Annotated in this window: 54 protein-coding genes, 1 tRNA gene and 1 pseudogene (1 of these 56 only partly in view); 40 read left to right on the top strand and 16 right to left on the bottom strand. The window is 60.8% G+C overall.

What is annotated here, in order from left to right:
• Positions 1–455 (bottom strand): citrate/2-methylcitrate synthase (locus tag ACTOZL_RS00005; RefSeq protein WP_482475973.1); only part of this gene is annotated, 455 nt, incomplete at its 3' end.
• A 356-nt stretch (positions 456–811) separates the two neighbouring features.
• On the opposite strand from ACTOZL_RS00005, the gene ACTOZL_RS00010 reads away from it, so the two are divergent.
• The 27 genes and pseudogenes from ACTOZL_RS00010 to sigE all read left to right on the top strand — a co-directional run bounded on the left by ACTOZL_RS00010 (position 812) and on the right by sigE (position 30668).
• On the top strand, positions 812–3055 hold the full coding sequence (locus ACTOZL_RS00010) for a hydratase (RefSeq protein ID WP_482475974.1): 2244 nt from the start codon (positions 812–814) through the stop codon (positions 3053–3055).
• 5 nt (positions 3056–3060) lie between these two features.
• Positions 3061–4281, top strand: coding sequence for an NADP-dependent isocitrate dehydrogenase (locus tag ACTOZL_RS00015; protein WP_482475975.1), 1221 nt, complete (start codon positions 3061–3063; stop codon positions 4279–4281).
• A 207-nt stretch (positions 4282–4488) separates the two neighbouring features.
• Positions 4489–4785, top strand: coding sequence for a YabP/YqfC family sporulation protein (locus ACTOZL_RS00020; protein ID WP_482475976.1), 297 nt, complete (start codon positions 4489–4491; stop codon positions 4783–4785).
• Positions 4786–4802: 17 nt separating this feature from the next.
• Entirely contained in the window at positions 4803–6104 is a 1302-nt protein-coding gene (locus tag ACTOZL_RS00025; RefSeq protein ID WP_482475977.1) for a sporulation protein YqfD, read from the top strand.
• The gene (locus tag ACTOZL_RS00030) at positions 6101–7084 is read left to right on the top strand and encodes a PhoH family protein (protein ID WP_482475978.1); all 984 of its coding nucleotides are present in this window, start codon (positions 6101–6103) and stop codon (positions 7082–7084) included. Before ACTOZL_RS00025 ends, ACTOZL_RS00030 begins: the two co-directional genes overlap by 4 nt.
• Positions 7071–7547, top strand: a pseudogene (gene ybeY / locus ACTOZL_RS00035) (rRNA maturation RNase YbeY); the annotation flags it as partial. The gene ACTOZL_RS00030 and the pseudogene ybeY, both read left to right, overlap by 14 nt.
• Positions 7548–7637: 90 nt before the next feature.
• A complete protein-coding gene (era, locus tag ACTOZL_RS00040; protein WP_482476100.1) occupies positions 7638–8513 on the top strand; it encodes a GTPase Era in 876 nt (291 codons plus the stop codon).
• Positions 8514–8581: 68 nt separating this feature from the next.
• Complete coding sequence (locus tag ACTOZL_RS00045; RefSeq protein WP_482475979.1) at positions 8582–8746, top strand: hypothetical protein; 165 nt, start codon at positions 8582–8584, stop codon at positions 8744–8746.
• Entirely contained in the window at positions 8700–9449 is a 750-nt protein-coding gene (gene recO, locus ACTOZL_RS00050) for a DNA repair protein RecO (protein WP_482475980.1), read from the top strand. The genes ACTOZL_RS00045 and recO overlap by 47 nt, the downstream gene beginning before the upstream one ends.
• A 55-nt stretch (positions 9450–9504) precedes the next feature.
• Positions 9505–11889: an endonuclease MutS2 gene (locus ACTOZL_RS00055; protein WP_482475981.1), complete on the top strand. Its 2385-nt coding sequence runs from the start codon at positions 9505–9507 to the stop codon at positions 11887–11889.
• A 141-nt stretch (positions 11890–12030) separates the two neighbouring features.
• Entirely contained in the window at positions 12031–12294 is a 264-nt protein-coding gene (locus ACTOZL_RS00060; RefSeq protein ID WP_482475982.1) for an HPr family phosphocarrier protein, read from the top strand.
• Between the two features lie 84 nt (positions 12295–12378).
• Positions 12379–14220: an excinuclease ABC subunit UvrC gene (gene uvrC / locus ACTOZL_RS00065; protein WP_482475983.1), complete on the top strand. Its 1842-nt coding sequence runs from the start codon at positions 12379–12381 to the stop codon at positions 14218–14220.
• A 3-nt stretch (positions 14221–14223) separates the two neighbouring features.
• Complete coding sequence (gene rsmD, locus ACTOZL_RS00070) at positions 14224–14772, top strand: 16S rRNA (guanine(966)-N(2))-methyltransferase RsmD (RefSeq protein ID WP_482475984.1); 549 nt, start codon at positions 14224–14226, stop codon at positions 14770–14772.
• A 30-nt stretch (positions 14773–14802) separates the two neighbouring features.
• Complete coding sequence (coaD, locus tag ACTOZL_RS00075) at positions 14803–15312, top strand: pantetheine-phosphate adenylyltransferase (RefSeq protein ID WP_482475985.1); 510 nt, start codon at positions 14803–14805, stop codon at positions 15310–15312.
• A complete protein-coding gene (locus ACTOZL_RS00080; RefSeq protein WP_482475986.1) occupies positions 15287–15823 on the top strand; it encodes an ATP synthase subunit B family protein in 537 nt (178 codons plus the stop codon). The genes coaD and ACTOZL_RS00080 overlap by 26 nt, the downstream gene beginning before the upstream one ends.
• A gap of 469 nt (positions 15824–16292) precedes the next feature.
• A complete protein-coding gene (gene rsmH, locus ACTOZL_RS00085; protein WP_482475987.1) occupies positions 16293–17231 on the top strand; it encodes a 16S rRNA (cytosine(1402)-N(4))-methyltransferase RsmH in 939 nt (312 codons plus the stop codon).
• A 37-nt stretch (positions 17232–17268) separates the two neighbouring features.
• Positions 17269–17784 (top strand): hypothetical protein, encoded by a 516-nt coding sequence (locus tag ACTOZL_RS00090; protein ID WP_482475988.1) that lies wholly within the window; start codon positions 17269–17271, stop codon positions 17782–17784.
• A gap of 102 nt (positions 17785–17886) precedes the next feature.
• On the top strand, positions 17887–20313 hold the full coding sequence (locus ACTOZL_RS00095) for a penicillin-binding transpeptidase domain-containing protein (protein ID WP_482475989.1): 2427 nt from the start codon (positions 17887–17889) through the stop codon (positions 20311–20313).
• Positions 20314–20345: 32 nt separating this feature from the next.
• Positions 20346–21794 carry a UDP-N-acetylmuramoyl-L-alanyl-D-glutamate--2,6-diaminopimelate ligase gene (locus ACTOZL_RS00100; RefSeq protein WP_482475990.1) on the top strand — a complete coding sequence of 483 codons (1449 nt, stop codon included), beginning with the start codon at positions 20346–20348 and terminating at the stop codon, positions 21792–21794.
• 93 nt (positions 21795–21887) lie between these two features.
• Positions 21888–22913: a phospho-N-acetylmuramoyl-pentapeptide-transferase gene (gene mraY / locus ACTOZL_RS00105; RefSeq protein WP_482475991.1), complete on the top strand. Its 1026-nt coding sequence runs from the start codon at positions 21888–21890 to the stop codon at positions 22911–22913.
• A gap of 61 nt (positions 22914–22974) precedes the next feature.
• Positions 22975–24189 carry an FtsW/RodA/SpoVE family cell cycle protein gene (locus tag ACTOZL_RS00110; RefSeq protein ID WP_482475992.1) on the top strand — a complete coding sequence of 405 codons (1215 nt, stop codon included), beginning with the start codon at positions 22975–22977 and terminating at the stop codon, positions 24187–24189.
• A 25-nt stretch (positions 24190–24214) separates the two neighbouring features.
• Positions 24215–25327 carry a UDP-N-acetylglucosamine--N-acetylmuramyl-(pentapeptide) pyrophosphoryl-undecaprenol N-acetylglucosamine transferase gene (locus ACTOZL_RS00115; RefSeq protein ID WP_482475993.1) on the top strand — a complete coding sequence of 371 codons (1113 nt, stop codon included), beginning with the start codon at positions 24215–24217 and terminating at the stop codon, positions 25325–25327.
• Between the two features lie 67 nt (positions 25328–25394).
• Positions 25395–26660, top strand: coding sequence for a UDP-N-acetylglucosamine 1-carboxyvinyltransferase (gene murA, locus ACTOZL_RS00120; protein WP_482475994.1), 1266 nt, complete (start codon positions 25395–25397; stop codon positions 26658–26660).
• A gap of 151 nt (positions 26661–26811) precedes the next feature.
• Positions 26812–27579: a cell division protein FtsQ/DivIB gene (locus ACTOZL_RS00125; RefSeq protein ID WP_482475995.1), complete on the top strand. Its 768-nt coding sequence runs from the start codon at positions 26812–26814 to the stop codon at positions 27577–27579.
• 157 nt (positions 27580–27736) lie between these two features.
• Positions 27737–28855: a cell division protein FtsZ gene (gene ftsZ, locus ACTOZL_RS00130; RefSeq protein ID WP_482475996.1), complete on the top strand. Its 1119-nt coding sequence runs from the start codon at positions 27737–27739 to the stop codon at positions 28853–28855.
• 193 nt (positions 28856–29048) lie between these two features.
• A complete protein-coding gene (locus ACTOZL_RS00135; protein WP_482475997.1) occupies positions 29049–29906 on the top strand; it encodes a sigma-E processing peptidase SpoIIGA in 858 nt (285 codons plus the stop codon).
• A gap of 30 nt (positions 29907–29936) precedes the next feature.
• On the top strand, positions 29937–30668 hold the full coding sequence (gene sigE / locus ACTOZL_RS00140) for an RNA polymerase sporulation sigma factor SigE (protein WP_482475998.1): 732 nt from the start codon (positions 29937–29939) through the stop codon (positions 30666–30668).
• 156 nt (positions 30669–30824) lie between these two features.
• On the opposite strand, the gene ACTOZL_RS00145 is transcribed toward sigE, so the two are convergent.
• Together ACTOZL_RS00145 and ACTOZL_RS00150 are read right to left on the bottom strand one after the other, a co-directional pair.
• The gene (locus tag ACTOZL_RS00145; RefSeq protein WP_482476000.1) at positions 30825–31685 is read right to left on the bottom strand and encodes a hypothetical protein; all 861 of its coding nucleotides are present in this window, start codon (positions 31683–31685) and stop codon (positions 30825–30827) included.
• Complete coding sequence (locus tag ACTOZL_RS00150) at positions 31682–32167, bottom strand: RNA polymerase sigma factor (protein ID WP_482476001.1); 486 nt, start codon at positions 32165–32167, stop codon at positions 31682–31684. Before ACTOZL_RS00150 ends, ACTOZL_RS00145 begins: the two co-directional genes overlap by 4 nt.
• Before the next feature lie 186 nt (positions 32168–32353).
• Between ACTOZL_RS00150 and ACTOZL_RS00155 the strand changes: the two genes are divergently transcribed.
• Complete coding sequence (locus ACTOZL_RS00155) at positions 32354–33172, top strand: PHP domain-containing protein (RefSeq protein WP_482476002.1); 819 nt, start codon at positions 32354–32356, stop codon at positions 33170–33172.
• A 161-nt stretch (positions 33173–33333) separates the two neighbouring features.
• Complete coding sequence (locus ACTOZL_RS00160) at positions 33334–33825, top strand: GNAT family N-acetyltransferase (RefSeq protein WP_482476003.1); 492 nt, start codon at positions 33334–33336, stop codon at positions 33823–33825.
• Positions 33826–33846: 21 nt separating this feature from the next.
• Here ACTOZL_RS00160 and ACTOZL_RS00165 read toward each other — a convergent pair whose 3' ends face one another.
• Together ACTOZL_RS00165 and ACTOZL_RS00170 are read right to left on the bottom strand one after the other, a co-directional pair.
• A complete protein-coding gene (locus ACTOZL_RS00165) occupies positions 33847–34410 on the bottom strand; it encodes a site-2 protease family protein (RefSeq protein ID WP_482476004.1) in 564 nt (187 codons plus the stop codon).
• The gene (locus ACTOZL_RS00170) at positions 34394–34771 is read right to left on the bottom strand and encodes a hypothetical protein (protein ID WP_482476005.1); all 378 of its coding nucleotides are present in this window, start codon (positions 34769–34771) and stop codon (positions 34394–34396) included. Before ACTOZL_RS00170 ends, ACTOZL_RS00165 begins: the two co-directional genes overlap by 17 nt.
• A gap of 141 nt (positions 34772–34912) precedes the next feature.
• On the opposite strand from ACTOZL_RS00170, the gene ACTOZL_RS00175 reads away from it, so the two are divergent.
• Positions 34913–34988, top strand: a tRNA-Pro gene (locus tag ACTOZL_RS00175).
• A 179-nt stretch (positions 34989–35167) separates the two neighbouring features.
• Here the strand turns inward: ACTOZL_RS00175 and ACTOZL_RS00180 are convergent.
• Genes ACTOZL_RS00180 through ACTOZL_RS00195 form a run of 4 tightly spaced genes read right to left on the bottom strand, consistent with a single transcriptional unit; the run spans position 35168 to position 39068 of the window.
• The gene (locus tag ACTOZL_RS00180; RefSeq protein WP_482476006.1) at positions 35168–36175 is read right to left on the bottom strand and encodes a hypothetical protein; all 1008 of its coding nucleotides are present in this window, start codon (positions 36173–36175) and stop codon (positions 35168–35170) included.
• Positions 36176–36196: 21 nt separating this feature from the next.
• The gene (locus ACTOZL_RS00185) at positions 36197–36970 is read right to left on the bottom strand and encodes a DUF6033 family protein (RefSeq protein ID WP_482476008.1); all 774 of its coding nucleotides are present in this window, start codon (positions 36968–36970) and stop codon (positions 36197–36199) included.
• The gene (locus ACTOZL_RS00190) at positions 36967–38346 is read right to left on the bottom strand and encodes a sensor histidine kinase (RefSeq protein ID WP_482476010.1); all 1380 of its coding nucleotides are present in this window, start codon (positions 38344–38346) and stop codon (positions 36967–36969) included. Before ACTOZL_RS00190 ends, ACTOZL_RS00185 begins: the two co-directional genes overlap by 4 nt.
• On the bottom strand, positions 38343–39068 hold the full coding sequence (locus ACTOZL_RS00195) for a LytR/AlgR family response regulator transcription factor (RefSeq protein WP_482476011.1): 726 nt from the start codon (positions 39066–39068) through the stop codon (positions 38343–38345). The genes ACTOZL_RS00190 and ACTOZL_RS00195 overlap by 4 nt, the downstream gene beginning before the upstream one ends.
• A 272-nt stretch (positions 39069–39340) precedes the next feature.
• Here ACTOZL_RS00195 and ACTOZL_RS00200 point away from each other — a divergent pair, with 272 nt between their 5' ends.
• From ACTOZL_RS00200 to ACTOZL_RS00210, 3 genes are all read left to right on the top strand, one after another.
• Positions 39341–40177 carry a helix-turn-helix domain-containing protein gene (locus ACTOZL_RS00200; protein WP_482476012.1) on the top strand — a complete coding sequence of 279 codons (837 nt, stop codon included), beginning with the start codon at positions 39341–39343 and terminating at the stop codon, positions 40175–40177.
• Positions 40167–41042 (top strand): DMT family transporter, encoded by an 876-nt coding sequence (locus ACTOZL_RS00205; RefSeq protein ID WP_482476014.1) that lies wholly within the window; start codon positions 40167–40169, stop codon positions 41040–41042. Before ACTOZL_RS00200 ends, ACTOZL_RS00205 begins: the two co-directional genes overlap by 11 nt.
• A 174-nt stretch (positions 41043–41216) precedes the next feature.
• Positions 41217–41492: a hypothetical protein gene (locus ACTOZL_RS00210; RefSeq protein WP_482476015.1), complete on the top strand. Its 276-nt coding sequence runs from the start codon at positions 41217–41219 to the stop codon at positions 41490–41492.
• A 59-nt stretch (positions 41493–41551) separates the two neighbouring features.
• Here the strand turns inward: ACTOZL_RS00210 and ACTOZL_RS00215 are convergent, their stop codons facing one another.
• The 5 genes from ACTOZL_RS00215 to ACTOZL_RS00235 all read right to left on the bottom strand — a co-directional run bounded on the left by ACTOZL_RS00215 (position 41552) and on the right by ACTOZL_RS00235 (position 49029).
• The gene (locus tag ACTOZL_RS00215) at positions 41552–43555 is read right to left on the bottom strand and encodes a sensor histidine kinase (protein ID WP_482476017.1); all 2004 of its coding nucleotides are present in this window, start codon (positions 43553–43555) and stop codon (positions 41552–41554) included.
• Positions 43556–43558: 3 nt separating this feature from the next.
• Entirely contained in the window at positions 43559–44251 is a 693-nt protein-coding gene (locus tag ACTOZL_RS00220) for a response regulator transcription factor (RefSeq protein ID WP_482476019.1), read from the bottom strand.
• A gap of 146 nt (positions 44252–44397) precedes the next feature.
• Entirely contained in the window at positions 44398–44889 is a 492-nt protein-coding gene (locus ACTOZL_RS00225) for a DUF4358 domain-containing protein (RefSeq protein ID WP_482476020.1), read from the bottom strand.
• A gap of 232 nt (positions 44890–45121) precedes the next feature.
• Positions 45122–47896, bottom strand: a complete 2775-nt coding sequence (locus tag ACTOZL_RS00230) for an AAA family ATPase (RefSeq protein ID WP_482476021.1) — start codon at positions 47894–47896, stop codon at positions 45122–45124.
• A complete protein-coding gene (locus ACTOZL_RS00235; protein WP_482476022.1) occupies positions 47893–49029 on the bottom strand; it encodes an exonuclease SbcCD subunit D in 1137 nt (378 codons plus the stop codon). Before ACTOZL_RS00235 ends, ACTOZL_RS00230 begins: the two co-directional genes overlap by 4 nt.
• 346 nt (positions 49030–49375) lie before the next feature.
• On the opposite strand from ACTOZL_RS00235, the gene ACTOZL_RS00240 reads away from it, so the two are divergent.
• The 6 genes from ACTOZL_RS00240 to ACTOZL_RS00265 all read left to right on the top strand — a co-directional run bounded on the left by ACTOZL_RS00240 (position 49376) and on the right by ACTOZL_RS00265 (position 54862).
• On the top strand, positions 49376–49714 hold the full coding sequence (locus ACTOZL_RS00240; protein WP_482476023.1) for a histidine triad nucleotide-binding protein: 339 nt from the start codon (positions 49376–49378) through the stop codon (positions 49712–49714).
• A gap of 274 nt (positions 49715–49988) precedes the next feature.
• On the top strand, positions 49989–50192 hold the full coding sequence (locus ACTOZL_RS00245; RefSeq protein WP_482476025.1) for a helix-turn-helix domain-containing protein: 204 nt from the start codon (positions 49989–49991) through the stop codon (positions 50190–50192).
• A complete protein-coding gene (locus ACTOZL_RS00250; RefSeq protein WP_482476026.1) occupies positions 50189–52435 on the top strand; it encodes a DNA internalization-related competence protein ComEC/Rec2 in 2247 nt (748 codons plus the stop codon). Before ACTOZL_RS00245 ends, ACTOZL_RS00250 begins: the two co-directional genes overlap by 4 nt.
• Before the next feature lie 23 nt (positions 52436–52458).
• A complete protein-coding gene (holA, locus tag ACTOZL_RS00255; RefSeq protein WP_482476027.1) occupies positions 52459–53514 on the top strand; it encodes a DNA polymerase III subunit delta in 1056 nt (351 codons plus the stop codon).
• Positions 53508–54098, top strand: coding sequence for a ribonuclease M5 (locus ACTOZL_RS00260; protein ID WP_482476029.1), 591 nt, complete (start codon positions 53508–53510; stop codon positions 54096–54098). Before holA ends, ACTOZL_RS00260 begins: the two co-directional genes overlap by 7 nt.
• A gap of 221 nt (positions 54099–54319) precedes the next feature.
• Positions 54320–54862 carry a rubredoxin-like domain-containing protein gene (locus ACTOZL_RS00265; RefSeq protein ID WP_482476030.1) on the top strand — a complete coding sequence of 181 codons (543 nt, stop codon included), beginning with the start codon at positions 54320–54322 and terminating at the stop codon, positions 54860–54862.
• 167 nt (positions 54863–55029) lie between these two features.
• Here the strand turns inward: ACTOZL_RS00265 and ACTOZL_RS00270 are convergent, their stop codons facing one another.
• Both ACTOZL_RS00270 and ACTOZL_RS00275 read right to left on the bottom strand, forming a co-directional pair.
• The gene (locus tag ACTOZL_RS00270; RefSeq protein WP_482476032.1) at positions 55030–55665 is read right to left on the bottom strand and encodes a hypothetical protein; all 636 of its coding nucleotides are present in this window, start codon (positions 55663–55665) and stop codon (positions 55030–55032) included.
• 33 nt (positions 55666–55698) lie between these two features.
• On the bottom strand, positions 55699–56034 hold the full coding sequence (locus ACTOZL_RS00275; protein ID WP_482476033.1) for a hypothetical protein: 336 nt from the start codon (positions 56032–56034) through the stop codon (positions 55699–55701).
• A 156-nt stretch (positions 56035–56190) separates the two neighbouring features.
• Between ACTOZL_RS00275 and ACTOZL_RS00280 the strand changes: the two genes are divergently transcribed.
• Positions 56191–56346, top strand: partial view of a helix-turn-helix domain-containing protein gene (locus tag ACTOZL_RS00280; protein WP_482476034.1) — the 5' portion only. The gene runs 69 nt beyond the window's last position; only the first 156 of its 225 coding nucleotides appear in the window; the start codon lies at positions 56191–56193; its stop codon lies off the right edge, out of view.

The raw sequence follows: 56346 nt of genomic DNA on the forward strand, positions 1-56346 counted from the left end.
TTGTTCATGATGTTGCGGCTGGGGCTCTTCATGATCATGTCCTCGGTGAAGCCGTTGGGCAGGGTCTTGGCCTGGTTCATGATATCGTTGAAGTGGTCCAGCTCCTTCTTTGTGGGCAGGTAGCCCATGAGCAGCAGGTAGGCCACTTCCTCAAAGCCGAAGGTGTTGGCCTTGCGGTGGGCCTCTACGATTTCGTTGAGCTCAATGCCCCGGTAATACAGCCGCCCCGGGGCGGGGACACGGACCCCGTCCTCCACGGTGTAGCCCCGGACGGAGCCCACCTGGCTGACGCCTACGGTAACGCCGGTGCCGTCGCTGTTGCGCAGGCCCAGCTTGATGTCGTCCCGGAAGTGCTTGGGGTTGATGGTGTATTCCTTTTGGATATGCTTCCGCAGGGAACCAATGTACTGCTGCAGGACTTCGGATTCGTGGGCTTTCTGGTGCATTCTTTCCATAGTTTGGGTCCCCTTTCTTCTGTGACCACGGGCGCTCCGCTTGAAAACCGGGACCCTTTTTGACTGATGTTGTGTTTTTATTATAGCCGATTTTCCTTCTTTTTGCAAGGCAAAATTTCAAAGCTTCATTTGAGGACGGAAAAATCCCTGAATGTTTTGCATAATCCCCATCATTTTCGGTTAGCTTGCAAGAAGTTTCAAAATTGATTCTTTTTGCATTGCTTCTTTCCTGGGATGTGGTATACTGGTGCTCATACTATGGAAAACGTATACCCTCCGGAGCCGGGAGATGTCGGTCTGCGGCGGAGTGGAGGGATGCCGTTTTTTGACTTCCCAGAAAGGGTGACAAAAATACTATGATTACAGTGAACGCAGGTGGCGTGACCTGGACCCGAGGGGCGCCGGTCCCTGCCGCGGCCCCGGCCCCAGCGGACCGGGAAAAGACCATCGCCTACCAGATTTTCCGCCGCCACAGCCGGCGGGAGGAGGCGGGGCAGCTCCACCTGGCCTTTGACAGCCTCATCTCCCACGATATCACCTACGTGGGCATCATCCAGACTGCCCGGGCCAGCGGCATGACGCAGTTCCCCGTGCCTTACGTGCTCACCAACTGCCACAACAGCCTGTGCGCCGTGGGGGGGACCATCAACGAGGACGACCACGTGTTCGGCCTCTCCGCCGCCATGAAATACGGGGGCATCTACGTCCCCGCCAACCAGGCGGTGATCCACCAGTATGCCCGGGAAATGCTCTCCGGCTGCGGCAAGATGGTCCTGGGCTCTGACAGCCACACCCGCTACGGTGCCCTGGGCACCATGGGCGTGGGGGAGGGCGGCCCGGAGATCGTCAAGCAGCTTTTGAAGAACACCTACGACATCGCCGCCCCCCAGGTGGTGCTGGTCTACCTCACCGGGGAACCCGCCCAGGGGGTGGGGCCCCACGACGTGGCCCTGGCTCTGTGCGCCGCCACTTATAAGAACGGCTTTGTGAAGAACAAGGTATTGGAGTTCGCCGGCCCCGGCATCCAGAACCTGCCCATGGACTACCGCATCGGCATCGACGTGATGACCACCGAGACCGCCTGCCTCTCCTCCATCTGGGAGACTGACGGGGCGGTGGAGGAATATTTGGCCATCCACGGCCGGGAGGAGGAATACGAAGCGCTCCACCCCCAGGAGGGCGCGTACTACGACAGCATGATTACCATTGACCTCGCCCAGGTGGAGCCCATGGCCGCCCTGCCCTTCCACCCCTCCGAGGCCTATCCCATCCGGGAGCTGGTGGAAAACGCCGGGGACATCTTCCGGGCGGTGGAGCAGCGGGCGGCGGAGCAGTTCGGCGGCAAGGTCCAGCTCTCCCTGACAGACAAGCTGGTGGACGGCAAGGTCCTGGTGGACCAGGGGGTCATCGCCGGCTGTGCCGGTGGCATGTACGACAACATCGCCGAGGCCGCCGCCATTTTGGAGGGCCACGACGTGGGCAGCGGCTACTTCTCCCTGTCCATCTACCCCCCCTCCGTGCCGGTGAACCTGGAACTGATCCGCAGCGGGGTGCAGCAGTCCCTGCTGGAAGCGGGGGCGCTGTTCAAGCCCTGCTTCTGCGGCCCCTGCTTCGGGGCCGGGGATGTACCCGCCAACAACGGCCTGTCCATCCGCCATACCACCCGGAATTTCCCCAACCGGGAGGGCTCCAAGCCCGGCGACGGCCAGCTCTCCGGGGTGGTGCTTATGGACGCCCGCTCCATCGCCGCCACCGCCCGGAACCACGGCGTCCTCACCCCCGCCACGGAGGTGTCCTACACCCAGCCCCAGCAGGGCAAGCGGAGCTTTGACGCCCAGGTCTACCAGCGCCGGGTGTACTTCGGCTTCGGCCAGCCTCAGAAGGACTACGAGCTGAAATTCGGCCCCAACATTGCCCCCTGGCCGGAGATTCCCGCCCTGGGAGAGCACCTCTTGTTGGAAGTGGCCTCGGTGCTCCGGGACCCTGTCACCACCACCGACGAGCTGATCCCCTCTGGGGAGACCTCCTCCTATCGCTCCAACCCCATGAAGCTGGCCAGCTTTGCCCTCTCCCGCCGGGACCCGGACTATGTCCCCCGTGCCCTGGCGGCCCAGGCCCGGGAGAAGGAACGCCTGGCAGGGAAGCCCGGAGAGGCACTCCTGGCTGTGGCAGAAAAGCTGGGCCTGGGCGCGGATGCCCTGGATAAGGTCCAGACCGGCAGCGTGATCTTTGCCAACAAGCCCGGGGACGGCTCCGCCCGGGAGCAGGCCGCCTCCTGCCAGCGGGTGCTGGGGGGCTGTGCCAATCTATGCTATGAGTTTGCCACCAAGCGCTACCGCTCCAACTGCGTCAACTGGGGGATGCTCCCCTTCATCCTGGCAGAGGGGGAGGACTTCCCCTATGGCCCCGGCGACTATATCTATGTCCCCGACGTTCGGGCCAAGGTGGCCCGGGGGGACGATAGCTTCCCCGCCACGGTGGTCACAGCCCAGGGCACCAGCCCCATTACCCTCTACCTCCCCGCCGCCACGGCGGAGGAACGGGAACTGCTCCTGGACGGCTGCCTGATGAACCACTATGCGGCCCAGAAGGGGAGGTGAGCGCCATGGAAAAGATTAAGATGCCCAACCCCATCGTGGAGATGGACGGGGACGAGATGACCCGGGTCCTCTGGTCCATGATCAAAGAGGAGCTCATCTGCCCCTTCGTGGAGCTGAACACAGAGTATTACGACCTCTGCCTGCCCAACCGGGATGCCACTGAGGATCAGGTGACCATCCAGGCGGCCCAGGCCATCAAGCGCCACCACATCGGGGTGAAGTGTGCCACCATCACCCCCAACCTACAGCGCCAGGAGGAGTACGGCTTGAAAAAGCTGTGGAGCTCCCCCAACGCCACCATCCGGGCAGCCCTGGACGGTACGGTGTTCCGCACCCCCATCCTGTTGTCCAAGGTGAAGCCGGTGGTGACTTGCTGGAAAAAGCCCATCACCATTGCCCGCCACGCCTATGGGGATATCTACCGGGCGGTGGAGTACCGGGTCCCCGGGGCGGGGAAGGCGGAGCTGGTGTTCACCGATGAGGCGGGGCAAGAGCTCTCCCGCCAGACGGTGTTCTCCTTCCAGGGCCCCGGCATCCTTCAGGGGATGCACAACCGGGATGATTCCATCCGCTCCTTTGCCCGGAGCTGCTTCACCTACGCCCTAGAGGTAGGCCAGGACCTGTGGTTCTCCACCAAGGACACCATCTCCAAGGACTACGACCAGCACTTTAAGCTGATCTTCCAGGATATATTTGACCAGGAATTCCAGGAAAAATTCCAGGCCGCCGGCCTGCGCTACCACTATGCCCTCATCGACGACGTGGCCGCCAAGGTCATCCGCTCTGAGGGAGGGATGATCTGGGCCTGCAAGAACTACGACGGGGACGTGATGAGCGACCTCATCGCCGCCGCCTCCGGCTCCCTGCCCATGATGACCAGCGTGCTGGTGAGCCCCGAGGGGAACTTTGAATATGAGGCCGCCCACGGCACCGTCACCGACCACTACCGCCGCTACCAGAAGGGGGAGGCGGTGTCCACCAACCCCCTGGCCACCATGGCCGCCTGGGCGGGGGCCCTGAAGAAGCGGGGGGAGATGGACGGCATTCCCGCCCTGTGCCACTTTGCCGACTGCTTGAATCAGGCGGGGTTGGAGGTCTTTGAGGAGGGCTACCTCTCCGAGGACTTGGCCGCCCTCTGCCCGGAGGAGGAGCGGAAGGAGATGCCGGAAAACCGCAAGCTCCTGGGCCTCATCCGGGCCCGTTTGGAGGCACTTTTGGCAGGATGATCCCTGAAAAAACAGGATACAGCAAAACAGGACCGTTTGGGCGGCTTTTCGAGAGGAAAGTGCCCAAACGGTCTTTGTTTGCAAGGGGTGGAAAGTATTTTTCCTTTCCAGGGTTTTGGGACAGGCAAGGGCTGGATGGGGGGCGCATACACATAACCAGGTGTGAAAAAACGCCGTGTGTTTACCCGTTTGAGAGGAGGTGGCCCCATGGAGAAGGAGGCGCTGGAAAAGGCCCCCCGGAAGCCTGGTATCCGGGAGCAGGTGTGCCTGTTACTGGACCTCCCCGGGGACGGGGCGGCAGGCCTGCCCAAGCTAGAGCTCACCAGCGACCGGGACCTGTACCTGGTGAACTACCAGGGCATCCTGTCCTACGGCCGGGAGGAAATCCACGTGGACAGCGGGGCCTGGGTGCTGCGCATCCAGGGCCGGGAGTTGGAGCTGAAAGCCATGCGGGAAGGGGAGCTGCGCATCGGGGGCTGCATCACCCGCTTGGAGATCCTTTAGGAAAGAGGGGGACGTCCATGAAGAAGCTGTTGGCCTGGCTGTTTGGCGCGGTGCAGGTGACCGTCACCGGGGTTCAGCCGGAGCTGCTCTTGAACCTGTGCGCCAAGGAGGGGGTACTCCTGTGGAAAACCATCTGGCGGGACCCCTTCTGCCTGGAGCTGCAAGTGCCCCAGCGGCAGTATGCCCTGCTGTGTACCCTAGCCCAGAGGGCCCAGTGTGAGACGGCCTTGCAGCGGCGCTGGGGGGTGCCGGTGTTCTTCCGGCGCTTCCGCCGGCGCTATGCCCTGCTGGCGGGGCTGTTGGCCTGCCTGGTGCTGGGGGCCCTGGGGTCCCAGGTGATTTTGACCATCGAGGTCAGCGGCAATGTGAACCTGACAGCGGAGGAGATCATCAGCCGCCTGCGGCTGTGCGGGGTGGAGGTGGGCTCCTTCGGCCCCTCTATCCCCACCCGGGAGAAGGAGAACCAGTTGATGCTGGCCATGGATGAGCTGTCCTTCTGCGCCCTGAACCGCCGGGGCACCTGCCTAGAGGTGCTGGTGCGGGAGGCAGGGGACTCCCCGGAGGTGAAGGACCAGAGCCAGCCCACCAACGTCATTGCCACCGCCACCGGCCGGGTCACCCACATCGAGCCCTGGGGCGGGGACGCCCTGTTCCAGGAGGGGGACATGGTGGTGAAGGGGGACGTGCTCATCTCCGGTATCATGGACCTGGACGCGCCCCCCAATGTGGTGCTGGAACAGGGGGTGGAGAGCTTTGGCACCAAGCTGGCGCACGCCGAGGGGAAGGTCCTGGCCGAGACCTGGCACAGCCTCAGCGCCAATCTGGACCTGAATGCCCCGGTGAAAGCCTATACCGGGGAGGAGACCAGCCGCCATAGCCTGTCTATCATGGGCCGCCGGGTGAAATTTTATCAAAACAGTGGAATTCCCTATGAAAAGTATGATACAATAACCGAATTGAAGTCCTGGACCCCCGTGGAGGGCAAGACCCTCCCCCTTGTCTGGGAGACGGAACGGGTCCGGGAGTATACCCTCACCACCGCCCCCCTGGACCAGAGCAAGGGGGAGGAGCTGCTCCGCCAGGAGCTGCGCCGCCGCTTGGAGAGCGCCATGGACCAGGGGGAGGTCTTGACGGCAGAGTATGAGACGGCCTTGGAGGGGAGCGTCCTGACGGTGAAGCTCCGGGCCCAGTGCTTGGAGCAGATCGGCCGCATGGTGCCCATAGACACCCAGGAAAAGGTCACCGCCCCGGAGCATCCCCCCTGGCGGGACCCCACAAAACCCACTGAGGAAACACAGACAACGGAGGACAGCCCATGATCGAACAGACAGTCAGCATCGAGCGGATGGAGGAGGCCATCAACATTTTCGGTTCCTTTGATGAGAATATGCGGCTCATCGAAAAGGAGCTGGACGTCCATGTAGTGGACCGGGAGGACCAGCTAAAAATCAGCGGGGAACCGGAGCCCGTCATGTGTGCCGCCAAGGTCATCCAAGGGCTCATCGACCTCTCCGCCCGGGGGGAGGCCATCAACGAGCAGATCATCCGCTATCTGATCCAGCTGGTCCAGTCCGGCAACGAGGATAAAATCCAGACCTTGGCGGCCGACGTGCTCTGCGTCACCGCCAAGGGCAAGCCGGTGAAGGCCAAGACCGTGGGCCAGAAAAAGTACCTGGATGCCATCCGGCGCAACACCATCACCCTGGGGGTGGGCCCCGCGGGGACAGGGAAAACCTACCTGGCCGTGGCGGCGGCGGTGTCCGCCTTCCGGGCCAAGGAGGTCAACCGCATCATCCTCACCCGTCCGGCGGTGGAGGCCGGGGAGCGGTTGGGCTTCCTCCCCGGGGACTTACAGAGCAAGGTGGACCCCTACCTGCGCCCCCTTTACGACGCCCTGTTTGAGATGCTGGGGGCGGAGAGCTATGCCAAATACGTGGAGCGGGGGAACATCGAGGTGGCCCCCCTGGCCTATATGCGCGGCCGCACGTTAGATGATTCCTTTATCATCCTGGACGAGGCCCAGAACACCTCAAGGGAGCAGATGAAAATGTTCCTCACCCGCCTGGGCTTTGGGTCCAAAATCGTCATCACCGGGGACATCACCCAGATCGACCTGCCGGGGGACAAGGTCTCCGGCCTGAAAGAGGCCATGCGGGTGCTCCGGGGGGTGGAGGGCATTGAGATCTGCCGCCTCACCGACAGCGATGTGGTCCGCCATGTGATCGTCCAGCGGATCATCAAGGCCTATGAGGACGACGAAAACAAGAGAAAGGCGAAACGGTCCCATGAAAAAACATGATATCTATATCGACTGGGAGCTGCCCGGCCAAAATCCCTACAAGCCCCTGCTCACCCGGGTGATCACCGCGGTCCTGGACAAGGAGGGGGTGGACATCCCCTGCGGGGTGGACGTACTCCTGACCACCGACCAGGGCATCCGGGAGATCAACCGGGAGCAGCGGGAGGTGGACGCGGTGACAGACGTGTTGTCCTTCCCCATGCTGGACCTCACCCCCGGCACCCCGCCTACGGGAGAGGGGGAGGACGAGCTGGACCCGGAAACTGGTTTGTGCCACCTGGGGGACATGGTCCTCTCTGTGGAGCGGGCCAAGGAACAGGCGGCGGAGTTCGGCCACAGCGTCCAGCGGGAGGTCGCCTATTTGGCAGTCCACTCCGTGCTCCACCTGCTGGGCTATGACCACCTGGACGAGGGCCCCCAGAAGGCCCAAATGCGGGGTCGGGAGGAGGCCATTTTGGAGAGTTTGGGGGTCACCCGGGACCAGTGGAATGACGAACTGGACAAACCCCTGGAACAGGCACCGCCGGAGGAAGTACCCGTGCGCCGCTGTGGCATGATTACCCTTTGTGGCCGGCCTAACGTGGGCAAATCCACCCTCACCAACGCCCTGGTGGGGGAGAAGGTGGCCATTGTCAGCAGCAAGCCCCAGACCACCCGGAACCGGATTTGCGGGGTTCTCACCCGTGGGGAGAGCCAGTTTGTGTTCCTGGACACCCCCGGCCTCCACCGCTCCGCCAACCGCCTGGGGGACTACATGGTGGACGTGGTGAAAAAGAGCGTGGCAGACGTGGACGCGGTGCTCCTGCTGGTGGAGCCCATCCCCAACGTGGGGGGGCCAGAGCGGGAGCTCATTGAACGCGTCAAGACGCTGAACGCCCCCTGTATCTTGATTATTAACAAGATTGACACCGTGGAGAAGGGCACCCTGCTCACGGTGATGGATGCCTACCGGAAGGTCCACGACTTCACCGCCATCCTGCTCATCTCGGCCAAGCGCCAGGAGGGGTTGGAGGAGCTGTTAGACCTGTTGGAAGGCTTCCTGCCAGAGGGTCCACCCCTCTTTCCCAGGGATGCGGTGACAGACCAGCCGGAGCGGCAGATTTGCGGGGAGATTTTGCGGGAAAAGCTGCTGTACTGCCTGGACAAGGAGGTCCCCCACGGCACCGCTGTGGAGGTGACCAAGTTCTCCGAGCGGGAGAACGGCATCATCGACCTGGACGCCACCATCTATTGTGAAAAGGCCTCCCACAAGGGCATCATCATCGGCAAGCAGGGGGCCATGCTGAAAAAGATATCCTCCATGGCCCGTGCAGATATCGAGCGCTTCATGGGGGCCAAGGTGTATTTGGAGACCTGGGTGAAGGTGAAGGAGCAGTGGCGGGACAACCTGAACCTCATCCGCAGCCTGGGCTTTGACAGCCGGGACTAAAATTTACCGTTCATAAATGCCCCGCCTGATTGTCACGCTATAGACATAGGGACAGGAGGCGGTTGTATATGAACGAGAAATCATCGGAAGCCCTGCGGGACCTGTTTTTCCAGACGGGCCTGCCGGAGGCATACTGCCTGGCCCGGCGTGCCCAGCGCCGGGAGGCGGAGGAAAGGGGGGAGGCCCGTGCGGCTCACCACCCAGGGGATCGTCCTGCGGGAGACCAACTATAAGGAAGCGGACAAGATTTTAACGGTCCTCACCAGTGAGTTTGGCAAGCGCACGGTGAAGGCCAGGGCCTGCCGCCGGAAGAACAGCAGGCTCACCGCCGGGAGCCAGCTGCTGGTGTACTCCGACCTGACCCTGCACCAGCGGGGGGAGTACCTCACCCTCAGCGAGGCGGACCCCCTGGCTCAGTTCTGGTCCCTGCGCCAGGACCTGGAACGCCTGGCCTTGGCCTCCTACTTTGCGGAGGTCACGGAGCACTGCGCTCAGGAGGGGGAGGCCTGCGGGGACCTGCTGTCCCTGCTGCTCAACTGCCTCTATGCCCTGGACAAGCTGGATAAGCCTCTGGTCCAGGTGAAGGCGGCCTTTGAGCTGCGGCTGCTGTGCCTCATGGGCTATGAGCCCATGTTGGAGGGCTGTGGGATCTGCGGCCGGGAGGAACCGGAGGCACCCCGCTTGAGCCTGCGCCAAGGGCTGCTCCACTGTGCCCGCTGCCGGGGGATGGAGGCGGGCTGGGGGGTATCCATGCCCCTGAGCCCGGCGGCCTTGTCGGCGGGACGGTATCTCCTTGCCTGTCCGCCGAAAAAGTTCCTCTCCTTCTCGTTGGATGAGGAGAGCTTGGGGCTGCTGGGGGACACCACCGAGGCCTTTCTCATGACCCAGTTGGAGCGGGGCTTTCGTACATTAGACTATTACAAACAGCTATTTTGAGCCTTTCCGTCAAAAAACCTGGTTTTTTGGCGATTTCTATGGGAAAGGAGTACCTATGACTGATTTGTTTGAAAAATCCATTCAGACCCTGGAACTGCCCAGGGTCTTAGAACTGCTGGCCGCCCAGGCGGTGACGGAGGAGGGCAAGGAGCGAGCCCGGGCCCTCCGGCCGGAGACGGACCCGGAGGAGGTGGAACACCGCCTGAAAGAGACCAGCGCCGCCGTGGACCGGATGGTCCTCCAAGGCAGCCCCTCCTTCTCCGGGGTAAAGCCGGTGGCAAGCTCCCTCCACCGGGCGGATATGGGGGGCAGCCTGAACACCCGGGAGTTATTGGACATTGCCGCCGTTTTGGCGGCGGCCCGCTCTGCCAAGAGCTATGGGGAGGGGGACGAGAGGGCCGAGGGGAAGAAGAGCGTCATCGACTACCTCTTCCACGCCCTCACCCCCAACCGCTTCCTAGAGGAGAAAATCACTGGCTCCATTGTGGGGGATGGGGAGCTGGCCGACGCCGCCAGCCCGGAGCTGGCCTCCATCCGCCGGCACATGCGGGCGACAGAGAGCCGGGTGCGGGATATTTTGCAAAAGCTCATCTCCTCCTCCCAGTCCAAGTATTTACAGGAGAGTATCATCACCATGCGCTCTGGGCGCTATGTGGTGCCGGTGAAGTCGGAGTTCAAAAACGAGGTTCCCGGCCTGGTCCATGACCTCTCCGGCTCCGGGTCCACCTTCTTCATTGAGCCCATGGGGGTGGTGAAGGCCAACAACGAGCTCCGGGAGCTTCAGGCCAAGGAGGAGAAGGAGATTGACCGCATCCTGGCGGAGCTCTCCGCCGAGGCCGCCTCCTTCCAGGAGGCCATCAACCAGAACTATGACCTGCTGGTGCGCCTGGACGGCATCTTTGCCCGGGCACGGCTGTCCACCTCCATGAGGGCCATGGAGCCGAAGCTCTCCCAGAAGGCCGTCCACTTGAAGAAAGCACGCCACCCCCTCCTGGACCCCGCCACCGCCGTGGCCAACGACTTGGAGCTGGGGGAGCGCTTCGACACCCTGGTGATCACCGGCCCCAACACCGGCGGTAAGACCGTTACCTTAAAGACCATCGGCCTGCTGACCCTGATGGCCCAGTGCGGCCTGCACATCCCCGCCGGGGATGACAGCAGCATCCGGGTGTTTCGCCGGGTGCTGGCGGACATTGGCGACGAGCAGTCCATTGCCCAGTCCCTGTCCACCTTCTCCTCCCACATGAGCAACATTGTGGGGATGCTGGAGGAGACCGGCGACGAGACCTTGATCCTCTTCGACGAGCTGGGGGGCGGCACGGACCCGGTGGAGGGCGCGGCCTTAGCCGCCGCTGTCATCGAGCATGCCAGAGGCCTGGGGGCCCTGGTGGCCGCCACCACCCACTATGCGGAGCTAAAGGTCTACGCCATGACCACCCCCGGGGTGGAGAACGCCTCCTGTGAGTTCGACGTGGAGACCCTAGCCCCCACCTACCGCCTCCTGGTGGGCATTCCGGGGAAATCCAACGCCTTTGCCATCTCCAAGCGACTAGGGCTGCCGGAGGAGATCATCCAAAAGGCCAACGAGCGGATCAACGTGGAGAATATCCGCTTTGAGGATGTGCTCACCAAGCTAGAGGGCCAGCGCCAGGAGATGGAGCGGGAGCAGCAGGAGGCCGCCCGCATCCGCCGGGAGCTGGAGGAGACCACCGCCCAGGCCCAGGCCCATCGGGACGCCCTGGAGAAGGAGCGGGAGCGCAGCACCGCCGCCGCCAAGGCCGAGGCCCGGAGCATCTTGGAGGAGGCCCGGCGCACGGCCGACGAGGTGTTCCGGGAGCTGGGGGATATGCGAAAGAAGGCCAAGCAGAATGGGGACTTCCAAGCGGTGAACGACCAGCGTGCCGGTTTGCGCCACAAGCTCAACCAGGCCCAGGACCAGTTGGGGGCCCAGGAACAGGCGGCCCCGCCGCCGATGGTCCGCCCCGCCAAGCGGGGGGACACCGTGACCATTTTGAAAACCGGCACCCAGGGCACCGTCCTCTCCGAGAACAAGGACGGGGTGCTTCAGCTCCAAGCGGGCATTCTGCGCATCTCCGCCCGGCAGGAGGAGGTCCGGGTGGTGGAAGGGGAGACCCAGAGCCAGAAACAGGCCAAGCAGTACATCCAGCGCAGCCAGCAGCAGCTGCGCAGCCTGGGGGCCAAAGGGGAGGTGGACCTGCGGGGCATGACCACCGACGAGGCGGAAATGGTCCTGGCCCAGTTCATCGACCGGGCCATCATGGGCAACCTCACCCAGGTGACGGTGATCCACGGCAAGGGCACCGGCGCGGTGCGCCAGGCCGTCCACGCTTATTTGAAGCGCTGCAAAGGGGTGGCAAGCTTCCGCCTGGGCCGCTACGGCGAGGGGGAGAGCGGCGTCACCGTGGTGAGCCTGAAATGAGCCAGGGCAAGGCAAGCTGCAAGGAAACCAAAAAAATTTACTAAAAACGAAGCAAAGACGTGAAAATTAGCATTGACGGACAGGATGAAATTTGATATCCTTATACCAGTATCATGGGAAACGCTTTGGGAGGGAATTTCTATGTATATCAAGCAGGCAACTGTCAATAATCAGGTAGGCCTTCACGCCAGACCTGCCACCTTCTTTATTCAGAAGGCAAACGAGTATAAGAGCACCATTTGGGTGGAAAAGGACGAGCAGAGAGTCAACGCAAAGAGCCTGCTCGGCGTTCTCTCCCTGGGTATCATCAAGGGCAGCACCATCGACCTCATCGCCGACGGCACAGATGAAAAGGATGCAGTGGATGCCTTGGTGGAGCTCATCAGCTCTGATTTCGCCGACTGATTTCTTCACAGAGAAGCAGAAAAAGCGCCGCTTTCGCGGCGCTTTTTTTCGGCACAGGAGAAGCGGAGAAAGGGGGGAGCGGAAATGACCTTTGACGAATTGAAGGAGAAGGCCCACAGCCTGCCCTTGAAGCCGGGGGTCTACCTGATGATGGACAAGGACAGCCAGGTGATCTACGTGGGCAAGGCCAAGGCCCTGAAGAACCGGGTGTCCCAGTATTTCCAGGATCAGAACACCCACACGGAAAAGACCAGGGCCATGGTGGCCCAGATCCACCACTTCGACACCATTGTGGCCGGTTCGGAATTCGAGGCCTTGGTGTTGGAGAGCTCCCTCATCAAGCTCCACATGCCCCACTATAACATCCTGCTCAAGGACAGCAAGGGCTACCCCTATATCCGCCTCAACGTCAAGGATGCCTATCCCCGCTTCTCCCTGGCCACCAGGGAGGCGGTGGGGGACGGGGCCCGGTATTTCGGCCCCTTCGGCGGCCGGCGGGAGAGCCAGGGGATCATCGATGCCCTGCGGGAGGCCCTAAAGCTCCCCAGCTGCGGGAAGGTATTCCCCAGGGATCAGGGGAAGGAGCGCCCTTGCCTCAACCACCACATGGACCTGTGCGACGGCTACTGCCGCCGGGAGGTTCCCCAGGGCCAGCACCAGCAGGCCATCAGCCAGGCGGTGCGGCTGCTAGAGGGCCGCTTTGGGGAGGTGGAGCGGGAGCTCACCGCCCAGATGGAGCAGGCAGCGGAGAATTTGGAGTTTGAAAAGGCCGCCGCCCTCCGGGACCGCCTGCGCTCCATCACCCTGTTGGGCAAGCGGCAAAAGGTGGTGGCGGGCTTTTTGGCGGACATGGACGTGCTGGGGCTCTACAGCGGCCAGGTCCGCACCGCCGTGGCAGTGCTCCACTTCCAGCAAGGGCAGCTCACCAGCCGGGAGGTGACCTTTTTCCCCACCGGGGGGGAACCGGCCCAGGAGATTTTGTCGGCATTTTTGGTGCAGTATTACGGCGTCCGGGGGCGGCTGCCCCGGCAGATTTTATTGCCGGAGCACTTGGACAACCAGGAGGACATGGGCCGGTTTTTGTCAGAGCGTGGGGAGCGGAAAACAGAGCTTGTCACCCCCCAGCGGGGGGCAAAGGTGGAGCTCATCCGCATGGCCCAGGAGAACGCCCGGGAGGAATGCCAGCGGGTGACCACGAAAGAAGAGCGCACAGCGAAAATATTGACCCTCCTGGCGGAGAAACTAGAGTTGTCTGGGCCGCCCCGGCGGATTGAGGCCTATGACATCTCCAACACCGGTGCGTCGGACATCGTGGCGGCGATGACGGTGTTTGAGGAGGGCAAGCCCCGGAAGGGGGCCTATCGCTGCTTCCGGCTCCGGGACCTGAAAGGCCCCGACGACTACGCCTCCATGGAGCAGGTCCTCACCCGGCGTTTCCGCCGGGACAAGGAGGGGGACGAGCGCTTCGCCCAGCGGCCGGACCTGCTGCTCATCGACGGGGGGGACACCCACGCGGCGGTGGCCCAACGGGTGTTGGAGGCGTTCGGCCTCAAAATCCCCGTCTTTGGTATGGTGAAGGATGACCGCCACCGCACCCGGGCTCTGGTGACCCCCGGCGGGGCGGAGATCGGGATACAAGGGCAGCCGGCGCTGTTTGCGTTCATTGGGCAGATCCAGGAGGAGACCCACCGCACCGCTGTGGGCTTCCACCACAAGCAGCACAGTAAGAGCAGCCTAGGCTCCACCTTGGAGAAAATCCCCGGGGTGGGGGAGAGCCGCCGGAAGGCACTGATGAAGCATTTCCGCAGCATAAAGGCCATCCGAGGGGCGCAGCTGGCGGAGTTGGAGCAGGTGCTGCCCAAAAACGTGGCCTGCCAGGTGTATGACTACTTGAGAGAAGAAACAGGAGCGGCAAAGGAGGACTAAGCCATGCGCGTGATCACAGGACTTGCCAGAGGGCGGAAGCTCCAAGAACCGGTGGGGCTGGAAACCCGCCCCACCACCGACCGGGTGAAGGAGGCCATCTTTTCCAGCATCCAGTTTGAGATTGAGGGCCGCCGGGTGCTGGACCTCTTCGGCGGCACCGGGCAGATGGGCATTGAGGCCCTCTCCCGGGGGGCGGCCCACTGTACTTTCGTGGACCTGAGCCGCCAGGCGGCGGAGACCATCCGGGCGAACCTGGCCCACACAGGGCTTGCCGGACAGGCCACGGTGGTCCAGGGGGATTACGCCGCCTTTTTGAGCCGCTGCCGGGAGACCTTTGACCTGATCTTTTTGGACCCGCCCTACGGCAGCGGATTTTTGGAAAAAGCCATGGAGTCTGTCCAGACGATTGACATTGTGTCGGGAAATGGTATAATAGTGTGCGAAAATGGGTCGGACGCCAGCTGGCCAGCGCCGCTGGGGCCCTACCAATTAGAGAGAGAATACCGGTATGGGCGCATCAGAACCGCCCTGTACCGCCGCACAGCCGATTGATCGGACCTGTTAGACAAGGAAGGACAGCCTATGAAGACCGCAATTTATCCCGGAAGCTTCGATCCCGTTACCCTGGGACACATCAACATCATCAAACGGGCCGCAGCCGCCTTTGAACGGGTGATCGTCTGCGTCATGGTCAACTCCAAGAAAGATGGCGGCATCTTTACGCCGGAGGAACGGATCGCCCTGATGCGCAAGAGTATCCAGGTGGAGAACGTGGAGTTCGATATAAACTACGGTCTTGTGGCAGACTACGCCAAACGGAAGGGCGCACGGGTGCTGGTGAAGGGCCTGCGGGCCGTGTCTGACTATGAGCAGGAAGTCCAGATGGCCATGGTCAACAGCAAGCTGAACCCAGACCTGGACACCGTGTTTTTCCCATCCAGTGAGAAGTACACCTATCTCAGCTCGTCGGTGGCGAAAGAGCTGGCCCGCTACGATGCCGACCTGGAAGAATTTTTGCCCCGTGAGATCTTAGAGGACGTGAAAAAGAAAATGAAAAAAAGGAGCGATGAGTGCGATGACTGCCAGCATTGAACAATTACTGGAACAGCTATACGGCGAAATTGAAGAAGCGAAGCCCATGCCTCTGAGCAATGACAAGTGCGTCATTGAACGGGATAGGATCTTGGATATGATCGACGATGTGAAGGCAGAGATGCCTGCGGAGATCAAGCGGGCGGAGGACCTGGTGGCCAACCGCAACGACTATATCGCCTCCGCCAAGCGGGAGGCCGACGCCATGCGCAAGGAGGCGGAGGACTATGCCCGCCAGCTGGTGAACAAGGATGCCATCGTCCGGGAGGCCCAGGCCCAGGCAGACGATATCCTGGCGGACACCGAGGAGAAGTGCCGGATGATTAAGAGCGCCGCCAGCGAATACTGCGAGGACGCCCTGCGCCGGATGGAGGAGGCCGTGGCCGACGCCTACGATGAGGTGAAGCAGTCCCGGGCCAAGTTCCGCTCCGCGCTGGGGGCGCTGCTGGACGGCCCCGCCGCCCCCCGCCGCCGGATGTACGACGCAGCGGCAGACGAGGACGATTATTGAGGCGCAAAAAACAACACGTTTTTGCGGGAGAATGGTAGCTTGTTTACACGTACCCGGGGCTGTATGCCGCCGGGAAAAACAAAATTTGCATTGTTTCGCACCCTGCCGGGCGCGAATGCTGCGAGGCTTTTTGGGCCGCGGCCGAACATCGGCCGCGGCCTTTTGACGCCTTTTGATGCCCTGTGTTTTTGGGGAGAAATTCTTACAAAATTCTTACAAAACGTAACAGCGACTTGGGGAGTATGCCCATAAAATGCTTGGAAATCAAGGGGAAACTACCAGATATAGGGGAAAAGGGGCTGCTGTGGGGGCCACGGGGGAGTGGGCGGGTGCCAAAAAAATGTTGATTTTTACAGGGCCTGCCTTTATAATGTAAGGGAAAGATGGGCCCTGACAAGGCCCAGGCCTTGTCAGAGAAAGGCGAAGAAACTGCGGGGGGAATGGCCCCGCCCAGGGGGACCGTGGACTGATGAGTGGAGAATATACACACCGCCCTGTCCTGTTGGAGGAATGTATCCAAGCCCTGCACATCCAGCCGGAGGGCATCTATGTGGATGGGACTTTGGGCCGCGGGGGCCACGCTATGGAGATTGCCCGCCGCCTGACCACCGGCCGCTTGCTCTGCATCGACCGGGACCGACAGGCCCTGGAAGAGGGCAGCGTCCGCCTGGCCCCTTGGGGGGAGCGCATTACCTTCCTCCACGGGAACTTTGCACAGCTGCCCCAGCTGCTGGACCAGGCAGGGGTGGAGCAGGTGGATGGGATGCTCTTTGACTTAGGGGTCTCCTCCCCCCAGCTGGACGACCCGGAGCGGGGCTTCTCCTACATGCACGATGCCCCCCTGGACATGCGCATGAGCCAGGACGACAGCCTCACCGCCTGGACGGTGGTGAACCAATGGCCCCGGGAACAGCTGCGGCGTATCCTGTCCCAGTACGGGGAGGAGCGCTACGCCGGTCCCATTGCCGCTGCCATCCTGCGCAGGCGGGAGGACGCCCCCATCGAGACCACCGGGCAGCTGGTGGAGGTGATCCGCAGTGCCATGCCTGCTGCTGCCCTCCGGGAAAAGCAGCACCCGGCCAAGCGGAGCTTCCAGGGCATCCGCATCGCGGTGAACGATGAGCTCACCGCCATCTCCCAGATGATGCAGGGGGCCATCCCCCGGCTCAGGAAGGGGGGGCGGCTGGCCGTGATCTCCTTCCACTCCTTGGAGGATAGGATCGTGAAGAGCGAGTTGGCCGCAGCGGCCAAAGGGTGCGACTGCCCGCCGGAGTTCCCCGTATGCGTGTGCGGCAAAACGCCGCTGGTGAAGCTGCACCCCCGCAAGCCCATCCTGCCCTCGGCGGCGGAGCTGGCGGAGAACCCAAGGGCCCGCAGTGCCAAGCTGCGCTGCGCGGAGAAGTTGTAAGTTGTAAGTGGACGGACGGGAATGAGGTGAAGGACCTGTGACGGAGCAAGTATACCAAGTGGACCTACACCCGGAGGGGGGCGCAACGGTCACCGAGGAACCGGTGCATACCGCCCCGGAGGAGCCCAAACAGCAGCGTGCCTCCCGGCGGCAGAAGGCCGTCCAGGAGGAGCCCGCCAAGCGGCAGCTCCTGATTGCGCCGGGCCTGGCGGCGCTGGGCCTCATCACCGTGGTGGTGGTGATTATGACCTTGATGAGCTATGCACAGCTGGTCATGGTGAACGACGAGGTGTTTGACGCCCGCAGCGAGCTCAGGGGCTTGCAGACAGAGGAGAGCAAGCTAATGGCCCAGTATGAGCTGGCCTACGACTTGCAGGAGATCGAGACCCAGATGCTCTCCAGTGGCCAGATGATCAAAATCCAGAGCTGGCAGACCTACACCCTGGAGCTGGCAGAGCCGGACTCCGTGGAGTATTACCAGAGCAACAAGCTCAGCGAGAAAATCAAGGCCCTGGCCAGCGGCCTGATGGATTCCCTGCGGGAATATTTCTAGGAGAAGGCCGCATACGTATAGAGATAGGACAAAGAGGGCGTGAGAAAAGGGTTTTCTTACGCCCTCGGCATTACCGGAAAGAAAAAAGGAAGGTGACGCTTTGTGGCATTACGACCAGGAAAACGGGAACAGAACAACGACCAGCGGATCAGTGGAAAGGGGATGCGCCGGGTCCTGATCCTCATGGGCATCTTTGGGGTGCTGACCTTTGCGGTGCTCTTTGGCAAGCTGTGGCAGCTCCAAGTGGTCCAGCACGAGGAATTGGAAAAGCGGGCTATCAACCAGCAGACCAGGGAGATTTCCGCCACCGCCAGCCGGGGGACCATTTACGACACCAACGGCGCGGTGCTGGCCATCAGCGGTTCCGTGCAGAACGTGGTCCTCTCCCCACGGGACCTGGTGGAGTCCATTGAGGACAGTGTGAAGGAAGTCGACGAGTTCAAGAACAAGCGCTCCCAGAAGGCCATTGAGGCGGAAAAGAGTGAAAGGCTGGAACTGGCCTACGACACCATCGCCACCGGCCTGGCGGAGATTCTGGACTTAGAGGAAGAGGACATCCGCAAGCGGCTGCAAAAGACCTATTCCGCCTATGAGGTGTTGGCCAAAAAGGTGGAGGACGACGTGGCCGACCGGGTACGTGGCTTCATCGTGGACAACGACCTGTCCCGGGCGCTGTACCTGACCTCGGACTCCAAGCGCTATTACCCCTACGGGACCATGGCCGCCCAGGTGATTGGCTTTACCAACGCCAACAACGTGGGGGTCTACGGCCTGGAAGCCAAGTACAACGGGGAGCTCTCCGGGGAGGACGGCCTGACCATCCTGGCCAAGAACGCCCGGGGGACGGAGATGCCCTCCGCCTATTCCAGCTTCACCGACGCGGTGGATGGCTACAACGTCCAGACCACCATCGACAGCACCATCCAGATGTACGCGGAGAAGGCGGTGGAGGAGGGTATCCAGAAGTTCGACGTCACCAACGGCGGCTTCTGCGTGGTCATGGACCCCAAGACCGGGGCGGTGCTTGCCATGGCAAGCTATCCAGACTACGACCCCAACGATTATAACGCCATTGTTGACGTCACGGAAACCGCCAAACTGGCCAGGATGCGCCAGAGCAACGAGCTCACCCAGGAGGAGTATGAAAAGGCTGTCAGCGAGGTGCAGTTCCGCCAGTGGAACAACAAGTGCCTCAACACCTCCTATGAGCCCGGCTCCACCTTCAAGCCCATCGTGGTGGCTGCTGCCCTGGAGGAGGGCGTGATTTCGGAGAACTCCCACTTTACTTGCAACGGCGCGGTAGAGAAGGGCGATTGGATTATCCGGTGCTCTGCCCGCCGGGGCCACGGTGGCCAGAACCTGCGTAAGGCAGTTATGAACTCCTGCAACCCGGCTCTGATCAAGATCGGTGAGCTGCTGACGGCAGATAAGTTTTATCAGTATTGGCAGGATTTCGGCTTCACCAGTTCCACCGGCATCGAGCTGCCGGGAGAGGCCCCCAGCGTGTTCTGGGATGAGAACCTCTTCCTCAGCCCCGCCGGTGAGACGGAGTTGGCCACCGCCTCCTTCGGCCAGCGTTTTACCACCACACCCATTAAGCTCATCACCGCCCTGTCCGCCGTCATCAACGGCGGCCACCTGATGGAGCCCTATGTGGTCCAGTCCGTCACCGACCAGGACGGCAATGTGGTGAGCTACCATGAGCCCACCGAGGTCCGCCAGGTGGTGAGCCAGGAGACCTCCGACACCGTGCGCTCCATCATGGAGAGCGTGGTGGGGGAGCGCAGCGGTACGGGACACAACGCCGCTGTGGCGGGATACCGCATCGGCGGCAAAACCGGTTCCTCCCAGACCCTGGACAGTAAGGACCACATCATCGTCTCCTTCCTGGGCTTCGCCCCGGCGGATGACCCGGAGATCATTGTGCTGCTGGCCTATGACTGGCCGGAGCCTGTGGCCCCCGGGGCCAACAAGACCGCTGACGGGGTGTACATCAGCGGCGGTTCCATGGCCTGCCCCATGGCCGGTGAGCTCATTGCCCACATCATGGATTACTTAGGCTACCAAAAATCCGGCGTCACCAGCGAGACCACCACCGGCATCACCATGCCCCAGCTCAACGGCAACACCGTGGCTACAGCCCAGGAGACCTTGTCCAAGCTGGGCCTGAACTGCCGCACTGTCGGCGAGGGGGAGGCGGTTACGGACCAGGCCCCCACCGCCGGGAGCATGGTGCCCCAGGGGAGCACCGTGGTCTTGTACCTGGGTGCCCCCCGCAGCGAGGACACCGTTCTGGTGCCGGACCTGAGCAACATGAACTATGACCAGGCGAAAGCCGCCCTGGAGGCCTTGGGCCTCTACCTGAACGTCACCGGCGACACGGAGGGGGTGGTATTCAGCCAGACCATCACCCCGGATACCCGTGTGGAGGTTGGCACAATGGTAGAAGTGCGCTTTGCCACCCCTGCGGACCCGGAAACCGGCATGGACAGCGAAACCGGCAACTGGGCAGGGAAAAAGCAAGAATAACAGTGTGAGACGATCATGGGAGGTGTTCTCGTTTGAAGTTATCCCGGTTACGCCGGGGCATAGCCCTGACAGACCAAGTCGGTCAGGACGTTGAAATCACTTCACTCACCTGTGATACCCGTACCCTGGCCCCCGGCGGCCTTTTCGTGGCCCTGAAGGGCGTCCAGGCAGATGGGAACGATTACATCCAAGAGGCGTTGGAGAAGGGGGCGGCGGCTGTGGTGTGCGCCCAGCCCCCCTTCCCCGGGGGGCCATGGCTGCTGGCGGAGGACCCCCGGGAGGCCTACGGCCTCCTCTGCCGCAACTGGTTCGGGGACCCCGGGGGGCGAATGACCCTCCTGGGGGTCACCGGCACCAACGGAAAGACCACCACTACGTACCTGTTGAAGGAAGTGCTGGAACAGGCCATCCACGCCAAGGTGGGGCTCATCGGCACCAACCAAAACCTGATTGGGGCGGAGAGCCTCCCCGCCCAGCGCACCACCCCGGACCCCTATCCCCTCCAATGCCTCCTGGCCCGGATGCTCCGGGCTGGCTGCACCCATGTGGTGATGGAGGTCTCCTCCCACGCCCTGGCCCTGCGCCGCACGGCGGGGCTCCACTTCAAGGGGGGGATTTTCACCAACCTTACCCGGGACCACCTGGATTTCCACGGTACCATGGAGGACTACCGGGAGGCCAAGGGCCTGCTGTTCCAGCAGTGCGAGGTGGGCTTTTTCAACATCGACGACCCCGCCGGCCGCTTCTTCGCCCGGACTGCCCCCTGCCAGCGCCACAGCTTTGGGGAGAACCGGAGCGAAGGGGAACTGCTGGCCCGTTCTGTCCACCTCTTCCCGGACCGGGTGGAGTTCCAGGTTCTGGCCCCAGAGGGGCTATTCCCGGTGGCCCTGCCCATCCCTGGGGCCTTTAGCGTATACAACGCCCTGGGGGTCATTGCCTGCTGCCGGGAGCTGGGCATCCCCATCCCCGCCATCGCCAAGGCCCTGGCGGGGAGCCAGGGGGTGAAGGGCCGGGTGGAGGTGGTCCCGGTCCCCGCGCCCTATACCGTGCTCATCGACTACGCCCATACCCCCGACGCCTTGGAGAAGGTCCTCACCACCGCAAGGGGGGGCACCGCCTGCCGCCTCCTGTGCCTGTTCGGCTGCGGCGGGGACCGGGACCGGAGCAAGCGCCCCATCATGGGGGAGATCGCCGCGGAGCTGGCGGACTTCCTCCTCCTCACCTCCGACAATCCCCGCACCGAGGACCCGGAGGCCATCTTGGATGAGGTGGAGGCGGGTTTCCCCCCGGGCTTCACCGCCTACCGCCGCCAGGCAGACCGCCGGGCGGCCATCCGGGAGCTTTTGGCCATGGGCCGGGCGGGGGATGTGCTCCTTCTGTCGGGGAAAGGCCACGAGACCTACCAAGAGATTGGGACAGAAAAAATTCATTTGGACGAACGCGAAGAAATTGCTTCCTTTTTCCGGCAAGATGAGATATAATCAATGTTTGTCAACTCCGGTGGCTCCATGGAAACCATGGGGCCGCGGGAAAACGAGAGAGAACAGACGTTGAAAAACGCGGAGGTGCGGGCCATGGAGTCCATTGTCGGAAGAAGTATCGTCGCCCTTGTGGCGGGATTTATCATCAGTGCCCTGCTGGGGAAGAGCCTGATCCCAGCCCTGCGCCGGCTAAAAGCCGGCCAATCCATCAAGGAGGACGGCCCCACCTGGCACATGGCGAAGCAGGGGACCCCCACCATGGGTGGGATCATGTTCATCGCCGCCACTGCCATTGTGGTCCTGGTGCTGGACATACAGGATATCATGGCGGGGGAGCTGACGGCCGTGGTGGTGTTCCTCTTTGCCGGGGTGTTCGGCGTCATCGGCTTTTTGGATGACTACGCCAAGGTGAAGAAGAAGGAGAACACCGGCCTGTCTGCCAGCCAGAAGTTCCTGCTGCAACTGGCGGCGGCCCTGTGCTTCCTGGCCCTGCTGCGCTCTATGGGGATTCTGTCCCCCAACCTGTACGTCCCCTTCCTGGGGGTGGAGCTGCGGCTGCCCTGGGTGGTGTACCTGATCTTCGCCGCCCTGGTGATCACCGGGTCGGTCAACGCCGTGAATATCACCGATGGCATCGACGGCCTGGCGGCGGGGGTGACCCTGCCGGTGTGCGCCTTCTTTGCCTGCTCCTTTGGCTATGCCTACCTCCACTGGCAGCGGCAGGAGAGCATGGGCATGACCCTCTTCGCCGCAGCCCTGTGCGGGGCCCTGATGGGCTTCCTGGTGCATAATTTCCACCCGGCTAAGGTCTTTATGGGGGACACTGGCTCCCTCTTCCTGGGGGGGGCAGTGTGCGGCATGGCCTTCGCCCTGGATATGCCCCTGATTTTGATCCCTGTGGGGATCATCTATATCGCGGAGACCTTGTCGGATATCATCCAGATCGTTTACTTCAAGGCCACCCACGGCAAACGGATCTTCCGCATGGCCCCCCTGCACCACCATTTGGAGCTGGGCGGTTGGAGCGAGAAGAAGTTAGTGTTCACCTTTGCCGGCATCACGCTGGTCTTCTGTGTCCTGGCCTATTTCGGCGTCATGGGGCGGTTCTCCGCCCTGTGAGCCCTGGGGGACGCGGGGATGCCATGAGGCCGGAGCCGTTATCCATCCGGGAGGGATGCTTGTGGCAAGTCCAACGAAAACCAAACAGCGGCGCAGGCTCAAGCCCAGGAACCAGAGCCGGGGGCAGGTGGATACCCCCTTCCTGCTGTTGACCATTTTGCTGGTTATCATCGGCCTAATCATGCTGCTCTCTGCCTCCTACCCCACGGCGTGGTATGACGTGCAGAACCGTACCGGCCATGACCCGTTCCACTACTTCACCCGGCAGGCGATTTATGCTGTGCTGGGCTTTTGCGTGCTGTACCTGGTCTCCCGCCTGAACTACAGTGGCCTGGCGGGACTGGCTATCCCCATTTTTCTGCTGGCCTGTGTGCTGATGCTGGCGGTGAAGGTGCCGGGGTTGGGATATACCTCCGGCGGCGCCACCCGCTGGCTGAAATACCCGGTGCAGTGGCAGCCCTCAGAGGTGGGGAAGATCGCCTTGATTATCTACTTCTCCTCCCGTTTGGCCAAGCGCGACGAGCGCACCCCTTTGGAGTTCAACCGCCGCAGCCCCCTGGGGCGCTTTGGCAACTTCCTAGAGCGCATCGGCTTCTTTGAGCTGATCCCCTACGGGCTGGTGATCGCCATCATGGTGGGCCTGCTGTACCTGGAACCCCACATGTCCGCTACCATCCAGATGGTGGTGATCGCGGCGGCTATCCTCTTTGCTGGGGGCATCGGTGTGGGTTGGTTTGCCGCTGGGGGAGCCCTGGTGGGCGGCGCGCTGACGGTGATTATCCTGGGGACGGACTACATGACCTCCCGGCTCACCGTCTGGCGAGACCCCGCCAGTGACCCCCAGGGGAAGGGCCTGCAACCCCTACAGTCCCTGCTGGCCATCGGTTCCGGGGGCCTCTTTGGGGTGGGGCTGGGACAGGGGCGGCAAAAATTCCTCTACCTGCCGGAACCCCAAAACGACTTCATTTTCGCCATCGTCTGCGAGGAACTGGGGCTGGTGGGGGCAGGCCTGATCCTGTTCCTCTTCGCTCTGCTGATTATCCGGGGCTACTGGCTGGCCCTCCACGCCAAGGACCGCTTCGGCTCCCTGATGATCGTGGGCATCATGACCCTCTTTGCTTTCCAGGTATTCGCCAACGTGGCGGTGGTGACCAACCTCTTCCCGGTGACGGGCATCTCCATGCCCTTTTTCAGCGCCGGGGGCACCGCCCTGGTGATCCAGCTGGCGGAAATGGGACTGGTGTTGGCCATATCCCGACAAAATCCCGTGACATAGCCCCAGGCTATGGGAAGGAGTAACGATGCGAGTTCTCTTCACCTGCGGCGGCACGGCGGGGCATATCAACCCCGCCGTGGCCTTGGCCCGCATGTTTCAGGAACGCCAGGAAAATTGCCAGGTCCTTTTTGTGGGGGCCAAAGGCGGCATGGAGGAGCGGCTGGTGCCGAAGGAGGGCTTCCCTCTGGAAACGGTGACCATCAGCTCCTTTTGGCGCAGCTTCAGCCCCGCGGGGCTGAAGCACAACCTGGGGACCCTGCGCAACCTGCACCTGTCCCGGCGGGAGGCGGCGGACATCCTGGACCGCTTCCAGCCGGAGCTGGTGGTGGGCACCGGGGGCTATGCCTCTTACCCGGTGGTTCACGCCGCCGCCAAGCGGGGCATCCCTACGGCGGTCCATGAGTCCAACGCCGTGCCCGGGCTCACCACCCAGCAGTTGGCAAAAATCGCCGGCCGGGTGATGGTGGGCTATGAGGAGTCCCGGGCCCACTATAAGGACAAGGATAAAGTGGTGGTTACCGGCACCCCGGTGCGGGGAGGATTTTTCCAGACCCGCAAGGAGGCCCGGGAAGCCCTGGGTATCCAGGACGACCGTCCTCTGCTCCTGTCCTATTGGGGGAGCTTGGGGGCGGAGGTGATGAACCGGTATATGGTGGACTTTTTCCGCCTGGCTGCCCAGCAGCCTCCGGCGTTCCACCACATTCACGGGGCTGGACGGGACTTTGCCCAGATGGAGGTGGCCCTTCAGGACACTACCCTGCCCCCGGAGCTCCAACTCCGGGAGTACATCTACGACATGCCCACGGTGATGGCGGCGGCGGACCTGGTGCTGTGCCGGGGGGGCGCGTCCACCTTGTCAGAGCTCACCGCCATCGGCAAGCCCGCGGTGATCGTCCCCTCCCCCAATGTCACCAACCACCACCAGGAGCGCAACGCCAATGTCCTGGCCCAGCAGGGCGGGGCGGTGGTGCTGCTGGAACCGGTGTGCAGCGGGGCAGGCCTCTATCAGACCGCAACGCAGCTATTGGCCGACTCCCAACGCTTACAGGATATGTCCCGGGCAATGTCCTCCATGGGCGTGCCCGACGCGGCAGAGAAGATTTACGACACCCTCACCTCCCTTTTGCGGAAATCCTGAACCCATTCCCCTCCCCTGGCATAGGATGGCCTGAGCACACACAGACCAGGATCGGGGGAGAAACACCATGGAATATTTTGCAGTGCAGGGAGGCGTTCCCCTAGAGGGCTGCGTCGCCGTCCACGGGGCGAAGAACAGCGCCCTGCCTATTCTGGCGGCCACGCTGCTGGCCCCGGGGGAGCACGTCTTACATAACTGTCCGAACTTAACTGACATTACCGCGGCCCTGGCCATTCTGTCCTGCCTGGGCTGCCAGGTCCGGCGGGAGGGCAGCACCGTGGTGGTGAACACCCTCCACCGCCGGGGCTGCGCCGTGCCCGACCACTTGATGGGGCAGATGCGGGCCTCTGTCCTCTTTTTGGGCTCCCTGCTGGCCAGCAGCGGCGAGGCCATGGCCTGCTGGCCCGGGGGCTGTGCCCTGGGGGAGCGCCCCATTGACCTGCACCTCCGGGCCCTGCGGCTGCTGGGGGCGCAGGTGCTGGACCGGGGGGGCCGCCTCAGCTGCCGCTGCCCCCGGCTACGGGGAAACCGGATTGTCCTGCCCTTCCCCAGTGTAGGGGCCACAGAGAATGCCATGCTGGCGGCCTGTGGGGCCCAGGGGGTCACGGAGATCTGCAACGCCGCCCAGGAGTTGGAGATTGTGGATTTGCAAAACTTCCTCCAAGCCTGTGGGGCCCAGATCAGTGGCGGCGGCACAGAGCGCATTGTGGTCTACGGCGGTGCCCCTCTGCATCCGGGGGAGCACAGCGTCATGCCCGACCGCATCGTCACCGCCACCTACCTGTGTGCGGTGGCCGCCGCCGGAGGGGAGGGGGAGCTGCTGGCCGCCCAGGGCGGGGCAGTGGCCCCGGTGCTCCAAGCCCTCACCGCCGCCGGCTGTCAAATTTGGGAGACGGAGCGGGGGCTGGCGGTGCGCCGCCGGGGGGCGCTGCGGGGCATCGGCTCCGTGGTCACCGCGCCCTATCCCGGCTTTCCCACTGACGCCCAGCCCCTGTTGGCGGCCGTTTTGGCGAAAGCCCAGGGGGAGAGCGCCATCACCGAGACCATTTTCGACCGCCGTTTCCGCTACACCCAGCAGTTATGCCGCATGGGGGCCCACATCCGGGTGGAGGGCGACACCGCCCACTTCTCCGGGGCACCGCTCCACGGGGCAGCGGTGAAAGCCACCGACCTGCGGGGCGGCGCGGCCCTGGCCATCGCGGCCCTGGGGGCCCAGGGCTGTAGCCGGGTCTATGGCCTAGAGCACATCGACCGGGGTTATGAACGCTTAGAACATGCCCTGGGGTGCCTGGGGGGGAGGATACGGCGCACGACATACTGTCAAAACAACTGAGCTTGTGTTCAGTTGTCAGGCAAAGCCTGTGTACGTGTGGTTTGACGATGCGACAAGGCAGGCCGCTTTGCGGCCTTGCGGCGAAGCATGCCGCACACTGGAAAAGGACCGAGGGTCCTTTTCCAGTGCCTTGAGGATAGGGGACACTGGTATGGCCAAGGAACAAAAGAAAACCCAATATCGCAAGCGGAGGGTGAGTATCCTCTTTGCCATCCTGGCGGCGCTGCTCACCGGGGTGTGCATGGTGCTGGCCTGCACCGTCTTTTTCCGGGTGGAAGAGGTGGTGGTGGAGGGCAACCAGCGCTACACCCAGGAGGAAATCCTCTCGGTGGCCAGTGTGGAGCGGGGGAGCAACCTGACCCTGACGGCCCGGGAGCAGCTGGAATCCAGGATACGGGAGAGCCTGCCCTATGTGGATAGCGTGGAAATCCATAAGCACCTGCCCACCACCCTGCGCCTGACGGTAAAGGAATCCCAGCCGGGCGGGGTGGTGGCCCAGGGGGAGAGCGAGGAAGGGGTATTTTGGCTCATCGACGGCAAGGGGCGGCTGCTGGAACAGGCCAACGACGAAAACACCGCCGGTGTGGCCAAGATCGTTGGGCTAGAGGCCATTGCCCCCCAGCAGAGCGCCACCATGCAGGTGCTTCAGGGATACGAGGGCCAATTCCAGGCTCTGACTGGGCTGATGCAGGCCTTGGAGGCCCAGGGCCTTACCACCAAGGTCACGGAGATCGACGCCTCGTCCCCCACGGAGATCACCATGCTTTATGACGGCCGCCTGCGGGCGACCATGCTCATCAACGCGGACTTTTCCCGGAAAATGGTCATTTTTCGACAGATCGCCGACCTGCTGGGAGACCAGCGAACAGGGACGGTAAACCTGAAAACCACGGACGCCTATTACTCCCCCGGCGGCTGAGCTCAGGGCGAGGAAGGGGGAAAAGCCCAATTTTTTTCAAAAAGATGGGGAATAATTCAAACTTTTCTATTGACCTGTCGGAAAAACGGGGCTACAATAAAAGGGAATATCGAAGCTATATGCATTGCAGAGAAATATACACTTAGGAGGATCTATCATGGCGTTTGGATTAGATACCGGAGTAGAGTCCGTTGTTAATATTAAAGTGATCGGTGTCGGTGGTGGCGGCGGGAACGTCGTCAACCGCATGGTGGAGTCCGGTGCACGAGGCGTGGAATTCATCGCAGTCAATACGGATAAGCAGGCCCTGGCAGTTTCCAGCGCCAACGAGAAGATTCAGATCGGCGAAAAGCTCACCGAGGGTCAGGGCGCTGGGTCCAACCCAGAAATCGGCCGGCAGTCCGCTGAGGAGAGCCGCACCTCCATCTCCAAGGTTTTGGAAGGCACGGACATGCTCTTCATCACCGCCGGTATGGGCGGCGGCACCGGCACCGGCGCAGCCCCCATTTTGGCAGACCTGGCCAAGGAGATGGATATCCTCACCGTTGGTGTGGTGACCAAGCCCTTCTCCTTTGAGGGCCGCCGCCGGATGCAGCAGGCAGAGATCGGCATCGAAAACCTGCGCTCTAGGGTGGACTCCCTGGTCATCATCCCCAACGACCGGCTGAAGTTTGTCACCGAGCAGAAAATCACCCTGTCCAACGCCTTTGAAGTGGCGGACGATGTGCTGCGCCAGGCGGTGCAGTCCATCTCGGACCTGATTAAGAACACCGGCTTCATCAACCTGGACTTTGCCGACGTGTCCGCCGTCATGAAGGATGCCGGCATGGCCCACATGGGCGTAGGCCGGGCCAGCGGCAAGAACAAGGCCGAGGAGGCTGCCCGGAAAGCTGTTTCCAGCCCCCTGTTGGAGACCTCCATCAACGGCGCCCGCGGCGTGCTGGTGAACGTCACCGGTTCCACCGATGTGGGCCTGGAAGAAGTGGAAATGGCCGCCAACCTGGTCCAGGAGGCTGCCGACCCCAACGCCCTCATCATCTTCGGCGCCACCTTCGACGAGACCTTGGAGGATGCCATCGTGGTTACTGTCATTGCCACCGGCTTCGACGAAAAAATCATGAATGCCAAGAGCACGCCTACCGTTTCCGCCAACAGTGGCCTGTCCCAGAGCGGCAGAGGCGGCGTATCCAGCCGCGCGGCTGAGATCGTGGACAACAGCGCGGAGGAGGACGACCCCTACAAGGAGATCTTCAAGATTTTCAACCGGGACCGCTGATCCATCGAACATAGGTCTTTTGCCCCTGCTTTCCGACAAGTTCGGGAGGCAGGGGTTTTTGTCGTTTTTTGTGGGTGTAAAGGGGGGAGGCCTTACACAGGGGATTTATATGGGTGAAAACTCTAATCTGACCTTTTTTGAAGGAGACAGGCTGTATAATACAGGGGCTGAACAGGAGAGGAGGGGAAGGGCCATGACGGTGGTTTATTTGGATTCCTTTCTGCTGCTGAACTTCGTAGTGAACTACCTTCTCCTGGCCTGCGCTGGACGCCTAGACGGCGCTCCACGCCGCCGGGTACGCTGTGCCCTGGGGGCGGCCTTTGGGGCGGTGTATGGGGCGGTGAGCCTGTTTCCTGCCGCCGCGTTCCTGGAACACCCTGTGTGCAAGGCCAGTGCGGCGGTGGGGATGCTGCTGCTGGCCTTTGGGTGGCGGGAGCGCTTGCTGCGGATTGGAGGGCTGTTCCTGACCCTCTCCTGTGCCTTTGGGGGCGGCCTGCTGCTGCTGTCTATGGTCCAGGGGGGCCCGGCCCAGGAGTTGGGCTTGCTGGGCCCCGGCCTGGGGATGCGGGGCATCCTCATCGCTGCGGCGCTGAGCTATGGCTGCCTGTCCCTGCTGCTGCAAGGGCAGTTTACCCACAGCCGGGCCGCCGGGGAGGTCCAAGAGCTCACGTTGGTGCGGGGGGAGAACTCCGTCACCGTCCTGGCCCTGCGGGACACAGGGAATACCCTCCAAGACCCCCTCACCGGCCGCCCTGTGGTGGTCATAGAGGGGGAGAAGGCCCGGGACTTGCTCCCGGAGCTCCCGGAGCTGGACAGGCAGGGCCTGGCCCATCCGGTGGAGCTGTTGGGGGAGCTGGAAGGTTCGGGCCTGCGCTTCCAGCTCTTGCCCTACCGTGCGGTGGGGGTGGACTGCGGTCTGCTCCTGGCCCTGCGGATGGACCGGGCGGAGTATGGGGAGCAGACCCACAGCAACTGCCTTACGGCCCTGTCCCCCACGCCCCTCTCCGACGGGGGACGCTACTGTGCCCTCATCGGGGGCCGGGAGGGGTAGGAAAACACAAGGATCAGGGAGGAATGGATCATGAAAGCACGGTGGAGACGGTTCTATTGGCGGCTGCGGCTGCGCTTGGCCCGCTGGGGGCTGGGCCTGCCTGGCAAGATCATGTACATCGGGGGCAGCGACGTACTCCCTGCCCCCCTGAGCCGCCAGGAGGAGGGGGAATACATCGCCGCCCTGGCCCAGGGGGACGAAGGGGCGGCTTCGGTGCTCATTGAGCACAATTTGCGCCTGGTGGTCTACATTGCCCGGCGCTTTGAAAACACCGGCATTAACATTGAGGACTTGATCTCCATCGGGACCATCGGCCTCATCAAGGCGGTGCGGACCTATAAGCCCGACAAGAACATCAAACTGGCCACTTACGCCTCCCGCTGCATTGAGAATGAGATTCTCATGCACCTGCGCAAAACCGCCAGCCAGAAAAGCGAGGTCCCCTTTGACGAACCCCTGAGCACCGATTGGAACGGCAACGAGCTGCTCTTGTCGGACATCCTGGGCACGGAGAGCGACTTGGTGCAAAAGCCCATCGAGGAGGACGCCGACTGCCAGCTCCTGGCCGACGCCTTGGAGAAGCTCAGCGACCGGGAGCGGGAGATCATCGTCCTGCGCTTTGGCCTGGGGGGCCGCCGGGAGCACACCCAGAAGGAGGTGGCTGACCGCATGGGCATCTCCCAATCCTATATCTCCCGGCTGGAAAAGCGAATCATCTCCCGGCTGAAGCGGGAGATTTTGAAGGTGACAGAGGTGCCATGAGGGGATACTGTGGGGCGCCGGGGGGAGGACGCCAGCTTGTGGGCTCCTCCAATATGGAAAATAGGAAAAGACCTGGTTCCCCATAAAAGGGAGAACCAGGTCTTTTGTATCGGCAGGAGGGAATGAAATGACTGGTTGTCTGATGTTCTGGCGGGCTCAGTGCAGCTCAATGGGTTCACCGGCGTTGGGGACGTTTCCGTCTGCGGATACATCGTCGGGCACTTCGGGGCTGGGCTGGTGGAGGCTGTCTAAGAAAGCGGACACGGCGGCGGGGTCGGCCTTGGCGGTGTCCAGGGGCAGGGTGAAGAGGGCGTGGGGGGCGGTGAAGCTGTCCTGGAAGGCGATACTCCCGTCCTGGCTCACTTGGAACATATCTGTGCCGGGGGAGAAGCCCTCATAGGCGGCCAGATAGACGGTGCTGCCGGCGAACATTTCCAGGCAGTCGTACTCATAGATGTAGTAGCACACACCCTCCTGGATGAAGCTGCTATAGCTGCCACCCAGGGTCCAGGCGTTGACCTCCCAGGGGGCCTGACCAGCCACCAAGGGAGTGATGGTGAGGGCGAAGCCCTCCTCCTGGGTCATGGCCTTGCCGTCGGTGCGGGCCACGGCGGCCACCACATAGCTGTGGGTTACATCGGCCTCGTCACATAGCCCGGATAAGCCAGCGCCGCTGACCATGCCGGAGAGGGTGAAGCGGTAGGTTCCAGATTCCTTGGTCTGGTTCAAGAGGATGGCGCCGTCACTGTCAAAGGCGGCGGCAAGGGCATCGTTGCCCACCGCTTCCGCCACCTGAGAAGGGCGGAGCAGGATCACGGCGGCGGCGGCGGTGACCGCCAGGGCCAGGACCAGGATGGCCACAAGCAGGGATGTCTTTTTCAAACTGGTTTTCATACAAGAACGCTCCTTTTCGTGCTGCCCCTCGGCCTCACGCAAGAGTCGGTTCACCGTGTCCCGCTGAAAGCTTTTGCGGAACTGGATGCCGTCAAAGGCGGCGCGATAGTCGTCACGGTTCATAAAATTTCCTCCTCTAGCAGCTTGCGCAATTTCTCCCGGCCACGGGAGAGGCGGGTGCCCACGGTGGGGGTGGGCAGGCCGAGCAGCTTGGCAATTTCCTTGATGGTGTAGCCCTCGTAGTAGTACAGGTGGATCACCGTGCTGTACTTCTCCGGCAGGGCTTGTACAGCGGAAAGGATGGGGGAGCTCTCCGCCTCCTCTGGCATGGCCACCACGTCGGCCTCCTCCAAGGGCAGGGTGCGGTTGGAGGCGGCCTTGCGGAGGTCACTGGCCCGGTGGATGGTGGTTCGGATGAGCCAGGCCCGTTCATGTTCCCCGTCCCGGAAACGGGGCAGTTGCGTCAGCAGGCGGAGGAATACCTCTTGGACTGCGTCCTCGGCATCTGCGGTGGAAAGAGACCGTGTCATGGCCAGGCGCAGCAGCATGGGGCTGTAGTCCTCCACCACCCGGCGGATGTATTCTTCGGTACCAATCGAATACATGCCCTCAACTCCTTTCACCAATAACACGATTGAGGAGGCCTATTTTTTTCAACCTGGGCGGATTTTTTAGGAGATTGACAGCCTGGGGGGAATCGGGTAGACTGGATACGCAGTATCCCACTGCCTCAATAGAACGCTGACAAGCTCGACATTACTATATTACGAAAAAAGAAAGCAGGATGCCAGATGATTTTCACCGCTGATTTACATACCCACTCCACTGCCTCTGACGGGCAGTACACCCCCACCCAACTGGTGGGCCTTGCCAAGGACAAGGGGCTGCAGCTCCTGGCCCTCACGGACCACGACACCCTGGACGGCCTAGAGGAAGCCGTCCAAGCCGGGGAGGCTGTGGGCCTGCGGGTGCTCCGGGGGGTGGAGCTCAGTGCCAAGGAGCACCACAACTTCCATATCCTAGGCTATGGGTTTGGGGCAGAAGCCCCCGGGCTCAAGGAACTGTGCGATAAGCTCCGGGATGGGCGGGACGACCGGAAATACCGTATCCTGGCCTATTTGAAGGAAAAGGGCATGGAGCTCACCCTGGAGGAGGTGGAGGAGCTGGCTGGGGGGGACATCATCGCCCGGCCTCACTTTGCCCGGGCCATGGTGCGCCGGGGCTATGTGGCCAGCAACCGGGAGGCCTTTGACCGCTTCCTGGATACGAAGGAGTACCAGATCAAAGTCCCCCGGTTCAAGGCCGACGCCAAGGGCTGTATTGATGCCATCAAGGCAGCCGGCGGCAAGACCTCCCTGGCCCACCCCTACCAGATGCGCCTGCCCGACGGGGAGCTGGAAACCTTGGTGGCGGAGCTGGCAGGGTACGGCCTGGATGCCATCGAGGGCTATTATCCCAAATACAGCCCGGAGCAGCAGGCATTTTACCACCGCCTGGCCCGGCAGCATGGCCTGCACCTCACTGGCGGCAGCGACTTCCACGGGGAGAAGGTGAAGCCGGAGGTGAAGCTGGGGGCCGTGGAGCTGGAATTGGACTGGCTGGTGGGATGAGCTGGTTTTGGAGAAGCCGGAGCAGATACCACAGTATGACGCAAAGCCGCCCCATTTGCCGCAGTGCGGATGGGGCGGCACTTTGCTGCTGCCAGAAGCTTGCGAAGCCCTGGCTCAGCGTGGTATAATAAAAGGAAACTTGAGACAGGGGAGGAGATACGATGGAACTTGTGATTCGCAGGTATGGCCCGGCAGACCTACCCGGTATGGTGGGGGTATGGAACCAGGTGGTGGAGGAAGGGATTGCCTTTCCCCAGGAGGAATGCTTGGATTTGGAGAGCGGCAGGGCCTTTTTTGCCGGCCAGAGCTACAGCGGCGTAGCTGTGGAATTGGACACGGGAAAGGTGGCTGGCCTGTATATCATCCATCCCAACAACGTGGGGCGTTGCGGGCATATCTGCAATGCCAGCTATGCCGTGTCTGCTGCCCACAGGGGGCTGCACATTGGGGAGAAGCTGGTGCTGGATTCCTTGGAACAGGGCCGGAGGCTGGGGTTCCGTATCCTGCAATTCAACGCAGTGGTGGAGAGCAATACCCATGCCCGGCATCTGTACGAGCGGCTGGGCTTTCAACAGTTAGGCACCATCCCTGGCGGGTTCCGCCAGAAGGACGGGGAGTATGTGAATATCTGCCCCTATTACCGGACGCTGTAGTCAAGGGCTGACGCGCTGCGCTTACCGCAGCAGCAGCCACAGGGCAAAGAGGAGGAGGGTGAAGTTTCCACCCTGGGAGAACATCCACAGCCCTGCCCAGGCCAAGCCTGCCGCGACAACCTTGCTCAAAACACGGCTGAGGTGATCTCCGCGGTTCGGCCCGGTGAACCAGGAGAGGATGGCCCGTACCGTTCGCCCCCCATCCAGGGGCCCTGCGGGCAGGAGGTTGAACAGCCCCAGAGCCAGGCTGAGGCCGGTGAGCAGGTAGGCGTCCCCGCTGCCAAAGTGTTTCCCCCAGGCTGCGGCCAGGATGGCTAGGAGGAAGCTGGCCATGGGGCCGGACAGGGCCACCAGGCATTCTTCCCAATAGGAGAATAACCGCTCCCGACTGGGGCGGATCACGGCCCCCGTGCCGGTGAGGCAGAAGCAGCCTACCCGTCCCCCCAGGGCCCGGACCATGGCGATATGGCCCAGTTCATGGACCACGCTGGCCACCAGGAACCAGAACAGAAGCCGAAGGGACGCCGCCAGCAGCAGCGCCCCTAAGACCAGCCAGAACCCGCCGGTACTATGCAATTTGCGCATCTGGAACCTCCGGTGCCGTCTGAGGGGCGGACCCTGGGCTGTCAGGCTGGGCCTCCTCTCCTGGCGCAGAGGTGGGAGCCTCTGGCTCCATCAGCCCCGACCAGAGGGAGCGGAAGGTCTCCACCGCCGGTTCCCCCCGGGAGAAGGCCTCTCCTACCTGGGAGAATACCGCCTGGAAGTCCGTGTCTGCCCGGACCAACGCCCCCACTCTGGAAGAGAACTGGGAGACGGGCCCCAGGTTGACGCCCCGACCCAGGAACACGATGCCAAAGAGGATCAGGCAGGCCATGAGCTGCCGCAGCCGCCGCTTCTCACCGGGGGTGAGGCTGCTTTTCTTTCGTTTCTTCTTGTCCGCTGCCATAGAAGCGCCTCCTTTCCGTTGCTATGTGTATGGGAGCGGGGGGAGGAATATGCGAAAAATTCTCCGGATGGCTTGACATTCAGCGGGGGAGTACGTATAATAGGGAGGTCTGTTGGGGGAGCATTGCTCTTCTGGGAACATCCGGGTGTAGCGCAGTTGGTAGCGCGCTTGGTTCGGGACCAAGAGGCCGTGGGTTCAAATCCCGCCACTCGGACCAGCTAAGGACGGTTATTCTGATACAATGGGTATCGGAATAACCGTCCTTAATTTTGCTCAAAACCGCCGAAAATAGCCGTTTTACTAACACTTTTGAGAAAAGGCCCACCGTTGGCTGGATAAATTTCCAGGCCAGCGGTGGGCCTTTTTGCATTTTGGGGGACTTTAGAGAGGGAGCTATCATTGAATCGCTCCGCCGCCCCAAACCTGTGCCTGCGTGATCGCTAGAACGGTTTCGGTGGGAATACCGGCAATCTCGCTGCCGAAAATCTCCCGCAGATTTCCGCTGTTCAGCATGGCCGCAAGCTGGGACCTTGCCGCAGCGGACGCGGCCAGCTGGTCAGCCTGGATGTGCCGCTGAATCTGCTTCTCCGCCGCCAGCTTCATAAACTCTGTGTGGCGGGCCATACGCAAATCCCACCAGCTTTCTTCATTGTCAGAGCCGCTCTTGGAGTAGGTGATCTCCCCGCCCGCGCTGGAGGAACAGGCGTTACAGATGTTCCCGTCCTCCCCGATGGCAACGGCCTGGGACATATCCCATGTACTACCGGGCATGATGGCCTCGTTCCGCGCCACATCAAAGGCAAACCATGTGTCGATTTTCGCAAAAATCTCCTGGGCGTAGGCGCTGTCTGTCTCCATGCGCTCCTGCACCTTGGGATGGATGACCACAGCTTTGCTCCCAGGCGGGACGTTGCCCAGGGCGTGAATCTCCTTGGGCGCGGTAAACCTGCCGTCTATGGAGCCGTAGAAGGGATTGGCCCCGGTGGGTTGCCAATTTTCCAGCGTTTCCTTTGCTTTGTCCCCGTCTTGGTACAACAGGTAATGAGGGTAGTCGTTCCGGGTTCTCCAATAACCGCTGCTGGCGTCAAAAACGTGGTAGTGGATGTTGGGATACTTGGCTTTCAGCATGGTTTCCAGAGAGGGGGCCTCTACCGCCTCTGTTCCCCCGGCCTGCACCTGTCCGCCGGAGTGAACTGACAAATCCATCATCAGGCTGGTGGGCATCGCCGCCATGCCTGCCAGACCGCCCAGGCCGGTGGTAAACGTGTCGGCCCTGCTTCTGCTGGCCCGCGCCGCCATATCCATGAAGCTGCTGCCCTGCGTCCCAGTTTGCTTCGCCTCACGGGACTTTGTGGGGACGCTATATGTTTGCGTCCCGTAACCCGGTTGAATCGTATTGCTCATTGTATCATCCTTCCTGTTTCATTACATATTGAGGAAAAACATATTTGCTCCTGCCGGTAAAGAAATCTCTGGCGTGACAGTGGGGGCAGATACCATCCGCGTTTTCAGCAGATCACCGATATTGGAAAAGGACTTTTCAAGCGCTTCGGCCTGTGCGGTGCGCTCCCACATCGCCCTGCGTTCCGCTGCCGCCGCCGCAGCCTGCTCTTGATACTGCCGCTGCTGTTCTGCTTTTTTCTTTGCCTTTTCTGCGTTGATCCTGTTTACCTCGGCCACACGCTCCGGGGAATCACCACAACCACCGATATAGGTCACACTTCCATCCTCATGGATTACCACGCCGCAAGGCTCATAGTTAAGGCCCTGGGCGGCGAACTGTGCGTTCAATCTTGGAGTAGCATTGAAAAAATCATCAATCTTCTGCTCGTAATACGCTGCCTTTTCCGGGTCATTTGCCATATCCTCTAAAATGTTGGGCGCAATCACAACGCTGCTGCCGTTCATACGACCGCCCGCTTTTTGAAGGCTGGCTTGGTCTTTTCCAACGCTCTGAACCGCAACCTGTCCGTATTTGTTTTCCAGATGTTTTTGGTAAGCATCAACATTTGATGTTTCACTCTCGTTGGTGACTTCCGGCCTGCTGCTGATTTCCAGCACGTCAGCCGTACCTCTGCTAGCCCTCGAAGCCATATCCAGAAAGCTGGAAGTCCGTGCCGCCGCACTCCGAACGGTGCGGTTTTCGGGCAGAGGGCTATACATCCTGTTCAAATATCTGCAATCAATCATGCCGCTCATAAACTGCTCCTTTCCTGCAATAGAACCGTTGTGGAAAATTCCTGCTGAATTGCTTTCAGCTCCAATTCTCCCATATACTTCTCCGCCTCCCGGCGCACGTTGGCAAGGCCAATGCCGTGCATGGAGGCATTCTCTTTTTTCGTTGTGACAGGCAAGCCGTCCTGTCCAAATACCACCTCACCCGCGAAAGAGTTTTTGACCTCTATCAGGAAGAAACGTCCTTTTCTCTTTCCAGCCAGCACAATAAACCGCTCACCCTCTCCCACATTCTCGCAAGCCTCCACCGCATTTTGCAGCAGGTTTTGCAGGATGATCCCCACGTCAAAGGCATCATAGTCCCCCGGATCGGGGTAATGGAACTCCGCCTGGAAACGGATGCCCAGGTCAAGGCACCGCCGCCGTACATCGTTGACGATCACATCCGTAACCGGATTGCCCGTTTGGAGCGTCAGCTCAAAGCCGCTCATGCTCTCGTCCATTTTGGAGATATAGTCCTCCAGGCTGGCGTATTCGCCGCTCCGCGCCAGCCCCCTGATGTTGGTCAGGTGGCCCCGCATTTCGTGTTTCAGCCCACGGATGCGGGTATAGAACTGTTCCGCCTCATGGATACGCGCCTGGATTGCCTGTGCCTGCTGGTACTCCATGTAGTGGGTGGCCTGTTCCTCCCGGAGCGCGGCCATCCCCTGCTGAAAGGCGATGGTCAGATAGGCCCCGGCGTAGAACAGCAGGGCCAGCACCGGCACCACCGCCAGAAATGCGGGGTGACGCTCATAGAGCTGGAGCAAAACGCCGTCCTTGAACTCCACCAGCAACCGGGCGATCACTTGTCCGAACAGAATCCCCGCCGTTGGCACCAGTGCGAGATAGCACAGCTCCCAACCGTGGAGCGCCATGCTCCGCTTTCGCATTTGCCGTTGGAGGGCATAGAGCATGACGGCCAGCATGGAGGCATGGGACAGCAGGAACAGCACAACCAGCAGGGCGGCACGGAGAAAGACCGCCTCCGGCGGTTCCAGGCGGTAGGGGACTGACCGCTCCACGATGAAATACAGACTTTGTACCATCAGACCGCTGGAAATTCTGGCGTTGAAATAGAGCAGCGTCAGAAGGAACACGGATGACTTTTCCAGGCCGATCCACTTGGATACCGTCAGCAGCAACAGCATCAGGACCAGCCCAAAGGAGCCTTGGGGCAGCGCCGCCCAGTTGCAGACGATCTCAAAAAGAATGTAGACGAGAAAAACAAGAAGCAGCCTGTGCCGCCTTTTGTCCTGCGGAACGAAAGGCCGGAAAAAAGCGGTGAGCAGGGCGGAGTATGTTAATTCCGCCCCAGGGGAAAACACCTGATTGAAGATCCGAAATCCTGCCTCACTCATAGGCCAGCCCTCCTTTTCACAAAGCGGAGGTAGGCTCTCACGAAGTCCTGGTACTTGTATTTGGAAATTAACAGCTTCTCCCCGTTGGTCAGGGTCAGCTCCGTCTTGCTGTACCCGTCCACATAGGAGAGATTGACAAGATAACCCTTGTGGACACGGAAGAACTGATCGCCCAGATCCGCCTCCAAATCCCGGATTTTTGCGTAACAGGAAAATTCCCCGTCTTTTAGACGCAGCGTAACCTTATGATTGCTGCTTTCGATGTAGTAAATGTTGTCCAGCGGTACCGTTCGGCTGGTGCCAGCAGATTGAAGTGTGAGCGCATGGGAAACCTGCGGCTGAACACGGCCTGTTTTGATCTGTTCTATGGCACGGGCAAAGACTTGGGCAAACTTTTCCTCGTCCACTGGCTTCAGCAGGTATTGGAACGCGCCTACGTCAAAGGCGTCGAACACATACCGCTCATAGCCGGTCACAAAGATAATGACCGGCTGGGCGGCAGCATTGCTCTCCCTGATCTGGCGGGCCAGCGCCATACCGTCCGGGCCGGTGGCGTTCAGCTCAATGTCCAGAAAGAGCAGGTCAATTCCCCGGTGGTCTGCGAGGCAGTCCCCGGCAGAAGCGTACTCCACCACCTCACAGGGGCAGCCCTGCGCCCGGATCAGGGAGGCAAGGTAGGCGCGGGTGGGGGCTTCATCATCACAAAGTGCTATTCTTATCATGGCGATAGTCCTCTACCTGTTTATTCGTTCAAATGGCTATCAGGGTAAGCCCAGTTGACGTGACTGGACGGTTTGATAGCGTAACTGGACAGCACAGCTTGTCCATGACATTATATCATAAGAGGAAAAGACCGGGAGCCGACCTTTTTTGTAGGGACCGGCCTGACCCATCCCCGCGCCGTTTTATCAGTCCTGCAAAAAAATGAAGATATTTTACAAGCCAGAGCAATCCATCGGCTGGTATAATGGGTTGGAAAAAGGAGGTACACCGCATGAAAAAAGAAGTGCGAACGGTGGTCTACGATGACGAGCTACACATTGAGGCTTACCGTTTTGAGGGCATCGTACAGCCATTCCCGAACCATTTTCATGAATACTATGTGATTGGCTTCATGGAGGACGGAGCGCGTGTCCTGTCCTGTAAAAATCAGGAGTATACCATCGCAAAGGGCGATGCTCTTCTGTTCAACCCAGGGGACAATCACGCCTGTGTACAAAGCGATGGCGGTACGCTGGATTACCGTGGCTTAAATATCACCAAAGAGGTCATGTTGGATTTGGCGGAGGAAGTCACTGGCAGGCAGGAGCTACCCGGGTTTTCCCAAAACGTAATCTTTGATGAGGAAGTTGCCTGCTACCTGCGCCCACTCCATGAGCTGGTAATGAAAGGCTCCAATGAATTTGGAAAGGAGGAAAATCTGCTGTTCCTGATTTCTCTGTTAATCCAGCAATACGGCCAGCCTTTTGAAAGCTGCGTCCCGGAGTGCCGGGAAGAAATTGAAAAAGCCTGCACCTTTATGGAACAACATTACGCCGAGCGGATTTACCTGGATCAGATTTGTCGCTGTGCTGGATTGAGCAAATCTACCTTGCTGCGTGCTTTCGCCCGCTCAAAAGGCATCACACCGTACAGCTATCTGGAAAACATTCGTATTGGCAAGGCCAAAAAGCTGTTAGAGCAAGGCGTCCCCCCCGTTGAGGCGGCGCTGCAAACCGGCTTCTCCGACCAAAGCCACTTCTCCAATTATTTCAACCGATTTATTGGATTGGCGCCCGGTATCTATCGGGACATTTTCAGAGATGCGGAGGAGGCGCCGCATGAAGGGTAACGGCACAGCGGGCCACCTTTCCGCCCTGCTTACGATCATCATTTGGGGAACGACCTTTATCTCCACCAAAATTCTGCTGGTGGACTTCCAGCCAGTAGAAATATTGTTTTTTCGCTTTGTTATGGGGTTGCTGGCCCTGCTGGTTGTTTATCCCCAACCTTTGAGAGGGACAAACCGGCAGCAGGAGTTGACCTTTGCCGCTGCGGGCCTGTGTGGAATATGCCTTTACTATCTGCTGGAAAATATCGCACTAACTTATACAATGGCCTCCAATGTCGGGGTGATTATCTCCGTAGCCCCATTTTTCACGGCAATCCTGTCCCACCTGTTTCTGAAAGAAGAAAGGCATCCTGTCAGCTTTTTCATTGGCTTTGTAGTCGCAATGGCTGGGATTGCCCTGATCAGCTTCAGTGGCTCCAAACTGGAACTGAACCCCGCCGGGGATTTGCTGGCGCTGCTGGCCGCGCTGATTTGGGCCTGTTATTCTGTGCTGACAAAGAAAATCAGCGGCTACGGCTACCACACTATTCTCACCACCCGGCGAGTGTTCTGCTATGGCATCCTGTTTATGCTCCCAATGCTTTTTCTGTTTGATTTCAAGCTGGAATTGCCAAGGCTTGCAAACCCTGTGTACCTGTTCAACATTCTCTTCTTGGGGCTGGGCGCATCGGCTCTGTGCTTTGTCACCTGGAATTTTGCGGTCAAGGCGCTGGGGGCGGTCAAAACAAGCGTTTATATCTATATGGTTCCTGTGATTACAGTGGTGACTTCCGTGGCAATCCTCCATGAAAAAATCACCGCCCTGGCCGCTGTTGGAACAGCGCTGACGCTGGCGGGACTGCTCCTGTCAGGGAAGAAGATGTGAAATATGTTGGGAACTGCCAATATATGTTTGGCAGTTCCCTTTTTATAACGTTATCGAATGTATTGCCCTATACAACGCCCCAAGGGAATTGACCAACCCCTCAAACCGTAGTATAATGCTTTCTGAACTGTAGGCCCAGTGCCTGCTTTCATCAATCGTCAGGAGGACAACACTATGGCAAAGAAACACGGCTTAGGCGGGATGCTTTTCTTCGGTGCCGTCACCGCAGCCCTGGGTGGCATCGCGGCCTACCGCCACCGGAAGGAGATTGAGGAGACGCTCCAAAGCATTGCCGACCAGTTGGAGGGCCAGGAGGAGGACGGCTTCTTCTCCGTGGAGTTGGAGGACTTGGAGGAGCCCATCGTCCATGTCACCGACCCGCTGGAAGAGGAGACAGTGGAGCCTGCTGCCCCGGAGAGCATGTCCCAGGAGACTCCACCGGAGGCCTAAGCCTACACAGGATAGAAAGCGCAGACCTTGCGACACTTGGCAGGGCCTGCGCTTTCTATTTATTCGTCGGAGAGGAGGGGGAAGCGGAGGGTCACCTTGAACAGGTCCCCATCCACGTCCAGATGGAAGCTGCCCTTTTGCAGCTCCGTGAGGCTCCGGGCGATGGACAGCCCCAGGCCGTTGCCCTCGCTGCTGCGGGAGCTGTCCCCCCGGACAAAGCGCTCCATGAGCTCCTCCGGCGTCAGGTTCAGGGGGGCGCTGGAGGTGTTGCGGAAGGTGATCTGGGCCATGCCCGCCTTCTCCTCCAAGGTCAGGTAGACCCGGGTGCCCCGCTGGGCGTATTTGCAGATGTTGTTCATCAGGTTGTCGAACACCCGCAGCATCCGCCGCCCGTCGGCCATCACCCGCAGGGACTGTTCCGGGGTGTTGGTCACCAGCGCTAGACCGGCGTCGGAGAGCTTTTGGGCGTACTCCCCCGAAATCTGTAGCAGGAAGTTCTCCGCCTCGCAGGGGGCCAGCAGCACTTCCAGATTCCCCGTAGAGGCCTTGGAGGCCTCCACCAGGTCCTCAATGAGCCGTTTCAGCCGGTCGGACTGCCGCCCCAGCACTTCCGCGTATTCCCCCACCTTGGGGTTGTCGCAGGGCTCCTTGCCGATGAGGTCGGCATAGTTGATGATGGAGGTCAGGGGGGTCTTGATGTCGTGGGAGACGTTGGTGATGAGCTCCGTTTTCATCCGCTCACTTTTCAGCCGCTGCTCCACAGCCCGGGTCATGCCCTGGGCAATGCTGTTTAGGTTTTCCCCGTGTTTTTTGAAGTCCCAGTACATCCGGTGGGTGTCTACCTGGTAGTTCAGATCCCCCGCCGCCATGGCTTCCCCCCCCGCTTGGAGCCGCCGCAAGGTCAGCGCACCGAAGAGGATCACAGGCACCAGGATCAGGTGTTCCAAGAGCCAGAAAGCCAGATAGCTTTCCATATGGTACATAGAGCCAGCCAGGAAAAGCAGCTCCAAGAAGCAGAGGGCCGCAACGATGAGGCAGGTCCGCCAGATCATGGGGAGCTTCCGGGTGCCCTGAAGGAAGCGGCCCCACAGGCGCTTGCACCACCGCCCCAGGGCTTTTGTCCACTTCCAGCACAGCTTACACAGCCGCCAGGTCAGCTTGCAGGCCCACCAGATCACAGTATTTTTCAACAGGGTGTGGGCCTTGATGCGGCAGGCCACACTCATGGACAGCCCCAGGCAGATAGCGGCAGCGGTAATCAGCTCTGCCGCCAGCAGAGTGATGAGGAATACCGTGTCTACGTAGTTGTCCATGGTTACGTATACACAGCAGAGGCAGACCCCCAGCCCAAAGGCCATCAAAAAATCAATGGGGACATGGTGCAGCGGCCCCGGGACCAATTCCTCTGTGTCCGGCCGCCGTCCAGAGACGCACAGCAGGGCCACGTAACAGGCAATAGCCAGAACAGCCGCAATGGCACCGATGGCATATACGCCATACCGCAGGTCATAGGTCAGGCCGAGCAGCCAAAGGACCGGGGCTGCGTTGCCATGAAGCCCATCTAGGGACCCGTCCACAGCGACGCTGATGGTATAGGGCACTTCGTTCCTTTCGATGAGGTCTGTCAGCTCCTGTGTGGTGAAGCTGTAGTTCTCCCCATACCACTCGATCACCAGCGCCCCGTCCTGGTTGGCCAGGGAGAAGGAGAAGCTATGTGTATACTCGAGAGATTTCGTTTGGGCGGACGCCTCAGATTCAGCGACTACAGTTCCCCCTTCGTCATAGATGATATAGTGCAGGCCCATGCCCCGGTCGGGGATATTGACGACGGTTTCGCCCCGCTGGGCGAGAGGGCGCGCCAATGCTCGAACCGTGTCATATACCTCTGTGTGCAGGGTTGACTGTTGATAATCCTGAAAAACCGCCTCCCGTGTGTGGGTATAAAAGTCACCGCTTACCGCTACCGCCGCACCCAGTACACAGAGTGTCAGGACACATAGGGCAAGGATTGTGACTAGGAATACGCTCAGCTTTCCGGGTATGGTACGAATCCAACGTTTCATGGGTTACCGTCCTTTCTCTAGCTTATACCCCTGGCCGAACACGACCTTCAAATACCGGGGCTCTGCCGGGTTGATCTCTAGTTTTTCCCGCAGGTGGCGGATGTGGACCGCCACGGTGTTGTCGCTGCCATAGGGCTTTTCCTTCCAGACCACCCGGTAGATCTCCTTGGGGGAGTAGACCTTGCCGGGGGTGGTCATAAGCAGCTTCAAAATTTCATACTCCTTGGGGGTCAGGGACACCGGTTCCCCGTCCAGGGTGACGGCCTTGCTCTTGTCGTCCAGCTGGATGCCCCCCACCTGGTAGCTGTCGTTCTTCACAGCCCCGCCGCCCAGCTGGAAATACCGCCGGAGCTGGGAGCGTACCCGTGCCGCTACCTCCACGGGGTTAAAGGGTTTGGTAATGTAGTCGTCGGCCCCTACGTTCAGCCCCAGGATTTTGTCGGTGTCCTCGCTCTTGGCGGTGAGGAGGATGACGGGGACGTTGCTGTGGACCCGTATCTTGGTCATGGCGGAAATGCCGTCCATCTCCGGCATCATGATGTCCATGAGGATCAGGTGGATGTCCTGCTCCTCCATGATGTCCAGGGCCTCCTGGCCGGTAAAGGCCTCGAACATTTGGTAGTTTGGGTCGGCCAGATAGAGCTTTAAGGCGTTGACGATATCCTTGTCGTCGTCGCAGATCAGAATGTTGTACATCTCTCTTCCCCCTTCGCTTGGTATGATAGCACAGAAGCCCTTTAAGATAAAACAGGGATTCTCTTTAAGATTTCATGAAGTTCCCGCAAAAAGAGCCGAGAACACAAGTCCTCGGCTCCCGTTTGGGGGTTGGCCCTTCCTTGGGCTCATTGCAGTGCGGCGCGGATGTTTGCCGCCACGCTGCCGCTGTCCTGGCACATGGCCAGGAGGATGGTGCCGTTGGGAAAGGTCTCCAACACGGCGTTTTTGGCGATGTCGTACTGGTCCGGCAGGTAGTGTTCAAAGTTTTGTTGCTGTAGGTCGATGAAGCCCTGCAGGCCTGCCAGGACAGTGTCTGCCTTCCCCTCTGCCGGGACCACCAGGGCGATGCCATAGGCGCGGACGTTCATAGGGGAGACAGATACGGCGCAGGCGGATACATCCGCCTCGCTCAGGCTCAGGAGGGAGAAGATGTACTCATCTTCAAAGGTGGTAAGGATGGGGAAAACCTGGTTTTCCTCCGCATCCCGGGCACCCTGGATGGCGGCGGCCAAGTCCTCTGGGCTGTGGTCTGCCGCTGGGGTGCCTCCACCGCCGCAGGCGGAGAGCAGGGGAAGGAGTAGGGCCAACAGCAGGGGGAAGAGGATACGTTGTTTCATTGGGCTCGTCCTTTCTCAGATCAACTTGTTATGGTGGATAATTTCTGCTATAGTATACCATATTTTTGTGGGGATGCAAGGGGAAGGCTGTGAAGTCCCCCTCAGAAGAGGTGGCAAAGCGTACCAGCCTCTTTGCTGCCAGCATAAAATCCGTAGAAACCAGCCAGTAATAGCCATCGGCCCCGTCCTCCACAGGAGAACGGGGTCGATTTCTCTGTGAAGGAATTTTCCTTCACACCACAATATGTGCCATACTTCCGCCGGATATGTCCTTTTTGACCACAATTTGCTTCTCAATGCGCTCTTTCAGCTCTGCCACGTGGGAAATAATCCCAACCAGGCGGTTTCCCGCAGAAAGATTGGCCAGGGCGCGGATGGCCTGCTGTAAAGTTTCCTCATCTAAGCTGCCGAAACCCTCGTCCACGAACAGGCTGTCCACTTGGATGCCCCCGGCGCTGGCCTGGATTTCGTCCGCCAGGCCCAGGGCCAGGGCCAGGGAGGCCAGGAAGGACTCTCCGCCGGAGAGGGAGCGAACGCTGCGGCGGCTGCCGTTGTAGTGGTCGATGATTTCCAGCTCTAGGCCGCTCTGCTTCTGCCGGCTTTCCGCCTCCTCCCGGCGGCGCAGCTCATATTGTCCCCCGGACATCACCATGAAGCGGAGGTTGGCCTTTTGAATCACCCGCTGGAAGAAGCGGACCTGGACATAGGTTTCCAGAGCCAACTTCTCCCGGCCGGGGAGGGTGCCGTTGACGGTGTTGGACAGGTCCCGCACCCAGGTGTAGCGGGCTTCCAGTTGGGTCAAGCTGGCAGCTTGTCCCTGAAGCCGTGCCAGGGCGGCGGCGTTGGAACTGCGGCGGGCGTGGAGGCCTTGTTGCTGGGCCTCCCAGTGCTGCCGCTGGGCTTGCAGCTCTGTACGCCGGGCCTGCTGGGCGGGGATATCCACAGGCTCTGCCTGGGCCAATAAGGCCTCCAACTGCCGGATGGTGGCGGCGGTGTTGGACAGGGCCTGTTGGCAGTCGCTGTGGGCCTGGACGGCCTGGGCTAGGGCGGCGGTGAGACCTGCCTTTTCCGCCCCCAGGGCATCCCGCCGGGCCTGGGCCGTTTGGGCGTCTGGGTAGGGGAGACGGGCCCGGAGGGCCGCCAGCTGTTTGGCGACCTCCTCCCGGCGGCTCTCCGCCCCAGCCAGGGCCTCCCGGTTCTGGGCTATGGCTTGGAGGGCCGCTTGGTGCTTTGCCTCCTGCTGGGGAAGCAATGCCTCCAAGGCCTGCCGCCGGGTGAGGCGTGTTTGCAGTGCTTGGGCTGCCTCCGCCATGGCCTGGGCTTCCCCATGGAGCCTTGCTTGACAGGCGGCGAGCTGTTCCCCCGCGTCAGACAGCACAGGGGATGCCACATAGGCCTCCATCTGGGAAAGAAGCTGGGCTGCCCGTTCCTCGACGGTGGCACGGAGCTTCCCCGCCGCTAAGCTCTGTTCCGCCGCGCGTTTGCCAGCGGCCTCCGCCGCCTTACGGAGTTTGTCCAGCGCCGCTTCGGTGGGAGCCTCTTGGGGCGGCGAGGCCGGGGTGGGGTGGTGGAGGGAACCGCACACTGGGCAGGGGAGACCGGGTTGGAGACTTTGGGCTAGGAGGCCTGCTTGGGCGTCCAAGAAAGCCCGGGTCTGGCGGTGGTGTTCCAGCTCCGCTGCTTCTGCCCTTTGGGCTGCCTCCTGGTAGTCAAGTTGCGCGGCCTCTAGCTGGTCTTTGACATCGTTGTAGCGGGAGAGCAGGTGCAGCAGGGCGGTAAGGCCCTTTTGCCGCTCCCTGGCCTGGGCCTGCCGGAGGTCCAAGGCTTCTTGCTCCGCCGCTAGGGCTTGGAGGGAGGAGAGGGCGGCCGCCTCTGCCTGAAGGGCATCAGCCTGGGCCTCCAATGCCTGCCGCTCTTGCTCCAACGCCCCTTGCCTATGCCGCTCCGTTTGGATTTGGGTTTCCAGCTTGGCCAGGGTTTTGGCCTGCTGGGTTGCCTCCTGATAGTGGGGGAGCTGGGCTTCCAGGGCGGCAATTTCCTGGGCCAAGGCTTCCAGCCGGGGCTGTTGGGCCTGGGCCTCTTCCAGTGCCTGCTTGCACTGTTCCGCCTTGGGTTGTAGCGCGGCCTGCTGGGCCTGGGCTTGGAGTAAGCCGGTGCGGGTTTGTTCCGCTGTTTCGGCCTTGCCCAGAAGGGTGTTCACCTCCGCCAGGGCCTTGTCCAGGACGGCAAGCTTGGCTTGGCAGTGGGCCTCCCCCTGCTGGTCCTGCTGGATCAAGGTCTCAATCAGGGAGATGGTTTCCTGGATGGGCAGGGCCCCTGCCTGGGCTTCTATCAGAAGGGGAGCTAGGGGGTCCCCTTCGGGACAACTGACCCCGCCGATGTACTGCTGGACACTGGCCCGGGCGGCGTCGCACTGGCTGTGGAGCTGGCTGCTCTCCGCCTTGAGGCGGTCTTGGAAGCTCTGGTAGCAGCGGGTGTGGAACAGCTCCCGGAAGATTTTCTGCCGTTCGTTGGTGTCCGCCAGCAGTAGCTTGAGGAAATCCCCCTGGGCCAGCATGGCTACCTGGGAGAACTGGGTCCGGTCCAGGCCCAACAGCTCCGTGACGGCGGCGTTGACCTCTTGAAGCTTGGTGACCACCGTCCCGTCGGGGCGGGTGAGCTCCGCTTCCCCCCGCTGCTTCGTCAACCCGCCCCCCCGCTTGGCCGGACGCAGGTATTCCGGGTTACGGCGGACGGTATAGGTTTCCCCGTCATAGGAAAAGCGCAGCTCCACGAAGGTGGGGGTGTCTGGGGCGGCGTATTTGGAGCGGAGCATGGCGGGGCTGCGGTTTGTCCCGCTGGCCTCCCCGTAGAGGGCGAAGGTGATGGCGTCGAAAATGCTGGTCTTTCCCGCGCCGGTGTCCCCGGTGATGAGATAAAGGCCCTGGGTGCCCAGGGTTTCTAGGGGAAGCTCCACCTGTCCGGCATAAGGGCCAAAGGCGGAGAGGGTCAGGTGTAGTGGCCTCATGACAGTCCCTCCCAAATCTCTTCCATTAGGCTTTGGGCGAAGCGCCGCTGTTCCGGGGACAGAGAGGCACCGTTCTGGGCCTGGTAAAATTCTTCCAGCAACGCCAGGGGAGAGGCGGGGGGCTCCCTTTCCCCAGTTTGAGTGCTGGCGGCGGCGCGGGTGCGGCCATTGTCGTAGCTGAGCTTCATGAGCTTGTGATAGATGGTCCGCAGCTTTCCCATGGCTTCTGGGATGTCCATCTCATCGGTGAGGGTGATGTGGACGTAGTCCTCCTGGTAGTTGGTGTGTTCATAAAAGCTCCGGCGGGTCAGTTCTTCGTAACACCCCCGCAGCTCCACCATCGCCCGCAGAGGGGTGAGGGGGAGGGTGCGGACCTTGGTGTCCCCCTTTTCCCCTAGTTCCACCACCGTGACGGACTTCTCCTTGGTTTCAGAAAAGGCGTATTTCAGGGGCGTGCCACAGTAGCGCAAGGTCTCCCGTCCCACGGTTTGGGGGCTGTGGAGATGGCCAAGGGCCACATAGTCAAAGGGGTCAAAGACGCTGGCGTCTACGTTGTCCGTCCCGCCCACGGAAATCTCCTCAGATTCCGAGCGGGTGGCCCCGGTGACGAACTGGTGGGTTACCAGCACGTTGCGGGCCTGGGGGTCCAGGTCCATGGCGGCGATGGCGGTGCGGAGGGCGTCGGTGTAGGAGTCCAGCTCCGCATCGGGGAAAAAGCGCCGGAGCTGGGCGGGCTTCAAAAAGGGCAGGAGGTATAGGGCTACCGTGCCGTGGCTGTCCTGAAGCAGGAAGGGGCGCACCTGGCCGTCGTACACCGGGGCCAAGTGGATGCCGCTGCCCGCCATGAGCCGCCCCCCGAAGGCCAAGCGCTCCGGGGAGTCGTGGTTCCCGCTGATGAGGAACACCGGGCAGGCCAGGCTGGACAGGTCCACCAGGAAGCTGTCCAGCAGGGTGACGGCTTCGGCGGAGGGGGTGGGCTTGTCAAAGACATCCCCGGCGATGAGCACGGCATCGGGCCGCTCCGCCTCCACCATGGCGGTGATCTGGGACAAAATGTGGCGCTGGTCCTCCAGCATGGAAAACTCGTTGACCCGCTTGCCCAGGTGCAGGTCGGAGAGATGGATGAGCTTCATTGTGGCCTCCTTTGGGCAGGGTGGATGGGGAAAAGTGCTTGCATATCTTAGGACTCTGTGCTACAATATATGCGCCCGAAAATTGAACGTCCGTTATGGGAAGCGGACCCCCTAGAAAGTGGCAGCTTTCCAGGGGGTCCATTTGCTTACCGTCCGTTGCGGTTCTGGTCGTCAAGCCACTTGCAGATGTAATATGCGAGGACACTTGCGGCGACGGCCAGTATAAAGTTTAGAACGTCCATCATGGGAATCACCTCCTTCCCATTACAGGTCGGAGAACGGACGGCAGGGTCAGTATAACAGAATTTGACAAAATCTACAAGGCAAAAATAAAGGAGTGATCCCCATGAATGATTGTTTGTTTTGCAAGATCATAGCCGGTGAAATCCCCTCGAAGAAGGTCTATGAGGACGAGCTGTGCTATGCCTTTTATGACATTGATCCCCAGGCGCCCACCCACTTCTTGGTGATCCCCAAGGAGCACATTGTCTCCTGCGGGGAGGTTACGGCGGAGAACGCCGCTGTGGTGGGCCATTGCTTCCAGGTGATTTCCAAGGTCACCAAGGAGCTGGGGCTCCAGGATTTCCGTGTGGTGTCCAACTGCGGCGAGCGGGCGGGCCAAAGCGTATTCCACCTGCATTTCCATGTTCTAGGTGGACGTGACATGACCTGGCCTCCCGGATAAATCAGCGCATCAAAAAAGCAAAGCTTTTTTGATGTAGAGGTTGCGGCCTGACTGCGTGCACCCTTCGGGCACACTTGCAGGCCGAGAAGTGTTTTTGGGGCGGCAAAGCCACCCCAAAAACGGCTCAGAATTGCTTCTCGTCTGCGGACGCGAACTCTGCGAGGCTTTAGGGGTGGCCTGCGGGCCGCCCCTTTTTTCTGCGAAAAGGCCCCATTCGGGGCCAAAGAGCCGATAAGAATGCTACCAATTGGTAACATTTCTATCGGTGATACCGATGTATTTTCGCAGAATAAAGGATCTAAGAGAAGATCATGACAAAAGTCAAAAAGCAGTTGCAGACTACTTGAATATGCACCGCAGCGTTTACCGCCGCTATGAATCCGGGGAGCGGGAAATTCCCACCTGGGCGGTGCTCAAGCTGGCGGAGCTGTACCATACGTCCACGGACTACATCCTGGGCAGGACAGACCAGCCATGACCCTGCTGTATGTTGCGGCGGGGTGTGTCCTGGCCGCACTGCCAGGGGCCTATCTGCCGGGGACGGGCTGGCCCCTCCCGGTGGGGGTACTGTGCCTGGCCCTTTGGCTGGGGCTGCTTCTGACCAAGCGGCAGTGGCGCGTCCGGCCGGCGGTGCTGGGGGCTGCCCTGGCCCTGCTGTGGCTGACGGCCTACGGCGCCATCTTCCACGCCCCTGCCCAGGCCATGGAAAACCGGACTGTCCGCCTAGAGGCGGTGGTGGTGGAGTGGCCGGAGGAGACAGACTACGGCTGCCGCATCACTGTCCGGGCCGGGGAAGCGGATGGGCGGAAGGGAAAGGCCATCTTTTATGGAGAGAGTACCCTCCTGGACCTGCGCCCGGGGGACCGTCTGTCCTGCGTGGCGCGGTGTACCCCTGCCGACAGGATGGCGGGGGAGGAGAGCTTGTACTACCCCTCCAAGGGGGTCTTGCTCAAGCTCAAGGGCTACGGCCCGGTGGAAGTGGACAGGGCCCAGGGGGTCCCGGCCCGTTACGCCCTGACCATCCTGGCTGGCACGGTGCGGGAGCGGATTGACCAGCTCTATCCCGAAAAGCAGGCGGGGTTTCTCCGGGCCCTGCTCACCGGGGACAAGTCAGGGCTGGACCAGGTGGACCAGAACAACTTCAAGCGGGTGGGGCTGAGCCATGTGGTGGTGATTTCCGGCCTGCACGTCTCCTTCCTGCTGGGGTTCTTGACCTTGTTTTTGAAGCCAGAGCGGCGGGGAAGCCTGGTGCTGCTGCTGGCGGGGGTTCTCTGCTTCACTCTGATGACCGGCAGCGCACCGGGGACTGTCCGGGCGGCCATTTTGGCTACCCTGTCCCTTATCGGCACCCACATCCGCCGGGAGACCCACCCCATGGTGAGCCTCAGCGCGGGCTTGCTGGTTTTGCTGGCCCTGAACCCCTACGCCATTGCCAACCCCGGCTTGCAGTTTTCCTTTCTGTCCACGGTGGGAATCTTTGTTTTTGGACAGCCGTGGAGCAGGGCTTGGCTGCAAAAATTCCCCAGGCCCTGGCGCCGCTGGGTGGGGCCCCTGGTGGGGACGGTGGCGGTGAGCCTGGGGACTATGCTGTTTACCATCCCCCTCTCCGCCCTGTACTTTGGACAGTTCTCCCTGATCGCTCCCCTGTCCAACCTGCTCACCACATGGGCGGTATCCATAGCCTTTCTGGGTGGCCTGCTCTCGGTGGTGCTGGGTTTTGTGTACCTGCCCCTGGGGCAGCTTGTGGCGGCGGCGGTGGGCTGGCCGGTGGACGGTTTCTTCTGGTACAGCGCCGCGGCCAGCCGTTTCCCCCTGGCCGCGGTGGGGATGCACTCGATTTATTACACCCTGTGGATACTGTTGGTGTATGGGCTGGTGCTGCTGTACCTCTTCGCACCGTTGCAAGGGAAGCGGCCCATGCTCCCCCTTTGCGTCTGTGTGGCGGCCCTGTGCTTTTCTACCCTGTTGACGGTGGAGAGCGTCCGGCGCTGGGATATGGTGATGACGGTGCTGGATGTGGGCCAGGGGCAGAGCATCGTGTTCACCTCCGGCAGTGCCTGTGCCCTGGTGGACTGCGGCGGCAGCTACAGTCCAGGGGACACGGCGGCAGGGTATTTGCAGTCCCTGGGCCGCAGCAGCATCGACCTGTTGGTGCTCACCCACTACGACAGTGACCACGCCGGAGGTGTGCCGGAGCTCATGGGCCGCATGCAGGTGAACGCCATTGCCATGCCGGACTTCCAGGCCGAAAACGACTTGCGCCAGGAGATCGAAGCCCTGGCGGCAGAGGCGGGGACTCCCATCCACTATATTACCACCACCTCCCGGGCGGACTTCGGCAAGGGGGAGCTGCGCTTCTATGCCCCGGTGGGGGACGGCGGGGGGAGCAATGAAAACTGTCTGGCCGTCTTGGCACGCAGCGGGGAATGGGAGGCCCTGGTCACCGGGGATATGCCCATAGAGGCAGAAGAACGCCTGTTGGCCCGGGAGGATTTGCCGGATGTGGAGGTCCTCGTCGCCGGCCATCATGGCTCCAAATACTCCACAGGGAAGGCGCTGTTGGAGCAGACCCGCCCAGAGACCGCCGTGATCTCCGTGGGCCGTAATACCTTCGGCCATCCCACCCAGGACGTCCTGGACCGTCTGAGCGCCATTGGGGCGGAGATTTATCGTACCGACGGGAACGGTACCATTACCCTCTACGCCAATGGGAACCATTGAAAAAACCACAGCAGGAGAAGACCATGGCAAAGAAAAAAGAAACCACCTCCGCTGCCTACCGGCAGTTCAAAAAAGACCTGGCAGAGGGCACCACCGCCCCCCTGTATATCTTCCACGGGGAGGAGACCTATCTGCGGGACTACTACCTGGAACGCCTGAAAACCGCCCTCATTCCAGAGGGCATGGAGGGCTTCAATTACCACCCCCTCCCTGGCAAGGGCCTCACCGCCCAGCGCCTGGGGGAGACGGTGGATGCCCTGCCTATGATGAGCCCCCACACCATGATTGTGGTCAACGACTACGACCTCTTCAAGGCCCCAGAGGGGGAACGGAACCTGATGGCCCAGCTCCTGGGGGACTTGCCCAGCTACTGCTGCCTGGTGTTCCTCTACGATACCGTCCCCTATAAGAGCGATGCCCGGATGAAGAAGCTGGCAGGGGCCATCAAAGCCCACGGCCAGGTGGTGGAGTTTACCCGCCAGAGCCAGACGGATCTAATGGACTGGGTCCGCCGCCGCTTCCGGGCCCTGGGCCACGACATCGACCCGGCAGATGCCCAGTACCTGATCTTCCTCTGCGGCGACCTGATGAATGGCCTCATCACGGAGATCGAGAAGATCGGCGCCTATGCCAAGGAGCGGCAAATTCGCCGGGCAGATATCGACACAGTGGCCATTCCGGTGATCGACGCGGTGGTGTTCCAGATGACCGACGCCCTCACCCAGGGCAACAGCGACAAGGCGTTTTCCGTCCTCAACGACCTTCTGCGCCTGCAAAACGCCCCCATTATGATTCTTGCGGTGCTGGGGAAGCACTTCCGGCAGTTGTACACCGCCCGGGTGGCCTTGGAGGCAGGACGAGGGGCCAGCTACCTGGCGGAGCTGTGGGGGATGCGTTCCAGCTATCCGGCGGAAAAGCTCATGGGCGGGGCCCACCGCCATGGGTTGAACTGGTGCAAACACGCCGTGGCCCGCTGTGCCCAGACAGACCTGGCCATGAAGTCGGTGGCCGGGGCGGACAGCCAGGACCTGCTCCTGTCCCTAATGCTGGAGCTGGCGGCGGGGGGCCGGGCATGTTGAGGATTCAAGAGGCCATCGTGGTGGAGGGCCGTTATGACAAAAACACCCTGGCCCAGCTGGTGGACACCGTTATCTTAGAGACCAGCGGCTTCGGGATTTTTCACGACAAGGCACAGTTGGACCTGCTCCGGCGGGTGGCGGAGAAGCGGGGGCTCATCGTCCTCACCGACAGTGACGGGGCGGGATTTGTGATCCGCAACTACCTGAAAAGCGCCCTGCCCAAGGAGCAGGTGAAGCACGCCTATATCCCCGACCAGAAGGGCAAAGAGCGCCGGAAGCGCCGCCCGGGCAAGGAGGGGAAGCTGGGGGTGGAGGGCATGTCCCAGCCGGTGCTGGAACAAGCCCTGCGGCGGGGGGGCGCCACCTTTCTGGATTTGCCACCAGGGGCAGCCCGGGGGGAACCCCTGACCAAGGCGGACCTCTATGCTTGGGGGCTGTCCGGGGGCGCGGGGAGCCGGGAAAAGCGGAAAAAGCTCCTGGAAGCCCTGGGCCTGCCAGAGCATCTCTCTCCCAACGCCATGCTGCCGGTGCTCTCTGCCCTGTATGACCGGGAGGGGTTGATGGAGCTGATCCACAGCTTATGAGCAGGGCGCAACCATGGTAGGCCCGCTGCTGATCCCTTGCTGTGACTTTCATCACCAAACAAATGAAAAAAAGCAGAAAAACTAGGTGGCCAAGGGGTTTACAAAACAAACTATGCCGTGTAGAATAGAAAGCGTAAAAGCCCGGCGGAAAGCTCCGCTGGATGATCTACAATAGAAAACCAGCCCCTGGATATAGGGGCGAAGTATGGAGGATATGAATTATGAGTAAGTATGTTTGCAGCGTTTGCGGTTATGTCCATGAGGGCGATTCCGCCCCCGCAGAATGCCCCCAGTGCCACGCAGCTGGCAGCAAGTTCGTGGAGCAGGGCCCCGAGATGGCTTGGGCTGCTGAGCACGTTGTGGGCGTGGCTGAGGGTGTGCCCGAAGATATTTTGGAAGATCTGCGCGCCAACTTCAATGGCGAATGTACCGAAGTGGGTATGTACCTGGCCATGGCCCGTGTGGCCCACCGGGAGGGCTATCCTGAGATCGGCCTGTATTGGGAGAAGGCAGCCTATGAAGAGGCTGAGCACGCTGCCAAGTTCGCCGAGCTCCTGGGCGAGGTGGTGACCCCCTCCACCAAGAAGAACCTGGAAATGCGCGTGGAGGCCGAGAACGGCGCTACCATGGGCAAGACCGACCTGGCCAAGCGCGCCAAGGCCCTGAACCTGGACGCCATCCACGACACCGTCCACGAGATGGCCCGGGACGAGGCCCGCCATGGTAAGGCTTTCAAGGGCCTGCTGGAGCGGTACTTCAAGTAAGAAAATACAAGCAAAGTCTAGCATTTTTAAGCGGGAACAGGGAAACTTGTTCCCGCTTTTCCTGACATAACCAGTACCCCCTATGTAGTCTTAGTTTCCTACATAGGGGGTTTTTGTCTGTTGTTCGTTTTATTGGGGCGGCGCAACAATGTACCCCCAGCCTTGAGCTATTTGGATAAGGACATGACATAGCGGTACGAACATTCCTCGAAGCTGTCATAACTTGAACCACTGAATGTTTCCGAAAACCCGAAGCGGACCTGACAGGAGGAGTACATTGTTTTTAATTCATCGGGAATGGAGGAATAGATGTAATAGGTTACGGAGGATAAGGGATTCACAAGATACCCATAAAAGTCAGTACCATCATCTTCCGCGATGAGCCATGCGTTGTAAGTATATTTCTCATCAAATGTGATTTTTGCAACCATATTGCTCACATTGTAGGCGCTCCCTGCTGTATTTTTCAGTGTACCACGCAGCCAAAAGTAGCTTTCACCATCGATATCTGACATATAGGAGTAAAAGCCGCTGGTGTCTGTGGGCATGATCGTGTCAGACCAGGAGGCAGCGTCAAATGTGAGTGCAGCGAAGTCTAATGTGATAGAGTCCCCGATGTTTATGGTAGAAAAACCTGTGTCCTGTGCAGCTTGGAGTGGTGCAGATTGATCCTTAATTTTGTTTTTTGAGGGGATCTCTTGCTGGGATGGCACATTGTTCTCCTGGGCTGCCGTGTGATCAGAGCTGTTGCAGGCGGAAAGGCACAATAATATAGACAGCAGGAGGGGGAGAAAGTATTTCACGGCTTGCTACCTCATTTCGTTCTCTGGGCAATTTTAGAGGCCAACAATCTCATGCACAATGGGAATCATCGTCAGCAGAACAGTATACGCAACAATAGAGAGGTCCGTATTGTCGAGTTTGGGGGTTGCCACGGTTGGCGTTGCGGTGGTTTCTGCTGCTGTGTCATTTAGGGTCTGCACAGCAGTGTCCACTGTGTACTTGCATAGCTGCATGGCAAAGGCGACAGGGCCGATCTGAGTGGGGTCAAGGGACAGCGTATTTGTGCTGGATTCCCCAGGTTTTGTGGCATCCCCTGGCGCAGCTAAGGCGGAGGGGAACAGGGGGAGCAATAGGGTCAAGGACAACAAAAGTGCTACAATTCGTTTCATGGGATCATACCTTTCTTTTCTGTCTTTTGTTTCGCGGCCGACGAATATATCACACATGATATAACATTTTGTTATATAAGTCAAGATAACAAAATGTTATACCTATACTTTTTTTGGATACGTTAAAAGGCATGACGCCAAGGAGAGATTCAAAAAATGTATAAAAGAATACGCGATCTTAGGGAGGACAGAGATTTGTTGCAAAAAGAGCTTGCAGACTACTTGCACTGCTCCCAAGTGTGCTATTCCAACTATGAGATGGGTAAGCGGGACATCCCCACAGAGGTACTCATCAAGCTGTGCCAGTATCAT

The organism is Evtepia sp. (genome assembly GCF_056797215.1).

Bases quoted from the DNA above. Each gene is read 5' to 3' on its own strand.
- ACTOZL_RS00200 (WP_482476012.1), top strand. From the start codon at position 39,341: ATGAAAAAAGAAGTGCGAACGGTGGTCTACGATGACGAGCTACACATT.
- ACTOZL_RS00150 (WP_482476001.1), bottom strand. From the start codon at position 32,167: ATGTATTCGATTGGTACCGAAGAATACATCCGCCGGGTGGTGGAGGAC.
- ACTOZL_RS00145 (WP_482476000.1), bottom strand. From the start codon at position 31,685: ATGAACCGTGACGACTATCGCGCCGCCTTTGACGGCATCCAGTTCCGC.
- ACTOZL_RS00260 (WP_482476029.1), top strand. From the start codon at position 53,508: ATGTTGAGGATTCAAGAGGCCATCGTGGTGGAGGGCCGTTATGACAAA.
- ACTOZL_RS00205 (WP_482476014.1), top strand. From the start codon at position 40,167: ATGAAGGGTAACGGCACAGCGGGCCACCTTTCCGCCCTGCTTACGATC.
- ACTOZL_RS00125 (WP_482475995.1), top strand. From the start codon at position 26,812: ATGGCCAAGGAACAAAAGAAAACCCAATATCGCAAGCGGAGGGTGAGT.
- ACTOZL_RS00240 (WP_482476023.1), top strand. From the start codon at position 49,376: ATGAATGATTGTTTGTTTTGCAAGATCATAGCCGGTGAAATCCCCTCG.
- ACTOZL_RS00080 (WP_482475986.1), top strand. From the start codon at position 15,287: ATGAGTGCGATGACTGCCAGCATTGAACAATTACTGGAACAGCTATAC.
- era (WP_482476100.1), top strand. From the start codon at position 7,638: ATGATTACCCTTTGTGGCCGGCCTAACGTGGGCAAATCCACCCTCACC.
- ACTOZL_RS00015 (WP_482475975.1), top strand. From the start codon at position 3,061: ATGGAAAAGATTAAGATGCCCAACCCCATCGTGGAGATGGACGGGGAC.
- ACTOZL_RS00190 (WP_482476010.1), bottom strand. From the start codon at position 38,346: ATGAGTGAGGCAGGATTTCGGATCTTCAATCAGGTGTTTTCCCCTGGG.
- mraY (WP_482475991.1), top strand. From the start codon at position 21,888: ATGGAGTCCATTGTCGGAAGAAGTATCGTCGCCCTTGTGGCGGGATTT.
- ACTOZL_RS00250 (WP_482476026.1), top strand. From the start codon at position 50,189: ATGACCCTGCTGTATGTTGCGGCGGGGTGTGTCCTGGCCGCACTGCCA.
- murA (WP_482475994.1), top strand. From the start codon at position 25,395: ATGGAATATTTTGCAGTGCAGGGAGGCGTTCCCCTAGAGGGCTGCGTC.
- uvrC (WP_482475983.1), top strand. From the start codon at position 12,379: ATGACCTTTGACGAATTGAAGGAGAAGGCCCACAGCCTGCCCTTGAAG.
- ACTOZL_RS00215 (WP_482476017.1), bottom strand. From the start codon at position 43,555: ATGAAACGTTGGATTCGTACCATACCCGGAAAGCTGAGCGTATTCCTA.
- ACTOZL_RS00155 (WP_482476002.1), top strand. From the start codon at position 32,354: ATGATTTTCACCGCTGATTTACATACCCACTCCACTGCCTCTGACGGG.
- ACTOZL_RS00020 (WP_482475976.1), top strand. From the start codon at position 4,489: ATGGAGAAGGAGGCGCTGGAAAAGGCCCCCCGGAAGCCTGGTATCCGG.
- rsmH (WP_482475987.1), top strand. From the start codon at position 16,293: ATGAGTGGAGAATATACACACCGCCCTGTCCTGTTGGAGGAATGTATC.
- ACTOZL_RS00055 (WP_482475981.1), top strand. From the start codon at position 9,505: ATGACTGATTTGTTTGAAAAATCCATTCAGACCCTGGAACTGCCCAGG.
- ACTOZL_RS00160 (WP_482476003.1), top strand. From the start codon at position 33,334: ATGGAACTTGTGATTCGCAGGTATGGCCCGGCAGACCTACCCGGTATG.
- ACTOZL_RS00245 (WP_482476025.1), top strand. From the start codon at position 49,989: ATGTATTTTCGCAGAATAAAGGATCTAAGAGAAGATCATGACAAAAGT.
- ACTOZL_RS00045 (WP_482475979.1), top strand. From the start codon at position 8,582: ATGAACGAGAAATCATCGGAAGCCCTGCGGGACCTGTTTTTCCAGACG.
- ACTOZL_RS00185 (WP_482476008.1), bottom strand. From the start codon at position 36,970: ATGAGCGGCATGATTGATTGCAGATATTTGAACAGGATGTATAGCCCT.
- ACTOZL_RS00025 (WP_482475977.1), top strand. From the start codon at position 4,803: ATGAAGAAGCTGTTGGCCTGGCTGTTTGGCGCGGTGCAGGTGACCGTC.
- ACTOZL_RS00195 (WP_482476011.1), bottom strand. From the start codon at position 39,068: ATGATAAGAATAGCACTTTGTGATGATGAAGCCCCCACCCGCGCCTAC.
- rsmD (WP_482475984.1), top strand. From the start codon at position 14,224: ATGCGCGTGATCACAGGACTTGCCAGAGGGCGGAAGCTCCAAGAACCG.
- ACTOZL_RS00135 (WP_482475997.1), top strand. From the start codon at position 29,049: ATGACGGTGGTTTATTTGGATTCCTTTCTGCTGCTGAACTTCGTAGTG.
- holA (WP_482476027.1), top strand. From the start codon at position 52,459: ATGGCAAAGAAAAAAGAAACCACCTCCGCTGCCTACCGGCAGTTCAAA.
- ACTOZL_RS00165 (WP_482476004.1), bottom strand. From the start codon at position 34,410: ATGCGCAAATTGCATAGTACCGGCGGGTTCTGGCTGGTCTTAGGGGCG.
- ftsZ (WP_482475996.1), top strand. From the start codon at position 27,737: ATGGCGTTTGGATTAGATACCGGAGTAGAGTCCGTTGTTAATATTAAA.
- ACTOZL_RS00230 (WP_482476021.1), bottom strand. From the start codon at position 47,896: ATGAGGCCACTACACCTGACCCTCTCCGCCTTTGGCCCTTATGCCGGA.
- coaD (WP_482475985.1), top strand. From the start codon at position 14,803: ATGAAGACCGCAATTTATCCCGGAAGCTTCGATCCCGTTACCCTGGGA.
- ACTOZL_RS00170 (WP_482476005.1), bottom strand. From the start codon at position 34,771: ATGGCAGCGGACAAGAAGAAACGAAAGAAAAGCAGCCTCACCCCCGGT.
- ACTOZL_RS00030 (WP_482475978.1), top strand. From the start codon at position 6,101: ATGATCGAACAGACAGTCAGCATCGAGCGGATGGAGGAGGCCATCAAC.
- ACTOZL_RS00265 (WP_482476030.1), top strand. From the start codon at position 54,320: ATGAGTAAGTATGTTTGCAGCGTTTGCGGTTATGTCCATGAGGGCGAT.
- ACTOZL_RS00115 (WP_482475993.1), top strand. From the start codon at position 24,215: ATGCGAGTTCTCTTCACCTGCGGCGGCACGGCGGGGCATATCAACCCC.
- ACTOZL_RS00235 (WP_482476022.1), bottom strand. From the start codon at position 49,029: ATGAAGCTCATCCATCTCTCCGACCTGCACCTGGGCAAGCGGGTCAAC.
- ACTOZL_RS00225 (WP_482476020.1), bottom strand. From the start codon at position 44,889: ATGAAACAACGTATCCTCTTCCCCCTGCTGTTGGCCCTACTCCTTCCC.
- ACTOZL_RS00275 (WP_482476033.1), bottom strand. From the start codon at position 56,034: ATGAAACGAATTGTAGCACTTTTGTTGTCCTTGACCCTATTGCTCCCC.
- ACTOZL_RS00220 (WP_482476019.1), bottom strand. From the start codon at position 44,251: ATGTACAACATTCTGATCTGCGACGACGACAAGGATATCGTCAACGCC.
- ACTOZL_RS00010 (WP_482475974.1), top strand. From the start codon at position 812: ATGATTACAGTGAACGCAGGTGGCGTGACCTGGACCCGAGGGGCGCCG.
- sigE (WP_482475998.1), top strand. From the start codon at position 29,937: ATGAAAGCACGGTGGAGACGGTTCTATTGGCGGCTGCGGCTGCGCTTG.
- ACTOZL_RS00210 (WP_482476015.1), top strand. From the start codon at position 41,217: ATGGCAAAGAAACACGGCTTAGGCGGGATGCTTTTCTTCGGTGCCGTC.
- ACTOZL_RS00180 (WP_482476006.1), bottom strand. From the start codon at position 36,175: ATGAGCAATACGATTCAACCGGGTTACGGGACGCAAACATATAGCGTC.
- ACTOZL_RS00060 (WP_482475982.1), top strand. From the start codon at position 12,031: ATGTATATCAAGCAGGCAACTGTCAATAATCAGGTAGGCCTTCACGCC.